Source organism: Cutibacterium modestum, assembly GCF_008326345.1.
Lineage (GTDB): Bacteria > Actinomycetota > Actinomycetes > Propionibacteriales > Propionibacteriaceae > Cutibacterium > Cutibacterium modestum.
In genome coordinates, this window is the sequence record NZ_BJEN01000001.1 from 229,860 (window position 1) to 287,530 (window position 57,671).

General features: G+C 58.9%; 45 protein-coding genes and 4 pseudogenes (2 of these 49 cut by a window edge). 8 read left to right on the forward strand and 41 right to left on the reverse strand.

The genetic code is table 11. The features are described 5' to 3' along the window. Nucleotides 1-737: the 3' portion of a CapA family protein gene (locus tag F1563_RS01190; protein WP_002526810.1), read on the forward strand. Its footprint begins 313 nt before the window's first position; the window shows 737 of its 1,050 coding nt (coding positions 314-1,050); its start codon lies off the left edge, out of view; it ends in the stop codon at nt 735-737. Nucleotides 738-741: 4 nt separating this feature from the next. On the opposite strand, the gene F1563_RS01195 is transcribed toward F1563_RS01190, so the two are convergent. From F1563_RS01195 to F1563_RS01255, 12 genes are all read right to left on the reverse strand, one after another. Then, a complete protein-coding gene (locus F1563_RS01195) occupies nt 742-1,827 on the reverse strand; it encodes a 3-dehydroquinate synthase family protein (protein WP_002526811.1) in 1,086 nt (361 codons plus the stop codon). Next, nucleotides 1,824-2,333 (reverse strand): shikimate kinase, encoded by a 510-nt coding sequence (locus F1563_RS01200; RefSeq protein WP_002526812.1) that lies wholly within the window; start codon nt 2,331-2,333, stop codon nt 1,824-1,826. The genes F1563_RS01195 and F1563_RS01200 overlap by 4 nt, the downstream gene beginning before the upstream one ends. Beyond that, nucleotides 2,330-3,526, reverse strand: a complete 1,197-nt coding sequence (gene aroC, locus F1563_RS01205) for a chorismate synthase (RefSeq protein WP_002526813.1) — start codon at nt 3,524-3,526, stop codon at nt 2,330-2,332. The genes F1563_RS01200 and aroC overlap by 4 nt, the downstream gene beginning before the upstream one ends. A 12-nt stretch (nt 3,527-3,538) precedes the next feature. Beyond that, nucleotides 3,539-4,345: a shikimate dehydrogenase family protein gene (locus F1563_RS01210; RefSeq protein ID WP_036958236.1), complete on the reverse strand. Its 807-nt coding sequence runs from the start codon at nt 4,343-4,345 to the stop codon at nt 3,539-3,541. Nucleotides 4,346-4,376: 31 nt separating this feature from the next. Then, nucleotides 4,377-5,486, reverse strand: a complete 1,110-nt coding sequence (mltG, locus tag F1563_RS01215; RefSeq protein ID WP_002526815.1) for an endolytic transglycosylase MltG — start codon at nt 5,484-5,486, stop codon at nt 4,377-4,379. Then, nucleotides 5,483-5,965: a Holliday junction resolvase RuvX gene (ruvX, locus tag F1563_RS01220; protein ID WP_002526816.1), complete on the reverse strand. Its 483-nt coding sequence runs from the start codon at nt 5,963-5,965 to the stop codon at nt 5,483-5,485. Before ruvX ends, mltG begins: the two co-directional genes overlap by 4 nt. After that, nucleotides 5,962-8,640: an alanine--tRNA ligase gene (gene alaS, locus F1563_RS01225; protein ID WP_002526817.1), complete on the reverse strand. Its 2,679-nt coding sequence runs from the start codon at nt 8,638-8,640 to the stop codon at nt 5,962-5,964. The genes ruvX and alaS overlap by 4 nt, the downstream gene beginning before the upstream one ends. A gap of 150 nt (nt 8,641-8,790) precedes the next feature. Then, on the reverse strand, nt 8,791-9,252 hold the full coding sequence (locus F1563_RS01230; RefSeq protein ID WP_002526818.1) for a DUF948 domain-containing protein: 462 nt from the start codon (nt 9,250-9,252) through the stop codon (nt 8,791-8,793). Beyond that, nucleotides 9,249-10,634, reverse strand: coding sequence for a replication-associated recombination protein A (locus F1563_RS01235; RefSeq protein WP_002526819.1), 1,386 nt, complete (start codon nt 10,632-10,634; stop codon nt 9,249-9,251). Before F1563_RS01235 ends, F1563_RS01230 begins: the two co-directional genes overlap by 4 nt. A gap of 107 nt (nt 10,635-10,741) precedes the next feature. Then, on the reverse strand, nt 10,742-12,562 hold the full coding sequence (aspS, locus tag F1563_RS01240; RefSeq protein WP_002526820.1) for an aspartate--tRNA ligase: 1,821 nt from the start codon (nt 12,560-12,562) through the stop codon (nt 10,742-10,744). Nucleotides 12,563-12,709: 147 nt separating this feature from the next. After that, nucleotides 12,710-13,780 carry a hypothetical protein gene (locus F1563_RS01250; protein WP_002526821.1) on the reverse strand — a complete coding sequence of 357 codons (1,071 nt, stop codon included), beginning with the start codon at nt 13,778-13,780 and terminating at the stop codon, nt 12,710-12,712. 122 nt (nt 13,781-13,902) lie between these two features. Next, nucleotides 13,903-14,547, reverse strand: coding sequence for a TetR/AcrR family transcriptional regulator (locus F1563_RS01255; RefSeq protein WP_002546871.1), 645 nt, complete (start codon nt 14,545-14,547; stop codon nt 13,903-13,905). 84 nt (nt 14,548-14,631) lie between these two features. Between F1563_RS01255 and F1563_RS01260 the strand changes: the two genes are divergently transcribed. From F1563_RS01260 to F1563_RS01270, 3 genes are read left to right on the forward strand one after another with little or no spacing between them, the layout of a single operon-like run. Further along, nucleotides 14,632-19,068 carry an acyl-CoA dehydratase activase-related protein gene (locus F1563_RS01260; protein ID WP_002526823.1) on the forward strand — a complete coding sequence of 1,479 codons (4,437 nt, stop codon included), beginning with the start codon at nt 14,632-14,634 and terminating at the stop codon, nt 19,066-19,068. Nucleotides 19,069-19,101: 33 nt separating this feature from the next. After that, nucleotides 19,102-19,665: a GNAT family N-acetyltransferase gene (locus F1563_RS01265; protein ID WP_002526824.1), complete on the forward strand. Its 564-nt coding sequence runs from the start codon at nt 19,102-19,104 to the stop codon at nt 19,663-19,665. Next, the gene (locus tag F1563_RS01270) at nt 19,644-20,354 is read left to right on the forward strand and encodes a DUF998 domain-containing protein (protein WP_002526825.1); all 711 of its coding nucleotides are present in this window, start codon (nt 19,644-19,646) and stop codon (nt 20,352-20,354) included. The genes F1563_RS01265 and F1563_RS01270 overlap by 22 nt, the downstream gene beginning before the upstream one ends. Before the next feature lie 18 nt (nt 20,355-20,372). On the opposite strand, the gene hisS is transcribed toward F1563_RS01270, so the two are convergent. Then, nucleotides 20,373-21,737: a histidine--tRNA ligase gene (gene hisS / locus F1563_RS01275; RefSeq protein WP_002526826.1), complete on the reverse strand. Its 1,365-nt coding sequence runs from the start codon at nt 21,735-21,737 to the stop codon at nt 20,373-20,375. Between the two features lie 100 nt (nt 21,738-21,837). Beyond that, nucleotides 21,838-22,509 carry an MBL fold metallo-hydrolase gene (locus F1563_RS01280; RefSeq protein ID WP_002526827.1) on the reverse strand — a complete coding sequence of 224 codons (672 nt, stop codon included), beginning with the start codon at nt 22,507-22,509 and terminating at the stop codon, nt 21,838-21,840. Here F1563_RS01280 and F1563_RS01285 point away from each other — a divergent pair. Further along, nucleotides 22,487-23,785, forward strand: a complete 1,299-nt coding sequence (locus F1563_RS01285) for a DUF349 domain-containing protein (protein ID WP_007433855.1) — start codon at nt 22,487-22,489, stop codon at nt 23,783-23,785. The two genes, F1563_RS01280 and F1563_RS01285, sit on opposite strands and share 23 nt — an antisense overlap. A gap of 65 nt (nt 23,786-23,850) precedes the next feature. On the opposite strand, the gene F1563_RS01290 is transcribed toward F1563_RS01285, so the two are convergent. From F1563_RS01290 to dnaE, 17 genes and pseudogenes are all read right to left on the reverse strand, one after another. Further along, nucleotides 23,851-26,172, reverse strand: a complete 2,322-nt coding sequence (locus F1563_RS01290; protein WP_002526829.1) for a RelA/SpoT family protein — start codon at nt 26,170-26,172, stop codon at nt 23,851-23,853. 130 nt (nt 26,173-26,302) lie between these two features. Then, a pseudogene (locus F1563_RS01295) lies at nt 26,303-27,386 on the reverse strand (potassium channel family protein). A 2-nt stretch (nt 27,387-27,388) separates the two neighbouring features. Continuing rightward, a complete protein-coding gene (locus tag F1563_RS01300; RefSeq protein WP_002526831.1) occupies nt 27,389-27,922 on the reverse strand; it encodes an adenine phosphoribosyltransferase in 534 nt (177 codons plus the stop codon). After that, nucleotides 27,919-29,094, reverse strand: coding sequence for a protein translocase subunit SecF (gene secF, locus F1563_RS01305; RefSeq protein WP_002526832.1), 1,176 nt, complete (start codon nt 29,092-29,094; stop codon nt 27,919-27,921). Before secF ends, F1563_RS01300 begins: the two co-directional genes overlap by 4 nt. 1 nt (nt 29,095) lies before the next feature. Continuing rightward, on the reverse strand, nt 29,096-30,745 hold the full coding sequence (gene secD, locus F1563_RS01310; protein ID WP_002526833.1) for a protein translocase subunit SecD: 1,650 nt from the start codon (nt 30,743-30,745) through the stop codon (nt 29,096-29,098). A gap of 72 nt (nt 30,746-30,817) precedes the next feature. Next, nucleotides 30,818-31,288 (reverse strand): preprotein translocase subunit YajC, encoded by a 471-nt coding sequence (gene yajC / locus F1563_RS01315; RefSeq protein ID WP_002533740.1) that lies wholly within the window; start codon nt 31,286-31,288, stop codon nt 30,818-30,820. A 24-nt stretch (nt 31,289-31,312) separates the two neighbouring features. Further along, nucleotides 31,313-32,341, reverse strand: a complete 1,029-nt coding sequence (gene ruvB, locus F1563_RS01320) for a Holliday junction branch migration DNA helicase RuvB (protein ID WP_002526835.1) — start codon at nt 32,339-32,341, stop codon at nt 31,313-31,315. 47 nt (nt 32,342-32,388) lie between these two features. Next, nucleotides 32,389-32,994, reverse strand: coding sequence for a Holliday junction branch migration protein RuvA (gene ruvA, locus F1563_RS01325; protein WP_002526836.1), 606 nt, complete (start codon nt 32,992-32,994; stop codon nt 32,389-32,391). After that, nucleotides 32,991-33,536 carry a crossover junction endodeoxyribonuclease RuvC gene (ruvC, locus tag F1563_RS01330; protein WP_002526837.1) on the reverse strand — a complete coding sequence of 182 codons (546 nt, stop codon included), beginning with the start codon at nt 33,534-33,536 and terminating at the stop codon, nt 32,991-32,993. The genes ruvA and ruvC overlap by 4 nt, the downstream gene beginning before the upstream one ends. A 41-nt stretch (nt 33,537-33,577) precedes the next feature. Then, the gene (locus tag F1563_RS01335; RefSeq protein ID WP_002526838.1) at nt 33,578-34,372 is read right to left on the reverse strand and encodes a YebC/PmpR family DNA-binding transcriptional regulator; all 795 of its coding nucleotides are present in this window, start codon (nt 34,370-34,372) and stop codon (nt 33,578-33,580) included. A 150-nt stretch (nt 34,373-34,522) separates the two neighbouring features. Then, entirely contained in the window at nt 34,523-35,290 is a 768-nt protein-coding gene (priA, locus tag F1563_RS01340; RefSeq protein WP_002526839.1) for a bifunctional 1-(5-phosphoribosyl)-5-((5-phosphoribosylamino)methylideneamino)imidazole-4-carboxamide isomerase/phosphoribosylanthranilate isomerase PriA, read from the reverse strand. 12 nt (nt 35,291-35,302) lie between these two features. Next, nucleotides 35,303-35,920: an imidazole glycerol phosphate synthase subunit HisH gene (gene hisH, locus F1563_RS01345; protein WP_036958221.1), complete on the reverse strand. Its 618-nt coding sequence runs from the start codon at nt 35,918-35,920 to the stop codon at nt 35,303-35,305. Further along, nucleotides 35,913-36,533, reverse strand: a complete 621-nt coding sequence (gene hisB, locus F1563_RS01350; RefSeq protein WP_002526842.1) for an imidazoleglycerol-phosphate dehydratase HisB — start codon at nt 36,531-36,533, stop codon at nt 35,913-35,915. The genes hisH and hisB overlap by 8 nt, the downstream gene beginning before the upstream one ends. Then, a complete protein-coding gene (locus tag F1563_RS01355) occupies nt 36,530-37,660 on the reverse strand; it encodes a histidinol-phosphate transaminase (protein WP_002526843.1) in 1,131 nt (376 codons plus the stop codon). The genes hisB and F1563_RS01355 overlap by 4 nt, the downstream gene beginning before the upstream one ends. Nucleotides 37,661-37,692: 32 nt before the next feature. Next, nucleotides 37,693-39,012 carry a histidinol dehydrogenase gene (gene hisD / locus F1563_RS01360; protein WP_002526844.1) on the reverse strand — a complete coding sequence of 440 codons (1,320 nt, stop codon included), beginning with the start codon at nt 39,010-39,012 and terminating at the stop codon, nt 37,693-37,695. A 4-nt stretch (nt 39,013-39,016) separates the two neighbouring features. Next, nucleotides 39,017-39,571, reverse strand: a complete 555-nt coding sequence (locus F1563_RS01365) for a hypothetical protein (RefSeq protein ID WP_007433849.1) — start codon at nt 39,569-39,571, stop codon at nt 39,017-39,019. Continuing rightward, nucleotides 39,568-43,140 carry a DNA polymerase III subunit alpha gene (gene dnaE, locus F1563_RS01370; RefSeq protein WP_007433848.1) on the reverse strand — a complete coding sequence of 1,191 codons (3,573 nt, stop codon included), beginning with the start codon at nt 43,138-43,140 and terminating at the stop codon, nt 39,568-39,570. Before dnaE ends, F1563_RS01365 begins: the two co-directional genes overlap by 4 nt. A 735-nt stretch (nt 43,141-43,875) precedes the next feature. Here dnaE and F1563_RS14575 point away from each other — a divergent pair. Then, nucleotides 43,876-44,007, forward strand: a complete 132-nt coding sequence (locus F1563_RS14575) for a hypothetical protein (RefSeq protein ID WP_002526848.1) — start codon at nt 43,876-43,878, stop codon at nt 44,005-44,007. Nucleotides 44,008-44,336: 329 nt separating this feature from the next. Here the strand turns inward: F1563_RS14575 and F1563_RS01380 are convergent, their stop codons facing one another. The 7 genes and pseudogenes from F1563_RS01380 to murQ all read right to left on the reverse strand — a co-directional run bounded on the left by F1563_RS01380 (nt 44,337) and on the right by murQ (nt 50,726). Beyond that, on the reverse strand, nt 44,337-44,690 hold the full coding sequence (locus tag F1563_RS01380) for a PTS lactose/cellobiose transporter subunit IIA (protein ID WP_116220270.1): 354 nt from the start codon (nt 44,688-44,690) through the stop codon (nt 44,337-44,339). A gap of 24 nt (nt 44,691-44,714) precedes the next feature. Beyond that, nucleotides 44,715-44,954: pseudogene (locus tag F1563_RS01385) on the reverse strand (PTS sugar transporter subunit IIC); the annotation flags it as partial. Then, nucleotides 44,944-45,672, reverse strand: a pseudogene (locus tag F1563_RS01390) (family 1 glycosylhydrolase); the annotation flags it as partial. The pseudogenes F1563_RS01385 and F1563_RS01390, both read right to left, overlap by 11 nt. After that, entirely contained in the window at nt 45,669-46,685 is a 1,017-nt protein-coding gene (locus tag F1563_RS01395; protein WP_002526852.1) for a hypothetical protein, read from the reverse strand. The gene F1563_RS01395 and the pseudogene F1563_RS01390, both read right to left, overlap by 4 nt. Next, complete coding sequence (locus F1563_RS01400; protein WP_002526853.1) at nt 46,682-47,626, reverse strand: N-acetylglucosamine kinase; 945 nt, start codon at nt 47,624-47,626, stop codon at nt 46,682-46,684. The genes F1563_RS01395 and F1563_RS01400 overlap by 4 nt, the downstream gene beginning before the upstream one ends. A gap of 648 nt (nt 47,627-48,274) precedes the next feature. Next, on the reverse strand, nt 48,275-49,792 hold the full coding sequence (locus F1563_RS01410; protein ID WP_002526855.1) for a PTS transporter subunit EIIC: 1,518 nt from the start codon (nt 49,790-49,792) through the stop codon (nt 48,275-48,277). 19 nt (nt 49,793-49,811) lie between these two features. Next, a complete protein-coding gene (gene murQ, locus F1563_RS01415) occupies nt 49,812-50,726 on the reverse strand; it encodes an N-acetylmuramic acid 6-phosphate etherase (RefSeq protein WP_002526856.1) in 915 nt (304 codons plus the stop codon). A 117-nt stretch (nt 50,727-50,843) separates the two neighbouring features. On the opposite strand from murQ, the pseudogene F1563_RS01420 reads away from it, so the two are divergent. Both F1563_RS01420 and F1563_RS01425 read left to right on the forward strand, forming a co-directional pair. Further along, a pseudogene (locus F1563_RS01420) lies at nt 50,844-51,724 on the forward strand (MurR/RpiR family transcriptional regulator). 9 nt (nt 51,725-51,733) lie between these two features. Next, complete coding sequence (locus tag F1563_RS01425; protein ID WP_002526859.1) at nt 51,734-52,381, forward strand: HdeD family acid-resistance protein; 648 nt, start codon at nt 51,734-51,736, stop codon at nt 52,379-52,381. A 410-nt stretch (nt 52,382-52,791) separates the two neighbouring features. Here the strand turns inward: F1563_RS01425 and F1563_RS01430 are convergent, their stop codons facing one another. The 3 genes in view from F1563_RS01430 to gltB are tightly spaced (at most 28 nt apart) and all read right to left on the reverse strand, a layout consistent with a single transcriptional unit that may run on beyond the window. Continuing rightward, the gene (locus F1563_RS01430) at nt 52,792-53,121 is read right to left on the reverse strand and encodes a hypothetical protein (protein ID WP_002526860.1); all 330 of its coding nucleotides are present in this window, start codon (nt 53,119-53,121) and stop codon (nt 52,792-52,794) included. Nucleotides 53,122-53,149: 28 nt separating this feature from the next. Further along, the gene (locus F1563_RS01435) at nt 53,150-54,622 is read right to left on the reverse strand and encodes a glutamate synthase subunit beta (protein ID WP_149302528.1); all 1,473 of its coding nucleotides are present in this window, start codon (nt 54,620-54,622) and stop codon (nt 53,150-53,152) included. Next, nucleotides 54,615-57,671: the 3' portion of a glutamate synthase large subunit gene (gene gltB / locus F1563_RS01440; RefSeq protein ID WP_002546863.1), read on the reverse strand. It continues 1,467 nt past the right edge of the window; the window shows 3,057 of its 4,524 coding nt (coding positions 1,468-4,524); its start codon lies beyond the right edge, outside the window — the gene reads right to left on this strand; its stop codon occupies nt 54,615-54,617. The genes F1563_RS01435 and gltB overlap by 8 nt, the downstream gene beginning before the upstream one ends.

Consider the following 57,671-nt stretch of genomic DNA (forward strand, 5'->3'; position numbering starts at 1 on the left):
CCTCGAATCACTCCTTTGACCGTGGATTCCCTGGTCTGAAGGCCACCCTTGATGCCCTGGACGCCGCGCACGTTAAGTATTCCGGCACAGCCCGAACTCAGGCTGAGGCTGAACGGCCCGTTATCGTGACAGGTAGCAACGGCCTCAAGCTGGGGCTGGTTTCCGGGACTTATGGCCTTAACGGGTCAACCCCACCTAAGAGCACATCATGGGCGTGGAGCGACATCGAGGCAGACCACCTCATTAAGAGGGCGGAGGCGGCCAAGAAGGCTGGCGCCGACATCGTCATCGTCGCGGCCCACTCTGGCCTCGAATATCACCACGAACCTACGCAGGAGCAGGTCCGGCTAGCACGGCGCCTAACCGCGTCCCCTGCCATCGACATGGTCTACTGCCACCACAGCCATGTCGTTGAGCCGTGGACGCGGATGAACGGCAAACTTGTCATGTATGGGCTGGGCAATTTCGTCGCCCAGCAGTCTTCTCGCATGCCTGGCACCAATGAAGGAGTCGTTGGTCGGGTCACGTTCAGGGTGCGGTCTGGGAAAGTCTCAACGACGAAGGCCGAGTACATCCCGATTTTCATCGGTTCTAAGAGCGACGGTCCGATCCGGGTTCATGCCGTCGACACTGAGCTCAAGTCGGGCATGGGAAACCAAGTAAAACTCAAGGCTACTCAACGGGATGTCTCCAGAGCCGTCAAATTGCTTGGGATCGGCGGCGTTACCGAGGCCTAATGATTTACCTCGCAGAGCACTTGTCGAAGCACTCGGCCAATGCAGCCTCGTCCGGGTTAACGATCATGGCAACCTGACCGGGCTTGCGGATACCGACAAATCGCAGTACCCGACGCCCGGTTTGCGGATCTACCCTAGCTTTTTTGTCCAGATTCATTGTCCTGCGCAGATCTGCCCACTTGACGCCGTCACAGGTAACGGGCAATCCGATCCCAGAGAGGATGGTTCGGGTGCGCCCGAGGACCTCATCAGATAGTCCGAGGTACCGGTGCGACAGCTCCGCCGCAAAAACCATGCCCACCGCGTCGGCCTCACCATGACGCCACGTGAAATGCTTGAAGGCCTCGATAGCGTGGGCCAAGGTGTGACCGTAGTTGAGTCTCTCGCGCCCGACCTCGCCACCCGATGACGTTCGCTCGTGCAGATCCACGCTCACCACGCCAGCCTTGACGGCTATTGCACGCGTTAGCACCTCAACGAAAGTCTCGGATGTGACGTCGAGGACCGCCTGGGCATCGTTGGAGATGAGATTAAGGATCACCGGGTCGTCGATGAACCCGCACTTGACGATCTCTGCCAGACCAGAACGCACCTCTCGCGCGGGCAGGGTCGTCAGCAAGTCCGTATCGCACAGTACGCCAATGGGTTCGTAGAAGGCGCCAACAAGGTTCTTCCCGGCAGGAATGTTGATGCCAGTCTTGCCACCGATCGCGGCGTCCGCCATAGCCAACACCGTCGTCGGAACGTGGATGACGTCAATCCCCCGCATCCACGTAGCGGCCAGGAACCCCGCAACATCAGTAGTGGCTCCTCCCCCAAACCCAACAATGACGTCCCCGCGAGTCATGCTGGCCTCAGCCAACCTACGCCAACTATCGACGAGAACCTCGGGTGTTTTGGCGGCCTCGGCGTCGGGAATCTCGATGACCACGGGTTCGTCAAGGCCAAGACGTGAGACCAGACGTACCAAGGTATGCGGGCACACCACGGCTGCCCGGCGTCCTGCCACCAAGCCAGCCAACTCGTGGGCTGCTCCCGAACCAATCTTCACCTGGTAGGGCTGTGCCGTGGCTACCTCAGCGAGTTTCACGACTCCCCCTCTAAGTCGGCTAGTTCGGACACAATGACATCCACGACTTGTTCCGGTGACAGCGTGTCAGTCATCACCCGGATCGTTGCGGGACGCTGATACACCGCTCGCCTGTCCTTCATCAGCCGCACCAACTGCGAATGCACCTGGCTTCCCAACAGAGGGCGACCGGTGTCCTTGAGCCCGACGCGATCGGCGGCGGTTCGAGCCGAGACGTCCAGCCAGACCACGCATGCTTGGTCAAGCACTTTCCCGACCTCGACGTCGACCGGGGCTCCCCCGCCCAGGGAAACCACCCCGCCGCGCTCAATGGCGGTGAGGGTCTCCCGTCTTTCGACGTTGCGAAAATACGGTTCCCCCTCAACGAGGAAAATCTCCGGAATGTCGCGTCCCTCAACCTGCTCAATTAAGGCATCGACGTCGATGAACTCTTCGCCAAGGCGCTCAGCCAGCAATGGCCCGACGGTCGACTTTCCTGACCCAGGGGCACCGATGAGGGCTATCACGGGGCCACCGCCAGACCACGTTCGGCGAGACGATCCAGGTACGCCTGCGCATTGCGATGGGTCTCGGCCACCGAGTCTCCGCCAAATTTCTCCAGAGCACACTCAGCCAACACCAGTGCGACCATAGCCTCAGCCACCACACCGGCGGCAGGAACCGCACACACGTCGGAACGCTGGTGGTGGGCCTTGGCGGCCTGGCCGGTGACCACGTCAACGGTCGGTAGTGCCCGCGGAACGGTGGCAATCGGTTTCATGGCTGCACGCACCCGTAATACCTGACCGGTCGACATACCGCCCTCAGTGCCACCGGCGTGGTCGCTCATTCGGTGGATACCGGCCTGAGTCGGCTCCATCCAGTCATGAGCTTGCGATCCTCGGCGATGGGCCAGGTCGAAACCGTCACCGAGCTCGACTCCCTTAATAGCCTGAATGCCCATCAGAGCTCCGGCAAGACGGGCGTCGAGTCGCCGATCCCCCTGACTATGCGATCCCAACCCAGCCGGTACACCGTAAGCGAGCACCTCGACGACACCTCCCAGGGTGTCGCCTTCTTTGCGGCAGACCTCGATTTCCGCGACCATGCGCTTACTCGTGGCCGGATCGGCGCACCGTACTGAATCCGAGTCAATACGTGGTAGGTCGTCAGGCCCCGGATGCAGACCGTTCGGGGCAGCGACAGGCCCCAGGGACACCACGTGGGACAGCACGTCGACGTCAAGAGCCTGCTTAAGGAAGGCCTTCGCAATCGCACCTAATGCCACTCGGGCAGCCGTCTCACGGGCGGAAGCGCGCTCTAGGACTGGCCGGGCTTCATCGAAGTCGTATTTCTGCATACCAGCTAGATCAGCATGGCCTGGACGAGGTCGCGTGAGCGCGGCTGCACGAGCTTGACCTGCTAATTCCTCGGAGGTCACCGGTCCGGGAGCCATGGCGGTGCGCCACTTCCTCCATTCCGAATTGTCGATCCGAATCGCAATGGGATCACCTAAAGTCTCGCCATGGCGGAATCCTGCAATCAGCTCCAACTCGTCGGCCTCGAAAGACATGCGGGCTCCTCGCCCGGCTCCGAGACGACGGCGTCGCAATTCCTCGGAAATCTCCACAGCCCCGACGCGGACATGCGCGGGAATACCCTCCATCGTCGCGACGAGAGCAGGGCCGTGAGACTCCCCGGCAGTGAGATAACGCAGCATGGACCCAGTCTTTCAAAGGCCGACGCGCTCGACCAGCGCGTTCTGCGCGGTGGACCTTAAGACGTCCATTGGCACCCGGTGACCAGTCATGAGCTGCACCTGGTCGACCGCTTGTCCAGCGAGTAGATCCAGTCCGTCAATAACGGTGACACCAGTGACCTTGCCAGCGACAGCCACAGGTGTCGGCCAAAGGTCATAGACGACGTCAAAGACTGCGTCAGCCCGAGCAGTAAGGTCTTTAGCACGTGTCATGAGGGATCTGGCTGGAACCGTCGAGACCATGAGATCGCACCGCGGGGGTTCCGAATCGAAAGGTAACCAGGCGACGTGAGCGCCGAGATCATCAGCGAGCTTAAGGATCTCTGTAGATCGTTCACGCGAGCGCGACATCACGACGACTTCGCCCGCTCCCATTCCAATGACAGCCGCAACAACAGACCGGGCCGTTGCACCCGCCCCTAGCATGGCAACCTTCTCGACCTCAGTCACTCCCCTGGCACGAAGCGCAACTTCTGCCCCCGTGACGTCGGTATTTCGGACAATGGTTCTGCCATCGCGACGGACCCAGGTATTTGCCGCTCCCAACAAGTCGACCGTCGCGTCAGTCTCCCCCAGCTCGACCAGATCGACCTTGTGGGGCATCGTCACTGACAATCCTCGCCAGGAATCGTCAAGGCTAGCGATGAAGGCCCGCAAGCCGCCAGGCTCGACGTCGATGACCTGGTAGGACCAGTCTAGGTCGAGGAGCTGGTACGCGGCGCAGTGGATTGCCGGGGACAAAGAGTGAGCAACCGGATGGCCGACCACCGCACAGCGCATCATCAGTTCTCCTCTATCAGTGCGTGCTGACTTAGCACCTACCCGTGTGAGCCTGGCACCAAGCTTGGAATTTCTTGACGTTTTTCTCGTGCTCGGCAAGTGTTTTAGAGTACGCCGTAGTGCCCTTGTCGGGATCCGTGACAACCCAATAGAAGTAGTCACTCCTAATGGGCGTTACAGCTGCCTCCATGGATGCCGCACCGGGATTGTCGATAGGGGTAGGCGGCAAGTCATTGTGCAGGTACGTATTGTACGGAGAATCCTTGGCACGCTGCTCGTCGGTCGTCGTCAGCTTGCCCTCAGCGTGGTTGGCGTAAAGCACCGTGGCATCTGACTCCAACTTCATACCCTGTTGGAGACGGTTATAGATAATCCCGGCGACCATCTGCATGTCTTTAGGCTTCTTGGCCTCTCTTTCCAAGATAGAGGCAACGATGAGAGCATCGTAAGGACTGCGCTTAATAGTCTGAGCCTGGCCAATGAAGTTCATCGTATTAACCTGCTTGGCGAACTGATTCGTTTGCATCTGCAGGATCTCCAATGGGGTTGGATTCGACCCCACCTCATAGGTGTCGGGAAAGAGAAAGCCCTCTGGACGCCCGTTGGCCCAGACTGGCAGACCCAGCTTCGCAGTTTGCTTATACGCATTCTTGAAGCTGTTGGCTGGCATCGTGGTTCCCTTGGCCATGATCCCAAACTGCTGCTCTGCGGTTAAGCCCTCGGGGAGGGTGACACGGGTGCGCTGGATATTATCTGGGTTGCCGAGGATAGAGATGGCCTTAGTAGCGCTCATATGAGTTTTGAGCTTGTACTGGCCGGCCTGAATGGTGACGTCAGATTCTGACTCGCGAAGGGCCTTATTGTACGCCTTCGTTGACTTAATGACGTCGTTATCGAGCAGAATCGAACCAACCTCACTCACCGATGCGCCAGCAGGTACCCGAATCAAGACGTCTTTCTCGCCATCTCCGAGGTAGTCGTCAGCAGACTTGTAGGAGATGTAGCCGTCGTAGACTTTCATGCCGACGAAGACACACCCGCCGACGAGCACGGCCAAGGAAAGGATGACGGCGACAGCGCTGCGAAGTTTGTACCAGAACTCCGCCTTAGGGTCATCGTGCTCGTCGAATGGTCCGCTCACGAATCCGCACCTCCTGTCGTCGTCTCCGGTCGAGCCGACCGGACTTGCTCCAACACGTCCTCCAGTATGGCCACAGCAGCAGCTTGATCAATCACGCCACGCTGTTGACGCGCGTTGCGTCCGGCATCGTGAAGTGCCCGGGCCGCGGTACGTGTGGTCATTCTCTCATCTACCCAGCGCACCGGAATTGGGCTAATGGCCTCGGCCAACTGGCGTCCGGCATCCCGAATGTCTCGCGCGGCTAATTGCTCGGTACCGTTGAGGGCCACCGGAAGTCCCATGATGACCTCAACCGGTTCGTACTCGGCAACAATCTCGGCCAAGCGCTGCATGGGGCGGTTAGCGGTCTGCACCGTCTCGACGGGGAACGCCAGAATCGCGTCGCGGTCACTCGCGGCCACGCCAATTCGTGCCTTTCCCCAATCAATGGCAAGCCTTACACCGCGCAGCGACGTGTCCGGACGCTCGGCGGGGGTCACAGCGCGGTCAGCTCAGTGTCAACGGCACGCAGAGCGGCATCAATTCCGGCAGAGTCGCTGCCAGCTCCCTGGGCCATGTCGTCCCTACCGCCACCGCGGCCACCAATCCGGGCAATGCCAGCCTTGATGAGGGCGCCTGCTTTGGCGCCAGCAGCGCGTGCGGACTCGGTAGCGGCGACGATCATGGCCGGCTTGTCATCGGTGCCGCCGATAAGGGTAACGACGGCGGGGCGATCCTTGACGCGGCCCCGGACTTCGGAAGCAAGGGTGCGCAGATCGTTACCCACGACACCCGGAACTTTGGCAGCAATAAAGTCGAAGGATCCGGCCGAGGTGGCCCCGGCAACGATGTCATCGACTTGACTCATGAGCTCACGGGTTCTAGCAGCGGCGAGCTTGCGCTCGGCGTCTTTCAGATCGGTGACGAGCTTCGAGACACGGTCGGCGAGCTGGTCCGGTTGCACCTTGAGAATTCCGGTCAACTCGTTAACTAGCGTCCGCTCAGCCGCCATATGCCGGAAAGCATCAGTGGAGACGAGGGCCTCAACGCGACGGGTGCCCGAACCGACCGACTGCTCACCCAACAGACTCAGCATGCCGATGCGGCCAGTAGAGGCAACGTGAGTGCCACCACACAACTCGCGCGACCATGGGCCCGCTAGTTCGACGACGCGCACGATCGGCGGGTATTTCTCGCCGAACATGGCCATCGCTCCCATGGCTTTGGCATCCTCCAACGGCATTTGGGTGTCAGTGACCTCGAAGTCGTCATGAATGGCAACGTTGCAACGCTCTTCGATCTCGTCCTTCAGGGAGTCTGAAAGACCCTTAGTAGCGGAGAAGTCGAAGCGCAGGTACCCAGGCTTGTTATAGGAGCCAGCCTGGGTAGCCGACGGCCCCACGATTTCACGTAGAGCAGCGTGGATGACATGGGTAGCGGTATGGGCCTGGCAGGCCCCAAACCGAGTGGTCGGGTTAACCACGGCCGTCACCTGATCACCAACGGCCAGATCGCCGTCAAGATGCACCTTGTGGACGATCAAGCCTGGTACAGGACGCTGCACGTCAAGAACTTCAAGATCGAACCCGTTGGCGCGGATAATGCCGGAGTCAGAATCCTGTCCACCCATCTCGGCATAGAACGGGGTCTCGGCCAGCACAACTTCGACAACCGATCCAGGTCCAGCAGCCGTCACAGAGGTGCCATTGGCGATGATGCCAGTAACGGTGGTGTTGACCGTTAGGTCGGTATAACCGAGGAATGGGGTCTCACCGAGGGCGCGAATCTGGGCGTAGGCCTCCGGGTCCGTGAGCAGACCCTTCTTTGTCTTGGAGTCAGCCTTGGCGCGGGCGCGTTGCTCAGCCATGAGGGCAGTGAACTTGTCGCGGTCCACCTCTAGTCCCTGTTCGGCCGCCATTTCGAGAGTGAGGTCGATCGGGAACCCATAGGTGTCGTGGAGCTGGAAGGCCTTCTCCCCCGAGAGGGTCTTTGATCCGGAGACCTTAGTATCGATCACCGCTGCGTCGAGCATGGCGGTACCCGCACTCAGGGTGCGTCGGAAGGTCTCCTCCTCCGCTGTGGCGGCGCTGATGACGCGGTCCCACTCGGTAAGCACGTCGGGGAAGGAATCGGCCATGAGGTCACGGGAGACCGGAAGTAACTCGGGCAGTACTGGATCCGCCACGCCGAGCAAACGCATGGCCCGGACGACACGACGCAGCAGACGACGCAACACGTATCCGCGCGCCTCGTTACCGGGGGTGACTCCGTCGGTCATGAGCATGAGACCGGAACGGACGTGGTCGGCAACCACACGCAGCCGGATGTCGTCGTCGTGGTTAGCGCCATAACGCTTGCCCGACATCTCGGAAGCCTTCGCAATAACGGGGAAGACCTGGTCGGTCTCGTACATGTTGTCAACACCCTGGAGCAGGTAGGCAATACGCTCGAGACCGGCGCCGGTGTCAATGTTCAAACTGCGCAACGGACCGGCGATGTCGAAGTCGTCCTTAGCGCGCACTGCCGAGAGATCTTCGGTCTCGAACACGAGGTTCCAGATCTCAAGGTAACGGTCCTCATCTGCCTCCGGGCCGCCATCGGGGCCATAGGCTGGACCGCGGTCGATGTAAATTTCCGAGCACGGACCACCGGGGCCCGGAACCCCCATATGCCAGTAGTTGTCTTTGAGGGAGCGACCCTGAATATGCCCGTCGGGGACACCCGCGGCACGCCACGCTTCGCGCGCTTCAATGTCGCCCTCCGGGTAGTCAGGGTGGAATCCAGGTCCGAGAACCGTCACCCAGATGCTGGACGGGTCGAAGCCCAGACCGCCCTGATCTGCTGGTTTAGTGACGAGCTCCCATGCGTACTGAATAGCTTCACTCTTGAAGTAGTCACCGAAGGAGAAGTTACCCAGCATCTGGAAGAAAGTGCCGTGACGGGTGGTCTTGCCAACCTCATCGATGTCTAGGGTACGCACGCACTTCTGGATGCTGGTAGCACGCTTCCATGGGGAAGGCTCGGTGCCCATCAGATAAGGCTTGAACGGCACCATGCCGGCGTTCACGAACAGCAGAGTGGGGTCGTTGTAGAGCAGCGAGGCGCTCGGCACTACGGTGTGGCCCTTACCTGCAAAGAAGTCGACGAAGCGCTGTCCGATCTCCGCTGTTCTCATACCTAGCCCTTCTTGACGTGGTCGCTCTTTGTGGCCCGTAGGAGCCGTCCCATGTCGGGACACCGCCCCCCAACCCTACCCGCACGCGTGGCAGGCCACACCTCACCGCGCCACAGGATTTTTGGGGGGCGCTTACTTGCTTCTCCCAGATCAGTCCTGGTTGGTGCCGTCTCTGGCCGCAGTGGCGCTGTGGCTTACCTCGGCAGGACTAGCCGTATTCCCAACCTGGGACTGGCGCGCTCGCCGCCTCGGACGCCGAATCGTCCGACGCACTCCCTCACCAAAGGCAGCAACTTTAACCATCGGCGTCCCGACGGTCTGGGTAAAGGTCTGAGCTAACTCGGCAGCCTGGCCAGTAACGACGGTGCCGTGCTCAGAAATTGTGTGGATGTCCTCGATTACCTGATCGAGCTTGGAAATCTCGCCGTTGGTGATGGCAACGGTGCTTTTGAGTTCCTCGAGGATCGGCACAGTGGACTTATCGACGTCACGGACAGTCTTGCGCACTTCGTCAAGGACACCGCCGAACTTAAGCAGCGGCACCGCGCACAGTGCGACAAGCACCACCGCCGCGAATGCCGCGATGAGTCCGGCTATCTGACCCAAGGTCATGACTTTTTCTCCTCAGAATCTCGCCCAAGCAGCACCCGTATCTGGCCCAGACGTTGTGCGATGGCAGCCTCGTTGCCATGATCGGTCGGCTCGTAATACCGGGTTGACGCAATGTCGTCTGGCAGATACTGCTGTTCGGCAACCCCATGTGGGAAATTGTGGGCGTAACGATATCCGACCCCATGGCCTAGATCGTGGGTCGATGAGTAATGGGCGTCACGCAAATGGGCGGGTACATCGCCTCCCTTTCCAGCGCGCACATCAGCTAGGGCCCCATCAATCGCGGTAATGACGGCGTTGGATTTCGGCGCGGTCGATGCGGCAATGGTGGCTTGGGCCAAGTTGAGGCGAGCCTCGGGCATCCCGATCAGTTGGACGGCCTGGGCAGCCGCGACACAGGTCTGCAGCACGCTAGGGGCGGCCATACCAATGTCCTCACTGGCAAGAATTACCAGACGCCGCGCAATAAAACGGGGGTCCTCCCCCGCCTCAATCATCCGGGCCAGATAGTGCAGGGCAGCGTCAACGTCGGAGCCTCGCACCGATTTAATAAAAGCGCTGATGACGTCGTAGTGCTGATCGCCGTTCCGGTCGTAGCGCACTGCGGCGCGATCTACGGCAGTAGAGACAATTGGGCTTGTGATCGTGTCAGTACTGGCAGCGCTGGCCCCAGCGGCGGCTTCCTCAAGATAGGTGAGGGCACGTCGTGCGTCTCCCCCGGCTAGTTGCAGCAAGTCGGCGCGGGCATCGTCCTCGAGGACGTAGAGTCCGTCGGACTCCGTTCGCAGGCCACGCGGATCGCTCAGGGCCCGATCGATCAATGATGAAATATCAGTATCAGTGAGCGGTTTGAGGGTCAGCAGCAAAGAACGCGACAATAGCGGGGAGATGACCGAAAAAGACGGGTTTTCGGTGGTTGCGGCGATCAGGGTCACGGTGCGGTTCTCCACCGCCGGGAGGAGGACGTCCTGCTGAGCCTTGGAGAAGCGGTGCACCTCGTCGACAAAGAGCACCGTCGGCTTTCCTAAGGCCAGCTGACGCCGAGCAGTGTCGAGTTCCCGACGGACGTCTTTGACCCCGGCCGTCACAGCTGAGATCTCCACGAAGCGTCGGTTTGTGGCGTGAGAGACGACAGAGGCGATCGTTGTCTTGCCAACTCCCGGAGGGCCCCATAAGAACACACTCATTGCTCCGGTCCCCTCGGCTAAGCGACGCAAAGGCGATCCGGAAGTCAGCAGATGTTGCTGACCGACGATCTCGTCAATGGTGCGCGGGCGGAGCCGAACTGCCAGCGGTGCGTCGGGGTTGGGAGTGTCCAGGGACCCGCCACTGGTCGCGTCAGATTGAGCCGACGTGACGTTGCCGAAGAGATCCTCACTCACTGTGGCACCATATCGCCGCGTCGCGACAGCGTGGTCCACGCGTATTCACCGAGTAACGTTCGGGCGGCGACTGATACCACCGCCGCCTGAACGCTACCATACGGTCGTCACTTCTTGGACTTGTCTGCCTCTTCATTCGAGGTTTGACCGCTGGAAGGCTTCTTCGGCCTAGCATCCACACCAGCTTCGCGCCGCTGCGCCGGGGAAATTGGCGCAGGGGCGGCCGTCAGCGGGTCGTAGCCATTACCAGTCTTCGGGAAGGCAATGACGTCGCGGATGGTCTCGAAGCCTCCCAGCAGCATGACTAGACGATCCAGGCCGAAAGCGATGCCGCCGTGGGGCGGGGCGCCAAACTTGAAAGCATCCAGGAGGAAGCCGAACTTTTTCTGCGCCTCCTCGGGGCCAATCCCCATGACGTTGAAGACCCGCTCCTGGATGTCGCGACGATGGATACGGATAGATCCGCCGCCTACCTCGTTGCCGTTGACGACGAAGTCATAAGCGTGCGCCAAAGCTGAACCCGGATCGGTGTCGAAGGTATCCAGGCAGTCCGGGGTTGGGCTGGTGAAGGCGTGGTGGACGGCAGTCCAAGCGCCGGCCCCAACGGCGACGTCGCCGGAAGCTTCGGCTTCTTTGGTGGGCTTAAACAACGGAGCGTCAACAACCCAACAGAAGGCCCAGTCAGCCGGATTGAAAAGTTCGCAACGACGGCCGATCTCCAGACGGGCGGCACCGAGTAGCTCCTGGGAGGAGGTTTTCGGTCCCGCAGCAAAGAAGATGGCATCGCCAGGCTTAGCGCCGACCACTTCAGCGATCCCCGCCTTCTCCTCATCAGAGATGTTCTTGGCAACCGGACCGCCAGGCACACCTTCGTCAGAGACCGTGATATAGGCTAAACCCTTGGCGCCGTGGGTGCGCGCCCACTCCTGCCAGGCATCGAACTGACGACGTGGCAAGGAGGCTCCACCGGGCATCACGACCGCACCGACATACGGAGCTTGAAAAACCCGGAACGGAGTGTTGGCAAAAAAGTCGGTGACCTCGATGATCTCGTTGCTGAAGCGTAGATCGGGCTTGTCAGAGCCGTATCGATCCATGGCCTCATGCCAGGTGATGCGAGGTATTGGCGTCGGCATGTCGACGCCAATGATCTTCCAGCAGGCTGCCATGGTCTCTTCGGCCAGCGCAATGACATCGTCCTGGTCAACGAAGCTCATCTCAATGTCAAGCTGGGTGAACTCAGGCTGACGATCGGCACGGAAGTCCTCGTCACGGTAGCAACGAGCGATCTGGTAATAGCGCTCCATGCCCGAGACCATGAGCAACTGTTTAAACAGCTGAGGGCTCTGCGGCAGGGCATACCAACAACCCGGGGCCAGACGAGCCGGAACCAGAAAGTCACGGGCACCCTCAGGGGTGGACCGAGTCAAGGTCGGGGTCTCGATGTCGTAAAAATTGTGACGGTCTAGCACTTCACGAATAGCGTGGGTCACTTGTGAACGCAGCACCAGAGCCTCATGCTGACGCGGACGGCGCAGGTCGAGATAGCGATACTTCAGACGGGCGTCTTCGCCAACGCTGACGTGCTCGTCGATCTGGAATGGCAGCGGTGCCGAGGGGTTGAGCACCTCAAGCTCGGAGATGGCGACCTCAATCTCACCAGTGGGTAGGTTCGGGTTGGCATTACCTTCTGGACGGGCCTCGACGAGACCGGTCAACTTGATGCAGTACTCGTTACGCAAGTCATGGGCACCCGAGGATTCCAGAATCTCGTCGCGGATGACTACTTGAGCTAGACCTGAGGCGTCGCGAAGATCGATGAAGGCGACGCCGCCGTGGTCACGCCGGTGCCCAACCCATCCGGCAAGAGTCACCACCTTGCCGATGTCGCTGGCTCGTAAGGTTCCTGCGTCATGGGTTCGCAGCACGTTTCATCCTTCCGTTGTTGCAGGCCACGCATAGACGGTACGGGCCGCAAGACAGCATACCGGCGGGCTATGGCCATCGTCATCCACGCCCGAAACGGATGCCCGCGAGGGGATGCTTCGAACACCCCGTTCGTTTATTGGTTCGGATCAGACTTGAATCTCGGGGAACCACTCCTCGATCTGCTTACGCATGGCCTCATTGCCGCCGGAACGCTTGTTGTGCTCGAGAATCCAGTCGCGGATTGACCCGCCGGCGAGCTCATTAATGGTGTTACGCGCAGTCTGCGGGTCGTTGAGGACTCCCTTAAGCATCGAGACCGCTTCCTCGCTAGTGCGGTAAAAGTATGGATAATCCTCAGGAACCGTCTTATGCGCCCAGGGGGCATCCGGGAAGACGCCGATAGCATCGGCGACGAGAGCCTCAAGATACTCGAAGCCATAGGCCTCGTTCTTCGCTGTGGCTAGGAAAGCCGTCATGCGTGCGAGGGACTCCCAGTACTCCTCGCGTTGACCGAAAAGGGGGCCGACCGAAGCCCATTTTGGCGACGACATCTTCATCGCCATAACGCTAGCGAGATCGCGCTGGCTCAGACGGGCCTCCATCCTCACGTCCATATCCGCGGCGACACGAGTCATAACATCGAGGAATAGCTTCGGGCGTTTGGCTTCAGTAAGATGAATTGCCGGGTAGAGAACCGTCGGGACGTCGGGATCGACGTGCTCGCGGACGAGGTCATCGCGAATACCAGGCTGAATCCAGGCGACCCGGGCCTGGTGAGCCAACGGGGAGATCGTCCACCGGCGAACCAGCTCGGTCACCTCGCCAGCAGTGCGCTCACCGGAGCACAGGGTGGGGAAGAGAGCATAAGCGAGCCCCATAGCCGCGAAGTTCACTTTGTGGTGGTAGTGGGATGGAGGTAGCCACTGGAGGTTGAGGATCTTGGGCTCGGCACCCTCGCGGTGCATGGTCTGGAAAACGCCAACTGAATCGATGATATCGAGGTTGATGACGAGGGTTTCGAGCGGCTCGAGGCTGGTCAGCTTTTTGGCCTCAAATCCATCACACTGACGATCTTCGTAATTAACGACGACTGCCCCCGGGTACATAGTCAGAAGCTGCTCGACGAGGGCGGTTCCGCCCCCTCGCCCAACAAGTCGACCTTGGTCGTCGACGATGGGGCCGTCATCGAGAAAACCCATCTTGATTGCGATGGTCATAGGTAATCTCCCGTTATCCGTGGGCGTGAGGCGCGGCCATGCGCCAAGCTTGTGACTGCGACTCTATCGCTAGCCGTAGCACTGCGGTAAGCGAACTGAATCTCTCCTGTGGCGAAAAAGTGCTAACCGTCGGCGGTCGGTCCCGTCAGGGTGCTCTGCAGGGCAGGCCCTTCCCGGGCGATGAGCTCCGTCGCCGGAAGATCCGCCAGAGATTGCAGCCCCACGACGTAGCGAGCCGTGAAAATCCCCAGCAATTGCGAAAGTCCAAGAGAGGCCCGTACCCCTGCTTCTGCGACGCCGAATCGAGGAACGAGTAGTTCGACGACTGGGGCCAAAATTTCCTCGGTGTAAAACCGACGCAGCATGTCGAAGGCGTCGGGCTGGGTAAGAAGTGCCTGCACCACACCTTGCATCTGTGGATCTGGTCCGCCTAAGCCAAGGTGGCCATCCCAGGCATCGATGAACGCCTTCACCAAGGCATCCCCTAGATGATTGGGGTCGGTTCGCGAACACACCTCTGCGATGATTCGGTGCGGACCATTAGGCAAGGACATCGCCTCGTTGTAGAGGGATTGTTTAGAGCCGAAGTAGTAACTCACCAGCGAGGTGTCCACCCCAGCCTCGCGAGCTATGGCCCTCAGGCTCACTGACTGGAAGTCACCGGCCAGAAAAAGGGACCGGGCCGCAGTCAAGATTGCGGCCCTCGCAGCCCCAGCCTCACCACGCGGACCACGGCGAGACGATTGTGCGCACTGTGACTGAGACATGCCATGACCGTACTCCCCAAGACTTCGGCTGAGAAAGAGGCCCCTCCCGCTGCAACGTGATTTCCACGGTGATGAAATGGGTACATGGACGCACACAACGGCAATGCGATTCCACTGGACGTGCAGGACCTTCGGATGGGTCTTGACGTCGGATCAACGACGATCAAGGCCGTTATCCTTGACCCCGACGAGAACATCCTCTTCGAAGACTACAGACGCCACCACGCCGATATCACCGGCGCTATGGCATCTTTGCTCGGAGACGCCTCCGATGCCCTTCCTGGCGCAAAAGTGCGCGCGACCGTTACCGGATCGGCAGGATTGGGCACTGCCGAGGCGCTGGACCTTACCTTCATACAGGAGGTCATGGCTGAGACAGCCGCCGTTCAGCACTGGAATCCCGACGCCGACGTGCTTCTCGAACTCGGTGGTGAAGACGCCAAGATCACCTACCTCAAGCCGGTCCCCGAGCAGCGCATGAATGGTTCGTGTGCGGGGGGTACCGGTGTCTTCATCGACCAGATGGCTACCTTGCTGCACACCGACGCTCCCGGTCTCAATAACCTTGCATCCCGTGCCGAGACCATCCATCCCATTGCCTCGCGCTGTGGTGTTTTTGCCAAGTCCGACCTCCAACCCCTCATCAATGAGGGGGCCCGTCACGAGGACCTAGCCGCTTCGGTCTTACAGGCTGTCGCCACCCAGTGCATTGCCGGCCTGGCGTGTGGCCGTCCCATTCGAGGTAAGGTCATCTTCCTTGGTGGCCCGCTTCACTTCATGCCAAGCTTGCGAGACGCTTTCTCGCGAGTCCTCGAAGGTAAGAAGGTTGACGGGTACATCACTCCGGAACGTGCCCAGCTGTACGTGGCTATGGGTGCGGCCTTAACGTCAACGTCTGAGCCGATAGTTCTTGCGGAAACCGCGAAACGTTCACGACACGCTCGTACCCAAAATGGAATTTCCCAGTCCATGCCGCCGCTGTTCCGCACCAAGGAGGAATTAGCCGAATTTAATCAGCGGCATTCTCACGCCAAACTGCCACGCCTACCTTTACATGACGCTCGCGGGAACCTTTTCTTGGGTATTGACGCCGGATCAACGACAATCAAGTCAGTCCTCCTCGACGAGTCCCTCAACATCGTCGCTTCCCATTACGCCTCTAATGAGGGTGACCCGGTGAGCGCAGCGGTACAGATCCTCGCCGACCTTTACGACACCATGCCGGCGGAAACCACTATCGCCCGTACCTGTACCACTGGGTACGGTGAGGGGCTTGTCAAGGCCGCACTGGGCGCCGAGGATGGCGAAGTCGAAACCATGGCACATTACCGAGCCGCCGACCATCTACTTCCCGGAGTGACCGCCATCATCGACGTTGGTGGCCAGGACATGAAGTATTTGCGCGTCGTCGATCAGGTCATCGACTCGATCTCTGTTAATGAGGCATGTTCGTCAGGGTGTGGGTCCTTCCTGCAGACCTTTGCTGCCGGCATGGATACCGATATCGAATCATTCGCGTCTATGAGCCTGCTCGCTCAGCATCCGGTAGATTTGGGTAGTCGCTGCACCGTCTTTATGAACTCGTCAGTTAAGCAAGCACAAAAGGAGGGCGCCTCCCCCGCTGATATTGCTGCCGGATTGTCCTACTCGGTAGTTCGCAATGCCTTGTACAAGGTCATCAAGCTCACCGATCCTGCACAGCTGGGGGATAAGGTCGTCGTCCAGGGTGGAACCTTCCTTAACGACGCCGTTCTGCGGGCCTTCGAAAAGCTCACCGGTCGCGAGGTCGTCCGTCCCGCCGAGGCCGGCCTTATGGGAGCGTACGGGGCAGCCCTGACGGCTCACGCCCGGTTCCATGCCGGGGAGCCCACCACCTCCGACGGCTTACGGGAGCGTGCCGAGCTCGATGGTTTCGCCGTCGAGACCCACCGTGACGACTGCACCCTGTGTCAAAACCACTGCCAGCGCACCATCGCCACCTTTTCCGATGGTCGCGTCTTTGTTTCGGGCAACCGTTGCGATCGTGGCGCCGAGGTCAATAATCGCAAGATGGCCAGGCTTCCCAAGCCCGAGCTGCCCAACGTATTCGAAGCCAAGTACAAGAGGCTTTTTGGATACCGGCGCTTGCCGGTAAAGAAGGCGTTCCGTGGCGACTTGGGCCTGCCCCGCGCCCTGAACATGTACGAAAATTACCCGTTCTGGTTCACGACTCTGTCGGCACTCGGGTACCGCGTCATGATCTCGGGACGTTCTTCCCACGCCCTGTTCGAAAAGGGCATGGAATCAATTGCCAGCGAGAATATTTGCTATCCCGCCAAACTCAACAATGGTCACGTCGAGGACCTTGTCCAGCGCGGGGTGAAGCGGATTTTTGACCCCTGTATCCGATTTGAGCAGGTCAGCGTGGCCGACGCTGACGCGCACTTCAACTGTCCGGTAGTTGCCTCATACCCCGAGGTCATTAGGGCCAACGTCGAAAGCCTACGAGACGAAAACGTCGAGCTCATCTCGCCCTTCCTCTCACTAGCTGACCCTGCCAAGCTCGCCGAGCGGCTGGCCGAGATCTTCGCTAACGATGGTGTCACTGTCGACGAAGCCCGCCAAGCCATTGCCAAAGGTCTGGAAGAAGATAAGGCCTTCCATGACGATATCCGGAAGATGGGGGAAGATGCCTTAGCCTATATGGCCGAGCATAAGGTCCCCGGAATTGTCCTGGCGGGACGTCCCTACCATGTCGATCCGGAGATTCATCACGGGATTCCCGAGATGGTGAATTCCTTGGGGATGGCAGTGCTTACTGAGGACTCGGTTGCCCATCTGGGAGCCAGTCTGCTGGAACGTCCGCTGCGCGTGCGTGACCAGTGGATGTTCCACTCCCGCCTCTACCAAGCAGCTGCTTTCGTCGGAGCCCGTCCCGACCTTGAGTTGGTTCAACTGAATTCATTCGGCTGTGGCCTCGATGCCATTACGACTGACCAGGTGCGCGAGATCCTGGTTGCTCGCGACCGTATTTACACCACCCTCAAGATTGACGAGGTATCCAACCTGGGAGCGGCTCGCATTCGGATGCGCTCATTGCAGGCCGCGTCGAAGGAAAGAGCCAGCCACAACCGCAAACTGGCCACGCATCCGCTGTCGGATGACCGAGTGCCTTTTACCAAGGAGATGAAAGCTACCCACACCATTTTGGTGCCTCAGCTGGCCCCTTATCAGACCTCCGTCGCTGAGGCTGCTCTGCGGGCCTCGGGTTATCAGGTCGAGGTGTTGAAGCAGGCTTCCCGGGAGAACATTGATTACGGCCTGTCGGTGGTCAACAATGATGCGTGTTTCCCGGCCATCGTCGTCATTGGGCAGCTCGTGTCGGCATTGAAGTCCGGCGGGTACGACCTTGACCACACCACTCTCCTCCTCACTCAGACCGGTGGTATGTGCCGGGCTACCAACTACATAGGTCTACTACGCAAGGCTCTCAAGGAGGCTGGGTTCGGCAATATCCCGGTCATCGCAGCCTCCCTGCAGGGTGTCGAGGACAATCCGGGTTTTTCCTTGACTGCTCCCCTTATCCACCGCATGGTGCAGGCCATTACCATCGGAGACCTGCTGCAGAAGGTGCATCTTCGTACCCGTCCTTACGAGGTGGTTCCGGGATCCGCCGACGAACTCATGCACCGTTGGACGACCATTGCTCGCGAGCATTTTTTGGACAGTGGGCATTCCACAACCTGGGGACGCCGTACGACTTACAAGGCCATGATCAATGGCATCGTTGACGATTTCGAACGCCTCGACTTGGTCGATGGACCGCGTCGGCCGCGAGTCGGTGTGCTCGGCGAGATCTTGGTGCAGTTCCATCCCGACGCCAACAACCACATCGTCGAGACCATCGAGTCTGAGGGCTGTGAGGCTGTGCTGCCGGGCCTGATGTGGTTCGTCTACAACTGCTTGTCTGCTGGCGACTATAACTACAAGACCTTCGGCACCGACAGGTGGGGCCGTCACGTCAAAAAGGCTTTCCGGGGGCTGCTCATGCAGTATCAGAAGCCGGTTACCGCAGCATTGCGCAAGTCCACTCGGTTCGAGGTCCCTACCCCGATTACCGAACTCATGGCGGATGCCCAGCGCATTGTTCAGCTCGGTAACCAGGCTGGTGAGGGTTGGTATCTCGTCGGTGAGATGGTTGACATGGTCCGTGAGGGGGTACCGAATATCGCTGTTGTGCAGCCCTTTGCGTGCCTACCCAACCACGTCACCGGCCGTGGCATCTTCCGCGAGATCCGCCGTCAGTTCCCGGAGGTCAACGTGGTGTCTGTCGATTATGACCCGGGGGCCTCCCAGGTGAACCAGCTCAACCGCATCAAGTTGATGGCTGCTACCGCGCGGGACCGCAATGTTGCCGAGGAACTTGGCGCTAACCAGGCGGTGCGCCCGGAACCGGACCAGGAGATTCCGACCTCACCGCAAACAGCGTCGCGCCCAAATCTCAATGGTACGCCGGTTATGGAGCTGTCTGTGCGCTTGTGAGGGGCTTTTGAGGGCGGTGATAGTGTCACCGTCATGAAACTGGTTGGCACCCGCCGGCTGCAGACGGATCGCCTAGTGCTTCGGCGGTTGACGGTTGACGATGCCCAACAGGTGTACGATGACTGGGCCAGTGACCCGGAGGTCACCCGGTTCCTCACGTGGCCCACTCATTCCAGCGTGGATGTGAGCCGGGCCGTCGTCGGTCCCTGGGTCGATTCCTACGAGGATCCGGGAACCTTCAACTGGGGCATCGAACTGATCGAGGACGGGACTCTCATCGGCCAGACCTCAGTCGTCAAGGAGGACCTCACCGTCGGACTGGTCAATGTTGGCTACGTCGTCGGACGACGGTGGTGGGGCAAGGGATACTGCACCGAGGCGCTGGTCGCAGTGATGAACTACCTCTTCGCCGTCGCGGAGGCCAACAAGGTGGAAGCCAGCCACGATCCGGCCAATGTCGCCTCCGGACGGGTCATGGAGAAAGCCGGGATGGTGGCCGAGGGACTGCGACGAGCTTCCTGTCTCAGCGGCTCGATGATCCGAGTCCAGCTTTACCACGGCATGCTGCGCAGCGAATGGGAAGGCCGCCAGTGCTGAGTCCTGACCGTGAAGCGACGTACCGTCGCTGGCGCGCCGCCCTCCTCATCGTGGCGTCATTGGCGTCCCTGACCTGGGCCTTCGCGGGCATTCTCAACCCTGCGATGAGCCAGTTGCACGCCTTCGTCTCGGAGTATTCCGCTCGTGACCAACCGTGGCGTTACCTCTTCCAGACCACCGACGTCATCATGGGTACCTCCCTGTGCCTGGCAGGCCTGGCCACTCTCGCGTGGGCCGGTCGTCGGCCTCTCGGTCGTCAAGGGTGGTCAGGTGTTGGGTTCGTCGCCGGCGGGCTCTTCAGCGTCCTTGACGCCTTGGTGACGATGGACTGCTCTCCCACGCGGTCCAAGGCCTGCCTGGCGGCCGAGGAGGCTGGGCACGTGAGTTGGAGCCATTTCATCCACGTCGGAACCTCGACCATCGTCGTCGTCGGTTTCGCACTTCCGATCTTGCTGCTCAACTCGACCATGACGAGATTCCGCGGCTTCGGTCTGGTGGTGACGTGGGCTTGGGTGGTCTTCACCCTCCTCAACGGCATTGGCGCCATAGATTGGTTCGACGGCACTCCCATGGACTACACAGGAATTTGGCAGCGGTTCAGCTTGGGGTTAGGAACGTTGTGGTGGCTTACTCTCGCTGCTGACGACGTCGTCACTGCACGTGCTCTAATACGCACGTCCTCTTGCTAAGCCCCTGTGGCTTACAGATCACCAGGTGCCGATCACACCGGGATAAAGATCCTCGGTAGGCGGGTTCCACGAGGCCGCATCAGCCTCGACCTGATCGCCTGACCGGATGTCCTTGACGGTGTCGGCGTCACGGCGGTCGGTGTGTTCGACGCCTGGGAACCACACGTATGGGATACCCCGACGATCAGCGTGCTTGATCTGCTTCCCGAACTTGTCTGCCTTAGGAGCCACCTCGCATGGGATGCCGCGGGAACGCAGCGCTTGGGCGACGGCTTCAGAAGTAACGCGATCCTCCTCCGTGTTGACGGCAACCAGAACTGCAGAGGGAACCGAGCGTGAGGAGGACAGCTCGCCACGCGAAAGGATCGGCGCCAGCAACCGGGTCAGGCCCAGAGAGATGCCTACCCCCGGGTAGACGTGTTTACCGTCGGAGGCAAGGGACTCGTAACGGCCGCCCGAGCATACTGAACCCATCGATTCGTGGCCGGTGAGCTCAGTCTCGTAGACGGTACCGGTGTAGTAATCCAGCCCTCGGGCGATCTTAAGGTTGGCGACCATGCGCCCAGGAACCGCCTTGTTGACAGCAGCGACGACCCGGTTGAGGGAGTCCAAGCCCTCCTCGAGCATCTCATTGGTTACCCCCAACTCACGTACCTTGGCGATGAAGGAGTCGTCGCTCGATTGGATGGAGGCCAAAGCGACGCATTTAGCGGCGACATCGTCGGAAAGGCTTAACTCGTCGACAAGCAGCTCGCGGACAGCGTCCGGGCCAATCTTGTCGTACTTGTCGACCCGCTGCAGCACCGCCATCGGATCTTCAATGCCGAGCCCGCGATAGAACCCCTCGGAGAGCTTGCGGTTGTTGACGTGCATGGTGACGGTTGGGAATCCCAACTCCGTGTGCAGTCGCTCAAGAGCCGATAGCATCACGAGTGGGGTTTCGACGTCATGATGCTCAGCAAGAGTCTGATCGCCAACGATATCGATATCAGCCTGGGTGAACTCGCGGTAGCGGCCCTCTTGCGGACGCTCGCCACGCCACACTTTCTGAATTTGGTAGCGACGGAACGGGAAGTAGAGATGCCCGGCATTCTCCAGCACATAGCGTGCAAAGGGAACGGTCAGATCAAAATGTAGGCCAAGGCAATCCTTTTCGGAACGCGAGTCGTGCGGATCAGCGTGCAGCCGGTCAACGACGTAGACCTCTTTGTCGATCTCCCCCTTACGGGTGAGCTGTCTCATGGGCTCGACGGCGCGAGTATGAATCGGTGCGAAGCCATGAAGCTCGAAGGTCTCCTCAAGAATCCGAGTCACATGGTTCTCCACCATCTGCCCTGAGGGCAGGAACTCGGGAAAACCGGACAGGGGCTTGAGGCGGGCCATGAGAGATCCTTCGAAAAGTTGGTTACGACAACGGGTTACCCCCGTCAGCCTTTATTGTGCCAGCCCGAAGGCGATCGGACTCATTCAGATGCGGTGAGGTCTAGTGGTGGCTCAAGAATGGATTAGTCAGGCGTTCATTGGCCATTGTCGTTGGTCCACCGTGTCCGGGCAGTACATGGCTGGCATCATCCAAGGGCCAGACAACGTTGGCAAGGCTGCGTGACATCTGAGCGGGGTTCCCACCTGGCAGATCGGTGCGTCCGATAGATCCGGCGAAAAGGACGTCTCCTGACATGATGATGGGACCGAACTCGGCGTCGATCATGCGAATCATGGAGCACCCGGGGGTGTGGCCCGGTACGTGCAGAAACTCCAGGTCGAGGTCGGCGTATTCGTGATGGGAGAAGGGTTCGACGTCAACGACCTCCTCTGGCTCGCGTAGGGTCGTCGACCCGTACCACTGTTCGACGAGCGGACGAGCAAAATCGGCGAGTCCAGCCATTGGGTCGCTAAGGAGGTGGCGATCGTCACGAGGACACAGCACCGGGGTGCCGTATTTGGCCCCGACTTGTCGGGCAGAACCAATATGGTCGATGTGGCCATGAGTCAGAGCGATCGCTACGGGAACCAAGTGATGGGTTCTCAAGGCATCTCCAAGGAACTCTTCAGCACCCATGCCAGGGTCGACGATGATGCACTCAGACCCCTGTTCGCGCGCTAACAGGTAGCAATTGGCCTGAAAAGGACCTGTGATAAATGACGCGATGAACACGTTTGCCAGTTTATCGGGCAAGATGGGGCGTATGAGTCACGCACAAACTCCGCAGTCCTTCGGTCGCGTCGATGATGACGGCACCGTTTACGTCCGAACTAGCGACGGGGAGAGGTCTGTCGGCCAGGTGCCGGACTCCACTAGCGAGGAAGCCCTTGAATTCTTCGTGCGCCGCTATCACGCCCTCGAGACCGAGGTGTCGCTGCTGGAATCACGAGTGAGCTCGAGCACCGCCTCGCCGGAGGAGACACGGTCTGCCGCCAGTAGGCTGGTCACGTCCATCCGGGAGGCCAATGCCGTTGGCGATCTGGAAGCTCTCGCAGCCCGGGTGGAGGCCCTAAACCCCGCTATCGACGCTAAGGCGGAGACCCGCCGTGAGGAACGAGCTGAAGCTAAAGCCCGCGCCAAGCAGGCCAAGGAGGAGATGGTCGCTCAGGCAGAAGCTATCGCTGCTGGCGATGACTGGCGTGGTGGCATCGGGAAGTTTCGCGATCTGCTTGACCAGTGGCGTCGCCTCCCCCGTATCGACAAGACGACTGACGACGAGTTGTGGCACCGCTTCTCCGGGGCTCGCACTGTGTTTACCCGTCGCCGCAAGCAGCATATGGCTGAGCAGAACCACCTACGGGAGCGCTCTCGCGTGATTAAGGAGCAAATCCTCGAGGAGGCTCGTCCGCTTGCCGATTCGACGGCCTGGGGTGAGACCTCTCGCCAGTTCCGTGACCTCATGAATCGTTGGAAGGCCGCCGGGCCTGCTCCCCGCGATGTTGATGACAAACTCTGGAAGGAGTTCCGCACTATTCAGGACACGTTTTTCGGTGCCCGCACCGCTGCCCAGAGCCAACAGGACGAGGAATATCGCGGTAACCAGCAGGTCAAGGAGCTGCTCCTTGACGAGGCCGAGAAGGACATTCTACCCGTCAAGGACATTGAGGAGGCCAAGGTCAAGCTCCGCGTCTTCCTTGAAAAGTTCAATGAGGTTGGTCGAGTCCCCCACGACGCCATGAAACGTATTGACGCCCGCGTCCGTGACTTGGAGTATCAGGTCCACTCCGCTGAGGAAGCCGAATGGAAGCGCACCGATCCGCAGGCTCGCGAGCGTGCCCGCGCCACCGTTGACATGTTCAGCGCCCAGATCAACAAGCTCAGGACCCAGGCTGACAAGGCTGAGGCCGCTGGTCGGACCAAGGATGCCGAGAAAGCACGCGAGTCAATTAAGACCTACCAGACCTGGCTCGATGAGGCTCAGAAAGCTCTCGACGAATTCAGCGCTTAATGATCACGGCTGACGGCCCTGGAACGGTTCCCGGATCCGGGGCCATTGGCACATCTGAGCAATCTTCAGGACTTCACACGGAAGACGTCGTAAACCCCCGAAATCCGACGGATCGAGTCGGTGAGGTGCTTGAGGTGAGTTGGATCGGGGGCTTCGAAGGTGAGCCGCAACCGGGCGAGATGAGACTTCGAGGTGCTCATATGGGCTGAAATGACGCTCACCCCCTGCTCAGCAAGAACTCGAGAGGTATCGAGCAACAGGCCGGCACGATCAAGGCCCTCAACCTGGATGGTGACCTGATAACCCTCTTGCTGATCGTCAGACCACGACACTGAAACAATGCGCTCCGGGTGCTCGAGAAGGTTCTTCGCATTGGAACAATCCGTTCGATGCACTGAAACGCCGTCATAGCGCGTCACGAACCCCATGATGGGATCGCCGGGAAGCGGAGTACAACACCGGGCCAGCTTGACGAGCATGTCCGGATCGCCGTCGACCATAACCCCAGTTTCACTGCTGCGATGACGCGGCGCCTTGACACCAACTGCCAGTTCTTCTTCGACGTCGGCGGTGGTCTCTTCCGGGCCACCACCCAGTGCAATGAGCTTCTCGACGACGGATTGGGCACCGACGTTGTTCTCGCCTACCGCCGCATAGAGGGCGTTGATGCCGGGAACCCGAAGGTCATCGGCCACCGCGGTGAGGTATTCGACAGTCAACAAAGACTGCAAAGGCACCCCAGCTTGGCGTAGCTGCTTTGCGATGGCGTCTTTGCCAGCTTCGATGGACTCCCCGCGGCGCTCTTTAGTGAAGTAAGACTTAATCTTGGAACGGGCACGGGGGGAGGCAATGAACCCCAGCCAGTCCCGGCTAGGGCCGGCGTCAGGCGCATTCGACGTGAGGATATCGACGACATCGCCGTTCGCGAGCTTGGTATCGAGGGTAACAAGTTTGCCGTTTACCCTGGCACCGATACAGCGGTGGCCCACCTCGGTGTGGACGGCATAGGCGAAGTCAACCGGGGTGGCGTCCTGCGGGAGGCTCATGACGTCGCCTTGGGGGGTGAAAACATACACTTCGCGGGAGTTGATCTCAAAACGCAGCGAGTCCAGGAATTCGCTGGGATCAGACTCCTCCTTGGACCATTGGTTAAGGGACTGCACCCACGAAAGATCAGTGCCGTCCGGTTGAATCCCGCGACTGACAGCATCGGGGTTTTCCTTATACTTCCAGTGGGCTGCCACGCCATATTCGGCGCGCCGGTGCATTTCGTGGGTGCGAATCTGCAACTCGACCGGCTGGCCGCCTGGCCCCAAGACCGTGGTGTGTAAGGACTGGTACATGTTGTATTTCGGCATTGCGATGTAGTCCTTGAACCGACCAGGGAGAGGGTTCCATCGCACATGCATGACACCGAGGGCCGCGTAACAATCGCGTGGAGTATCGACGAGGATGCGTAGACCGGTGAGGTCATAGATATCAGAAAAGTCCCGACCTCGCACCACCATTTTTTGGTATATCGAATAGTAATGCTTCGGCCGGCCATAAACGGTGGCCTTGATGCCTGCCTCGTCAAGGTCCTTCCGGACGATCGAGATGACGTCTTTGAGCTGGGCTTCTCGTTGCGGGGCCCGCTCCGCAACCATATGGACGATCTCGTCATAGAGTTTCGGGTTAAGGGTGGAGAAGCACAGGTCTTCCAGCTCCCACTTAATGGCATTCATACCGAGGCGGTGAGCCAGCGGCGCGAAGATCTCGAGGGTCTCTTTGGCGATACGGTTTTGCTTGTCAGGACGCAGAAAACCCAGCGTGCGCATGTTATGCAGCCGATCTGCCAGCTTGATGACGAGAACCCGAATATCGCGGCTCATCGCGATGACCATCTTGCGAATGGTCTCGGCCTTCGCAGAATCCCCGTACTGGACCTTGTCGAGCTTGGTGACCCCATCGACGAGTAGGGCCACTTCTTCACCGAAATCGGCAGTGAGCTGTTCATTGGTGTAGGAAGTGTCCTCGACGGTGTCATGCAGGAGGCCGGCACATAGAGTCTGCTCGTCCATGCCGAGTTCGGCGAGGATCATGGTTACTGCCAGCGGATGTGTGATGTAGGGGTCACCGGATTTGCGAGACTGTCCGCGGTGGTAATGCTCAGCAGTGCGATATGCCCGCTCAATGAGGGTGGTATCGGCCTTCGGATGGTTAGCCAGCACGACCGAGATCAAAGGGTCGGTAACGCTTTGGGGCGGGGCTGATGGCTTCGGCGTACCCCACCGCACAATGCGCTCGCGCATCCTCATGCGGGGCTGAGGACGCTGCTGGCCGGGCTTCGGCTTGCCTAAGGTTCCCTTGCCCGAACTGTACGGACCATAGACGCTTTCATCGGTCATCGGGGCACCTCCTGGCACATTGGGCCCTTCATTCTAGTGGCTTTCCGCACCCCCGGTGTCGGCTAAGTGCGTAGCCCAGAGCGTTTGCGAAACCAACGTTGGCAGCTAAATCAGCTCGCTAGCGCTGTCCTCAGCGCACCAGGTCGCTCTCGGTTTGCGGTTCAATATGGCGCGGAACGGCTTTTCGCACAGCCACGATCACGTCACCGGGCTGCAATTGACCGATTGAAGGATCGTAGAAATTTCGCAGCACGTCGTTTCGAATGACGGCTAGCACTCGTTCGTTTTGAATATCGGCCGGCCGTGCGCCTATTTCGCTCTTGGAGACTATCCTCCATGCCCTTCGAACTGGACAACAAATCGTCCACCACGGTGCCGACGTGCGGGTTGACCGACGACAGTCCGAGCAGTCGTCCCACGGCATCTGCAGACGTGACGACAGCATCGGCACCCGATTCGCGCAGTAACGGAAGGTTCTCGTCTTCTCGACCAGAAACGACGATGTGACAGCGTGGGCTGAGCTGGCGCACCGTCAGGGTTGTCAAAATCGCCGAGTCATCTCGGTTGAGGGTAATGACCACCTCGCGCGCCTTACTAATCTCGGCTCTCCTCAAGAGATCGCGTCGAGTTGCGTCTCCCTCGAAGGCCGCCAGCCCAGACCGGTTGGCCTCAGCCACGGCAGAGGGTCGGGAGTCAATCACGACGATCTTCTCGACTGGGACATCGTGGTTACGCAGCGTATTGACCGCGCTACGGCCTTTCGTGCCGTACCCGATGACGACGGTGTGGTTTCTCATGCGCTTCCTCCAAGCACTATCGAGCAAGCCGCGTCGTCCCTCGTTGGCCAACATTTCGAGGGTAGTACCGACCAATAGCACCAGGAAGGTGATGCGCAGCGGCGTGATGATGAAAGCGTTGATAAGTCGCGCATGTGGCGCGACCGGGGTGATATCCCCGTAGCCGGTGGTGGTGACAGTAACCGTCGAGTAGTAAAAGGCGTCAATAAGGGAGACGCCGTCTCCAGCGGTAGAATCAATGTAAGAATCTCGATCGATCCAAACAATCAACGTACTGGTCAGCAATAACACCGCTGACCAGACCAATCTTTTAACCAGTTCCTGGAGGGGCTTAGTTGCCTTGAATGGAAGCTTAACCAGAGCGGTTTGCTCAAAGATGCTGCGGCGCTCCGAGGATCTAAGTGAGTCCGAGACCATAATCAGACTGTGAGGACGGCGTTGACAGGGCCGATTCCGGCACGATCAAGCTTCTCGCGGCCGCCTAAGGCCGACAACTCCATAAGCACCGATACACCGACCAGTTCTGCGCCTAATTGCTCGACGAGGGAGGCCGTAGCGTCGACTGTGCCGGCCGTCGCCAGAATGTCATCGACGATAAGCACCTTGGAACCGGGCCGCACAGCATCTTGATGGACTGTCAGGGTTGCCGAGCCGTACTCCAGCAGGAAGGATTGTGAGTAAACGTCACCGGGAAGCTTCCCAGGCTTGCGGACTGGAACGAATCCCGCTCCTAAAGAAAGGGCTACCGGTCCTGCGAACATGAATCCGCGCGCCTCCATTCCGAGGACGACGTCCACACCACGAGAAGCAGTGTCGACGAGCTCGGAAATCGCAGCCGCATAACCATTGGAATTGGCCAGTAGCGGAGTGATATCCTTAAAAGTGACCCCGGGCTCTGGGAAATCCGGGACATCCCGGATCAGGCTGGCAATAAGGTCCCTGCGATAGGTCATTTCTTCCTCTCGGCACGGGCGGAACGACGTGGCTGGTGACGATCGCTCCTGGTCAGAGTCGTAACGTTGCGCAGACCTTCCGCAGCCACAGTCTCAGCGGTAACCTGCGGGCCTTTCTGAGTGGCCCGCTCACGGCGGCGCAGGACGCGGGCGGTGTGCTCTTTCATAGCCGGTTCAAGCTCGCGCAACTGTGTGAACACTGGGGTTGCAATGAAGATCGAGGAGTACGCACCGACGATCATGCCGACAAACAGGGCGAGACCAAGGTCCTCCAGCGGCCCGGAACCAAGCACAAAAGCGCCGGCGAAAAGCAGCGAGGCGACGGGCAGCACGCCGACGATGGTGGTGTTAATGGACCGCACTAGCACCTGGTTGATAGCTCGGTTAGCGCCCTCAGCAAAGGTGTAATCGCGCTTCTCGATGTCCTGGACGTTCTCGCGCACCTTGTCGAAAACCACAACGGTGTCGTATAGCGAATAGCCCAGAATCGTCAGGAGACCAATGACAGTTGACGGTGACACCGTGAATCCGACCAGTGCATAGATGCCGATGGTGACGATGAGGTCGTGTACGAGAGCTATCAAGGCGGCGATGGACATCTTCCAGTGCCGGAAATAGGCCCAGATCTGCAACATCACCAAGACCAGGAAGACGACCAACGCCTTAATGGCCTTACTGGTGATCTGCTCACCCCACTGGCTACCAACCTTGGAGTAGGCGACAGAACTCGTCTTCGTCCCGGTGGCCTTAGCAATGGCCTCTTGGACCTTCGTCGTCTCATCGCTGGTGAGAGCCCGGGTCTGCACCTGGACGGCATCCGAGCCGAGGCTGACGACCTCGGTCGCGTCCATATCGGGGGCGCCCGAGGACAACACCAACTTCCGGACGTCATCAATAGTCGAAGCAGCGACGTGGGCCGGAGCCCGGAACTGCACGCCGCCCTTGAACTCGATACCGAGGTTGAGGCCGCGTACTAGCAGGCCGATAAGTGAGATGACGATGATGATTGCCGTGACAGTATACCAGACCTTGCGGCGCTCGATAAATCCATAGGAGATTTCTCCGGTATACAACGCATGGGTGAAACCATGCCTGCGTTTCTTACCGCTCACGCCATCATTGGGACGCTTCGCGGCACTAGACGAGGTCTGGGTGTTCTTGCCGTCAGTCATCTCAGACCTCCTTCGACTCGATGGTCCGCTTTGCTCTCGGAACCAATCGCCGGCTTCTCCGACCGAGCAGCTGGCTTTCAGTGACGCCCATATGCTCTGCCTCGAGGCCAGAGCCGCGTTGACCCCGGCCCCAGAACCTCGTGCGTCCCAACAGAGTCACGACGGGGTGAGTGAAAAAGAAACAAATGACAAGGTCGATAACCGTGGTCAAACCAAGGGTGAACGCGAACCCTTTCACTTGATCCACTGACAACACAAACAAGACAATGGCAGACAGCAGTGACACGCCGTCGGCCATAAGGATCGTGCCTCGGGCCTTTGACCAACCAGTCTGCAGAGCCGTGCGCAACGTACGTCCCTCACGGATTTCGTCTCGGATACGTTCGAAGTAGACGATAAAAGAGTCTGCTGTTACGCCGATGGCCACGATCGCGCCGGCGATTCCGGCCAGCGAAAGAGTGAATCCGACGGCCTCGCCGAGCAACACCATGGCAGCGTAGGTGGTGATACCGGCGACAATCAGGGAGCTGATAGCCACCAGGCCTAGGCCCCGGTAATACAGTAAACAGTAGGCGCCGACCAAGATAAGGCCAATGACGCCCGCGATCATGCCGGCACGAAGCTGCTCACCTCCCAGGGTGGGCGAGATGTTGTCAACGCTGGATATATCGAATGACAGCGGAAGAGCACCGTACTTCAGCACGTTCGCAAGATCAGCCGCGCTGTCCTGGGTGAAGTGACCAGAGATCTCAGCCTGACCACCGCTGATCGGGCAGGACGCACCCTTACTGCCATCAAGCTGAGGAGAAGAAATGACCTTACCGTCGAGGACGACCGCAAACTGATTCTGCGGGCTCATTTTGGAACACAGGTACGTCGTAGCGTCACTAAAAGAGGTGGTGCCAATGGAATTGAATTTAAGGTTAACCACATAGGACAACTGACCCTGCGGGATGCCTGAATCAGCACTGGCCACCTGGGTACCGGTGATGGCGACCGGGGACAGCAAATATTTCGTGGTTCCTTCACGGTCACAGGTCACGAGCGGCTTATCGCCTGGCGAATCGACCGATTTCGCACACTTGTAGTTGTCGAAGGCTCCTTGATCTTCAGGGGTGGGTTTCCACTCCTGGGCGGCCTTTACCATCTTGGCGGCCGACTGGGGATCCTTCTCGTTGTACTTTGGGGCACTGGGTTTGGCGTCATTTTTGGGGCTGGCAGACGCTTCCGGGGCCGCCGAGGCCTTGGCGTTAGGATCAGCGGTAGGAAGAGTAGATGGCTTTGCCGGTTCGGGAGTCGGGCTCTTCTGTTTTACCGGCTCCTCCGCATAGACCATACGGAATCCGAGCTGCGCAGTCTGACCGACCATTTCCACAAGCTTGGAACTCTCGACGTTCGGGGCAGAGACGACAATATTGCGGTCACCCATCGTTCTTACCGAAGACTCGCCCACGCCGAGCGCGTTCACCCGCTGTTGGATAATAAGGCGGGCTTGCTCAAGGCTCGTCGCCGAGGGAGCCTTGCCGTCTTCCGTCTTGGCCGTCAGAGTGACGGAGGTGCCGCCCCTAAGGTCCAAGCCGAGCTTGGGCGACCAGGTACGCATCACTCCCATGAGTACGTACATGACAATGATGACCACTAGAAAGATCACCAGGGTCCTACCGGGATGATGTGTTCGCTTTTTCGTTGCCACGTCGAATGGGTTCCTTGATCTTGGTGGGTATCAGGCTTGTGGCTGCTCGTCGGAGGTATGAGCAGCCACAGCGGAGGCCTCGGGAGAAGTCAGTGCATCACTCGCCGAATCAGTGGCGACGTCCTCGTCATGAGCCGTCGAGTTCTCGGGCGCGACGTCATCGGCAAACGCAAATTCTTCCTCGTCACCAGCGGGCCGAACAATCGCCTGCTTAAGGACGCTTACCTCAACCCCCGGGGCAAGCTCAACGACGGCCTGCTTGTCCCCGAGATGGGTGATGGTGACGAACAAACCACTGTTAAGTACGACGCGGGCGCCAACCTCAAGTCGCGACTCGAGTTGAGCGCGCTCCTTCTGCTGCTTTTTGACCTGCTTCTTGCCCTGCCACACCGTGAATCCAATGAGAAGGATGAAAACGATCAGCAGGGGCATAAATCCGCCCAGCGGGCTAGCGAGAAGGGGCATAGAAAGTTCCTTGTCTTCGGGTGTGACCGGGGTCATGCTACCCCGGCTCGGTTAATGTGGTCAGAACAGCCCCTCACTAGAGCTGTCAGGAGGCGGTTCAAGGCCGAGATGTCTCCAGGCCCTATCGGTGGCGACGCGTCCCCTCGGGGTGCGCATGAGAAAACCGAGTCGTACCAGGAAAGGTTCAGCAACCTCCTCAACGGTCTGTGGCTCTTCTCCCACGCTAATAGCAAGGGTCGACAGACCTACCGGTCCGCCCCCGAACTTTAAACACACCGCACTGAGAACGGCTCTATCGAGGCGGTCCAGGCCCAACGGGTCAACCTCGTAGAGGTCGAGGGCAGTCTGGGCACCGTGCGGCGTTACAGGGGACTCACGATTGACGTCCGCCCAGTCGCGGACCCGTCGAAGCAATCGGTTAGCAATACGGGGCGTACCGCGAGACCGCGATGCAATCGTGTGCGCTGTGCCGTCTGCAAGCTCAACTCCAATGACCCCGGCCGATCGCGTCACAATCCGTTCGAGGTCGGCTACCTCGTAGTAGTCGAGCTGAGCGGTAAAACCGAAGCGGTCGCGCAAGGGCCCAGGAAGCAGGCCGGCTCGCGTCGTCGCTCCTACCAGGGTGAACGGCGGAATATCAATTGGAATCGCGGTAGCTCCTGGCCCTTTACCGACAACGACGTCGACCCGGAAATCCTCCATAGCCAGGTAGAGCATTTCTTCGGCGGGCTTAGACATCCGATGGATCTCATCAAGAAAGAACACTTCACCAGGTACTAACGAGGACAAGATCGCAGCCAAGTCCCCGGCGTGCTGAATGGCAGGGCCAGAAGAAATACGGATGGGTGCCGACATTTCGGAGGCGATAATCATGGCCAAGGTAGTTTTACCGAGACCGGGTGGCCCCGACAGCAGCACATGGTCAGGGGCCGTGCCACGCGACTTTGACGCTGCAAGGACCAGTCCCAACTGGTCGGCAACTCGCTGTTGTCCCCCGAACTCTGCTAGCGCGCCAGGACGTAGGGCCGCTTCCTCAGCCTTTTCAGGGGGTTCGGCCGACGGATCGACGGGCGAGTGCTCCACCGACATCCTCCTTCCTGACGACGTCTATCAGTCTGCCAGAGCCATCCGACATGTCACCGCGCCAAACTACGCAATGCCGCTCGCATGAGGCTGCCGATCGTCATAGTTGGATCGGCTTCCCTGAGAGCAGCCACCTCATCGACGGCTTTCTCTGCGTCCTTAGTTGGCCAGCCCAATCCAACCAGCCCCTCTGCTACCTGCTCTCGCCACGACGCCGCCACGTGGGCGGCCCCACTCGACGAGGATCCACGTGGGGCAAAAGCTGCCATTTTGTCCTTGAGCTCAAGGATCATTTTCGCAGCGCCTTTGCGACCTATACCGGGAACTCGACACAGGGTTGCGTCATCTTCGTTGGCAATCGCCGTGGCCAGCTGAGCAGCGTCGAGGACACTCATGATCGCCGCAGCCAGCTTAGGCCCGACTCCCGACGCGGTCTGCACCAGCTCAAAAGCATCGCGGTCGTCAGCCTCGACAAACCCGTAAAGAGTCAGGGAATCCTCCCTGACAATCAGGGAGGTTTGCAGGGACATATCTTGGTCGATGCGAGCACTTGCGGCAGTGGCAGGAGGACATAGCACCTTGATGCCGACGCCACAGTTGTCAAGGACAACCCAAGTCAGCCCAGCGGCGTTTACCTTACCGGAAAGGTGGGAAATCACCGAGCAAGATCCTTCCATATACGAGGCGCGGGTCGACCGCGTCGTTGCGCAGTCACAGCGGCTTCTAAGCGATTCGTGGCTTCGCCACGCCATAGGTGGCATATCGCTAGGGCAACGGCATCAGCAGCGTCAGCAGGCTTGGGAGGGGCTGAAAGCCGCAGCACTCGTGCCACCATGAGGCCCACCTGAGCCTTGTCTGCTCGCCCCGACCCCGAGATTGCCGCTTTGACTTCACTCGGAGTGTGAAGAGCGACTGGAAGACCATGCCGGGCGGCGATCATCATCGCCATTCCTGCCGCCTGAGCGGTACCAGTTACCGTATTGCGGTTGTGCTGAGCAAACACTTTTTCGATGGCGATGGCATCGGGGCGGGTGTGGTCACGCCACTCCTCCAGCCCGTCATGGATGCGCAGCAGTCGGTGCGCATGGTCGAGGTCAGCAGGAGTGCGGATGACACCCACGGCAATGAGCTTCACTGGCACTCCCAGCCCACCTTCAACGACACCAACACCGCACCGGGTGAGACCAGGGTCGACCCCCATGACCCTTGTGACACGCGAGTTGGAGGTCGACTCGGGAATGCTCACTCCTCCTCGTCAAGAGCTGCCCCAACCTCTGCGGGGATGTCAGCATTGGAGAACACGTTCTGGACGTCGTCGAGATCTTCGAGGGCGTCCAGAATCTTGTAAAGCTTGCGAGCATCGTCAAGCTCAACCGGCTGAGTGAAGTCTGGCTTGAACGACACCTCGGCGGAGTCGTAATCAATACCGGCATCCTGGACGGCCTTACGGACATCGACGACAGCGTTCGGATCCGAAATGATTTCGAAAACCTCACCCTCATCAACGATGTCTTCGGGCTCGGCGTCAATGGTCGCCTCCATGAGCTGATCCTCATCGACCTCACGCGTCTCTGTCTTGCGGCCTTCCTCAACCTCGTAGGTCTTGGACACCGAGACGACACCTTTGCGCTGGAAAAGGCGCTGCACGGAACCACCATCAGCCATAGTGCCGCCGTTGCGGGTGACGGCCACGCGGACGTCAGAAACGGCGCGATTGCGATTGTCGGTCAGGCACTCGATGAGGATGGCGACACCGGCGGGACCATAAGCCTCGTACATGATTGTCTCGTAGCTGACGGCGTCGGCGCCTTCGCCGGACCCACGCTTGACGGCACGGGCAATGTTGTCGTTGGGAACTGAGCTCTTTTTCGCCTTCTGGATGGCGTCGTAGAGGGTCGGGTTGCCCGATGGGTCTCCACCACCGAGGCGAGCAGCCACTTCAATATTCTTAATCAGGCGAGCGAAAAGCTTGCCGCGCTTGGCGTCAATGGCCGCTTTCTTGTGCTTGGTGGTGGCCCACTTGGAGTGACCGCTCATGGACGGTGTCTCCCTTCCTCGAATATCGCAATTATCGGCCCAGCGGGGCCAAGCATCCGGCGCAGGACGAGCCTACGCACACAATAGGTTAGTCTACACTCCCGGCCCGAAAACGAATCAGGCGAAGGAAGACCCCAGATAAGCCCACGCTCAGTCGGAATCAGGCATTGGGGACGAGTCAGCCGGGATAGGGGCCCGGCAAACCTCCAAGGCTGCAGGCAAAGTGAAGTTGCCGACGTACAGAGCCGTCCCCACGATTGCACCCTCAACACCGATCGGGACTAGACCGCGCAAGCGTCGCAAATCCTCCAATGTAGCGATGCCACCTGAGGCGATGACTTTGCCCTCGGCACGAGCGCAAATCCGCCCGAGAAGCTCGTAATTAGGACCAGTTAGCATACCGTCACTAGCGACGTCGGTGACGACGTATCGCATACATCCGGCATCCTCCAATCGCGCCAGAACGTCAAGAACCTTTCCACCCTCGCACGTCCATCCACGAGCAGCTAGCTGATCGCCACGCACGTCCAAGCCAATGGCTACTTGTTCGCCGTAGCACCCGACGACTTCGTCACACCATTGTGGGTCCTCCAGGGCAGCTGTGCCGATATTGACCCGGGTCGCACCGGCGGATAACGCGGACTCGAGACTCCTTTGGTCACGAATACCGCCCGAAACCTCAACGTTGATATCCATCTGCTTGACGATGCTACTGATGATTTCAGTATTAGACCCACGTCCGAAGGCAGCGTCAAGGTCAACCAGGTGAATCCACTGGGCTCCCAAACCTCGCCACTTCTGAGCGACGTCGAGAGGGTCGCCAAATACCCGTTCGGAACTGGCCACCCCTTGTTGCAGCTGGACGGCACGACCGCCCTGGACATCAACAGCTGGAAGCAGTGTGAGTTCTCCGGTCACAGGCTCAGGTTATCAACTCAGCTGATGCAGCCAGCGTTGAAGCAAAGCGAGACCTGCTTCCCCTGACTTCTCGGGATGAAACTGGGTAGACGTCACCGTGCCACACTCCGCAGCCGCGACGAAGGTCGCTCCCTGATGGGTAGCGGTGGTGAAGTGGTCGTCAGGGCCAGAAACGACCACGCCATAAGAATGGACGAAGTAGAACCTCTCGTCCCCGTCATGAAATAGGGCTGAGCCGGTGGCTGGTGTCACCGTGTTCCATCCCATATGGGGCAGTCGCTCTGCCGGCAACTCCTCAACGACGCCAGGGAGAACACCAAGACACTCGACGTCAACGTCGCGTTCACATCCGCGCTCGAAGAGCATTTGGTGGCCTACGCAGATACCCAGCAGCGGTCGTCCTTCGTCAACCCATTCATGGACGAGACAGTGCCCACCCATGACGCGCAGCCCCGCCATACACGCCGCTAACGCCCCCACTCCGGGGAGGACGAGGGCGTCTGTATCGAGTAGGGCATCCGGGTCGTTGGAGACAGTAACCTCAGCACCCGCCTGACGTAGTGCACGTTCAGCGGAATGAAGGTTTCCTGAGCCATGGTCGATAACGCCGACCCGCACTGGATCAGACATTGAGAGTGCCCTTAGTGCTGGGCACACGACCGGCATTGCGGGGGTCCGGCGCTATCGCAATTCTCAGTGCGCGGGCCAGTGCCTTGAACTGGGCCTCGCAGATGTGATGGGGGTCGCGCCCTGCTAACAGACGTAGGTGGACGCATAAACCGGCGTTCAGGGCCAAGGACTGCACGACGTGGTATGTCATCGACCCCTGGTAAGGCACACCAGAACCACCAATACGGGCGTAGGCTTGCCCTTCGGGCTCTCCCGAGCACTCCACCCATGGCCGCCCAGCAGCGTCGACAACGCACTGGGCGAGGGCCTCATCAAGGGGGACCATGGCGTCACCGAAACGGGTGATACCACGCTTGTCCCCCAGCGCTTGAGCAAGAGCCTGCCCCAAAGCAATAGCCGTATCTTCAACACTGTGGTGACCATCGATCTCAACGTCGCCAGTGGTGGTGATTGTTATGTCGATACCTGAATGCTTCGACAATGCCGTCAGCATATGGTTGTAGAAGCCAACACCGGTGGATATCGCGGACTCCCCCGTTCCATCGAGATCAATGGCGACGTCGATAGTGGATTCCGAGGTCTCGCGGTAGATATGAGCGCGACGGTGGGTCATTGATTCTCCTCAGGGACGAGACGCGGCGCAGTGGGAAGGACGTCGAGCAAAGCCGTACGAAAAGCGTCGGTCTGACGTGGGGTTCCGGCGCAAACACGCAAGTATCCGCTTGGTCCGACCTCTCTGATGAGCACGCCACGATCAAGCAGCGCCTGGAATACCGCGTGACGATCCGCGAACCTGCCGAAGAGGACGAAGTTCGACTGCGAGGAGATGACGTCCAACCCGTGCAGTTGCAGCCAGTCCTCCAGGTTTGCGCGGGTATCGCGTAGCTCGTCGACTCGGGCGAGCATCTCGGGGGCGTGAGCGAGGGCGACTCTCGCCACTGCCTGTGACACGTCAGAGAGATGGTAGGGCAAACGGACCGTCCGCAGTGCGTCGACCACGGCTGGTGCAGCTACCGCATAACCCAGTCGGCCGCCCGCCAGGGCGAAGGCTTTAGACAGAGTGCGCACCACAATGAGCCGACCATACTTAGGAAGCAGTGCGATCGAAGAGTCTTCCGGAGCATCTGTGAACTCTTGATATGCCTCGTCAACGACCACAATGGCGTCGGTGCCAGCGCATACTTCGTCAATGACGACAACCGGGATGGTGGTGCCGGTGGGGTTATTCGGAGTAGTCAACAAAACGACATCCGGCTTGACTTCCTCGATTGCCGAAAGAATCTCTTCGGTTGTCAGTCCCCAGGAGGCATTGCGAGGGCGAGTGACGTAGTTAGTGTGAGTATTGCGGGCGTACTCGGGATACATGGAGTAGGTCGGTGTAAAGGTCAGCAACGTGCGTCCCGGGCCGCCAAATGCCTGCAAAATGTGGGTCATGACCTCGTTGGAGCCATTAGCAGGCCAAATTTGAGAACTACTGACGCCAAATCCGATATATCGAGCCAAGTCCTCGCGAAGGCTGGTGGCTTCCCGGTCAGGGTAGCGGTTAAGGCTCTTGGCAGCCTTGGCAACAGCCCTGGCCATGCCCTTGCGTACCGCTTCCGACGGCGGATACGGATTTTCGTTGACGTTCAGGCAGACCGGGACGTCAAGCTGTGGAGCCCCGTACGGCTCCGCCCCGACAAGCTCAGGACGCAGCGGAAGATCCGCTAACTGTATGAAGTTTGGCTCCGGCTTGGCCACCGGACGGGGTTGGCTAGTCTGTCGATGCTGAGTCAATGTGACCTCCTCACAGTGATGGCATTGGCATGCCCGGGCAAATTTTCTGCCAAGGCGAAGTCCTCTACGGAATCGGCCAGTTCGAGTAGGGCATCCTCGGTGTAGTCGATGACGTGGACGGCCCGCATGAAGGAACGCACCGACAGACCAGACGAGTGACAGGCTGCCCCTGCCGTGGGAAGGACGTGAGTGGATCCGGCTGAGTAGTCCCCCAGAGAGACCGGGGCCCACGGGCCGACGAAAATGGCGCCGGCATTTCGAACCCGAGCAGCGACTGCAGTAGCATCAGCCGTCTGAATCTCGAGGTGCTCGGCGGCGTAGGCGTTGACCACGTCGAGGCCCTGATCAATATCGCGCACCATGACGATGGCCGACTGCTTGGATGTCAGCGAGGTGCGGATACGCTCGGAATGCAAAGTGGCCTCAACCATCGGGGCAAGTTCTCGCTGCACCGCGTCAGCCAACGTGGTCGAATCTGTGACAAGGACTGCGGAAGCCAGTGTATCGTGCTCAGCCTGACTCATAAGATCGGCAGCAATGTGGCGCGGGTCGGCAGTCTCATCAGCCAGGATGGCGATTTCGGTAGGCCCAGCCTCTGAATCGATACCAACGGTGCCACGCAGGTAGCGTTTCGCCGCCACCACGTAAATGTTGCCTGGACCAGTAACCATGTCGACGCGCGGGCAGGAATCTGCCTCGTCGGGTCCCGCAACACCGTAAGCGAACATGGCAATCGCCTGGGCACCGCCGACGGCGTAGACCTCATCGACGCCCAGCAGATGACACAGGGCCAGGATGTTCGGGTGTGGCAATCCGCCAAACTCCGTCTGGGGTGGGGATGCTACGGCGATAGAAGAGACACCAGCCTCCTGCGCAGGAACGACATTCATAATGACCGACGACGCCAATGGAGCGAACCCGCCCGGGACGTAGAGGCCTACCCGTTCGACCGGAACGATGCGCTGACTCACCCGCGCGCCGCTGGCCACCTCGACTGGCTGGGAGGAGGTCTCCATCTCAGCGTCCTGACATACTTGACGGCGACGTCGAATGGACTCGGTAAAAGCCCGACTCAAGGTGTCGTCAAGGTTCGCAGCTGCTTTAGCGAGAACCTCGGTCGGAACGCGCAGATGCTCGGGAACCACATGGTCAAATCTCTTGCTGTACTCGCGTAGCGCCTCAACGCCACGGTCTCTCACCGCGGAGCAGACAGGGATGACAGCCGCCATCGCGGCATCAACATCGAAGTCAGCACGCGGCACAGCGAGACGCAGATCGCCAGTGGTCTCATGGGTCACATCGACGGTTCTCAGCACACCATTAGTCTAGTGAAGCCTCAGTCGACGCCTGTGCGCGTCCAGTCCGCGGAGCGCCACGTCTAGCTGTTAGCAGGGATGCGATGAGCAAGGGCACCATCGCGGCAAGCAGCCATACCAGGACTGCCACCCAGGTATGGAGAGCGAAATCGACCGGGACAACCTCCCCGGACTTAGCGGAGGCGATCCGCTCGGCAAAGGAGTCAGGGCCGATGAGGACGCCCACCCACCAGCACGCCAGTGCCGACAGGCACGCCGAGATCCCGGCCGCTAAGACGCCCCAGGCTCCCCACCGCCGCATGAGGACCCAACTCAGGCAGCCGATGATGAGTCCCACGACTAGACCAATGAAGCAATACACAGCGTCAGTCGAGAACACCTGGGTGAGGCCCTTCTCCGTCGTCGACGCCGCACCATCAGAGCCGACGGTGTACGTCGGCAGAGTCACCATTGAGTGCCATATTGGAGCAGCCAGCCCCCCAAGGACGATCCCGATCGCTATCACGAGTAGGTTCAGCCGGAGGATCACAAGGCTACGGGCGCGAATTGTCTCATTCATTGCTGCCTCCTGGGGACGCATGAAGGGCCGAGCAAGGCCTTGAGGTCTGCTATAAGCGGCTGGCCTTGGGTGACCTTGAGTTCGTCGGCAAGCCGGAATGTTGTCGTCGCTTTGCCGTCGATGAGCCGCAACATCACCTCAGAACTACCCGGATGGTTGCGCAGCACCCCACGCAGCTCTTCGATCGTGCCACGGGTGCATCGTCCGCGACGCATATCGATCGTCATCGGTGCGTTGCTAGCGTCAGCGAGGTCAAGCAACCAGACGTCGTTGGCTGACATTTCTACTGCCTCGTCGCGTTCTCGGACGAAGCCGCGTATCTTCAAGATGCTGTCCACCGCGAGCAGGGGTTCTACTCGCTGATAGACCTTCGGGAAGCAGGCGATGGTGATCGATGCATCGAGATCCTCCAGGGTTACCGAGGCCCAGATGTCACCGTTCTTGGTCGTGCGCCGCACGATTTGAGTAACCATACCGGCGACCGTGTACCGACCCTCATGGTGGGCCTCGGGATTCACCAGTTCCGCCACCGAGATATCTGATTCGGCCTCCAGAGCGGCCTCAAGTCCACGCAGGGGGTGGTCCGAGACGTAGAGGCCCAGCATTTCGCGCTCGAAGGCGAGCTTGGTGCTGCGATCCCAATCGTCGTCCGGAACGACCCTCTCGACCCCCATCTGGGAGGGCTGGGAGTCGTCACCCATGCCGAACAGATCGTCCTGGCCGTTGACCTGGTTACGCTTGATGTCGATGACGGCGTCGACGGCTTGCTCGTAGATAGCCATAAGTCCGCGTCGAGAGTGGCCCATGGAGTCGAAGGCACCCGCTTTAATGAGGGATTCGATGAGTCTCTTATTACATACTGTTAAACTGACCCGGTCGAGGAAGGTGAAGAAGTCTGGAGCCGGACCATTCTCTTCCCGGGCGCGGATGATTTCGGCTACGGCATTGGCACCGACATTTCGGACGGCCCCGAGGCCAAATCGAATGTCCTCACCGACAGCGGTGAACTCAAGAGAGGATGCGTTGACGTCAGGGGGAAGAACGTTGATGTGCTGAGCACGCATATCGGCCAGGTACATCGCCATCTTGTCTTTGTCGTCACCAACGCTCGTCAGCAGCGCAGCGCCGTACTCAGCCGGGTAGTTGGCCTTGAGGTAAGCAGTCCAGTACGAGACGAGTCCGTAACCAGCGGCGTGGGACTTGTTAAAGGCGTATCCAGCGAAGGGGACCATGACGTCCCACAGAGTCTGGATGGCGTCGTCAGAGTAACCGTGCTCACGCATGCCCGCCTGGAAGGGGATGAAGTTCTCCTCCAGGATATGCTTCTTTTTCTTACCCATTGCTCGGCGCAACAGGTCAGCGCCACCCAGGGTGTACCCAGCAAGCTTTCGGGCGATCGACATGATCTGCTCCTGGTAAACGATGAGGTGGTAGGTAGGGGCGAGGATCTCGTCGAGGTCTTCCTTGAGTTCGGGATGGATCGGGATGATCGGTTCCCGGTTGTTCTTGCGCTGTGCATAGGAGATATGCGCATTAGCGCCCATTGGCCCCGGACGATACAGGGCCAACACAGCGACGATGTCGTCGAAACACGTCGGACCCATGAGCCGTAGCAATGACCGCATGGCCGTGCCATCAAGCTGGAAGACGCCTAGGGTGTCGCCGCGGGCCAACATCTCGTAGGTTGCCGTGTCGTCAAGGGCGAGGTCTTTAAGATCGACGTCGATTCCCCGGTTATCTTTGATGATCTTAATACAGTGATCCATGATGCCGAGGTTGCGCAGGCCCAGGAAGTCCATCTTCATGAGCCCCATCTCCTCGAGCTGGGGATATGCAAAACCGGCAATGATCATGCCGTCCTTGTCGCGCTTATGCATCGGCACGAGATCAAGCAGTGGGGCGCTCGACAGGATGAAGGCGCAGGCATGTACGCCGGTGCCACGAATCAGACCCTCGAGGCCCCTCGCAGTGTCGACAACCTTGGCGACGTCAGGATTGTCAGCTACCAGCTGTCGGAACTCTTGACCTTCGCCATACCTCTCGTGGGAGGGGTCGAAGATCTTGTCCAATGGGACGCCTTTGCCCATGACGTCGGGAGGCATGGCCTTGGTGATCTTGTCCCCGAGGGAAAAAGGATAGCCGAGAATACGGTTGGCGTCCTTGACGGCGGCCTTCGCCTTGATCTTGCCGAAGGTATTGACCTGGCTGGTGTACTCGGCCCCATACTTGTACGTGACGTAGTCGATGACCTTGTCGCGCTGACGGTCGTCAAAGTCAAGGTCGATATCGGGCGGGTTGACCCGCTCCGGGTTGAGGAACCTCTCGAACAGTAGACCGTGCTCCAGCGGATTGATCGCGATAATCCCGGTTAGGTAGGCCACCAGGGAGCCAGCGGCTGAGCCACGCCCGGGCCCCACCGGCACCCCCATCGAACGCGCAGCACTGCAGATATCGGAGACGATGAGAAAGTACGAGGAAAATCCCAACGGCTCAATAACCGAAAGCTCAGTTTCGAGGCGCTCTAGGACCTCCTTTGGCGGATTGGGACCGAATTTTTCGTCGAGTCCCTCCTGGAGCTTCTTGCGCAGCCAGGACTCCTGGGTCTCGCCCTCTGGAACGTCGAATTGCGGCATCCGGTCGACGTGTTTGAACACCTCATCATAGGAGCCGATCATCTCGGTTAGCAGCAAGGTGTTGTCGCAGGCTTCTGGGTAGTCAGGGAACAGCGCCCTCATCTGCTCCGAGGACTTGATGTAGTAGCCGGAGCCGTTGAATCGGAAACGGTTGGGATCATCTTTGTTTCGGCCTACACCGACACACAGCAAAGAATCGTGGGCATCCGCCTGATCCTCAGTGACGTAGTGAGAGTCGTTCGTGACAAGAAGCGGAATGTCCAGCTTCTTGGCCAGTCTCAACAGGTCGGACCTCACCTGCTTTTCGATCGGGACGCCGTGGTCCATCAACTCACAGAAATAGTTTTCGCGGCCAAAGATATCCCGATAATCGGACGCAGCCTGGCAAGCCTCCTCAAACTGTCCAAGGCGCAGCCGGGTCTGCACCTCACCTGACGGGCAGCCAGTCGAGGCAATAATGCCATCGGGGTACTGAGACATGAGCTCGCGGTCCATACGTGGCTTCATGTAGTAGCCCTCATAGGACGCCAAGGAAGAAAGCCGGAAAAGGTTGTGCAAGCCTTCGGGGTCTTTCGCCCACATCGTCATATGGGTGTACCGGCCGCCACCAGAGACGTCCTTGCCACCTTCGGCGTCTGGATCCCCAGCATCACGGGAGGTTCCCCAGAACTCCTGTACTCGTGACGTGCGGGTGCTCGGAGCGACGTACGCCTCGATGCCAATGATCGGCTTAACGAGAGGATTTTGATCCCCGTCGTACTTCTTAGAAATCTGGAAGAACTCGTAGGCGCCGAACATATTTCCGTGGTCGGTCATCGCGACCGCAGGCATCCCTTGGCGCGCCACCTCGGCGAAGAGCTTCTCGTTGCTGGCAGCGCCGTCCAGCATCGAGTACTCGGTGTGGGTGTGAAGGTGGACGAAGTCGGAACGGGCCACGGGCACTCCTTTCACATTCCGACCCCAAGCCGTTGGGATCGTGCCGACCTGGACAGAGTAGTCGGCGCCAAGGACATCCCGAATCACCCTGGTGTGAACGGTGGTCAGTCGTGCTACTTAGAGGCCTGATGGCGAGATGATGCGTGGACTGTCCTGCCGGCAACATATGAGGCAGATAAGATAGAAAATACCGCTCATCCCGGTCAGACTGTGTGCAGATCATCGTGATCTGCGTCACAGTTGGGAATCAATTCGAGCTTTCATACCCGATCCTCAGGACGCTAACCGCGATCGTCTTACACCCTCATCCCAGGCTTTACCGTTCCCGTAGTCGACCCAAATCTCGTACTCGAACTGTTCTGCCACCGTTGCTGTTTGCCACCGCTCGCACCACGAGTTGGTCTGTGCTTCGCAAGCACTGGCGCTCCTGCTCGCGATGGCGGTCGGGCTGACCACCCTTTACCGCGCTCATAGCCGCACTCACGTTGTAGTGGGTGGCCCCAATATCCATATAACTTTAACGCCTGTGCAGCCGTTGCACCGTCTGATCCTGTCGCTACTGAGGCCGTCTCGGGACTGGCTCGCGTCCCCAGACAAATCAAGATGCTATTGCAGTCGGGAGGGCTGCTTAACGGCGCAGCAGCAATCGTAATACTCCGCAATTTCACTAGCCGTCTTGGAAGGCCAGACGCACGTCCGCCAGCCCGACCACATCAGCGTGCGCATTACCAGCAGATGATCACAGCCGCACTGGGTGCCTCCCGCAAAGCGATGCTAAAAGCTCGTAACGGCATCGACCCGGAATGGGCTGGTCGTGTGTTGAGGATTCTTGACCAGCGGATGGCGGTGGTCATGCGTCGCGATTAATCCCCGCGGCAGCCTAAGCCTTTTTACTCCCCCTGCAACCGGCACCGGAACACAGCCGCCAATTCCCGAGCACAGGGAGTCAAGCGCCTGTCTGCATTAGCTCTCCCTAGACTTCTGCTGAGTGCCGAGCCAAGGAGTGGTGGGGTTTACAGAAATCTTCAAAGTGGCAGGGCAAAAGCATCCAAAAGTTTGCTACCATTAGCCCGACATCTCCTCCCCACGCCCGCACAATCTACCTTATAGCGGGACGCCTTGGGGTAATCCGTGACGCACAACATAACCGATTATATAAAACACCTTCCATTCGCGAAATTGCGATAATCAGGCAATTAATTCCCGTCCTTCTCGCTTATATCCTGAATCAATCCAATCATTTGCCCGATGAGAGACTGTTCTGACATCGTCGTCATCAGTTGGTCTTGGGCATGAACGAGCAGAAGCGACATTGGCAGTGAGCCGTTAAGATCACGTGTAATGAGCTCGGTCTGCACATCGTGGGCCGACTTTAACTGCTTATCCGCAGCAATCATGCATTGTTTACTTTCCGATATCTTGCCAGCCCGAGCCTTGTCAACAGCCTCATATAGCAATGTACGAGCCTCGCCAGCGCTAGTGATGATGGTAAAAATCGAGGTTTCGATATCTGACACCGCTACCCCCCCATTCATGTTCTCGCCTACCATAAATTGAAGCCATTCGGAAATATTCTCACAGTTCTCCTTTTTGAGCTGATCCCTGTCATACATCCTCATGAACGGGTAGTATATTGCGGTCGAGATTAATATATTTACGAGGCACAAGATGACGGCACGCCAGTCGCCACCAGTCGTTAAAAACGCGCCTATTGGAGCTGGCAATGTCCATGGGGGTTGAACTGCCATGTACTTTACAAAACCCCAGCTAAATGCTAACCAAGTCACCACGAATAGAATCAATATAGTCAAAACAGCTCACCATACATACGAATTTTCCTCGCACATCGGCTTCACGGCCAAATTTAGTTATTAGTGCGCTCGCTATCATTTGATAATGAAGCCCATTGAACACAGAACCGTAATCGTATGCGTAATCATCAGATGCAGTTATCCCGAGCCCATTATATGGACTGAAATACCCAGCATTAATTTCGTTTATCGGAAGCCAATAGTTCACATCGTCTCCCCATCTCTCGACTACAAATTTCGCCATCTTAAGGTACAAGGCAATTACGTCACGGTGCTGCCAGCCCCCATATTTGTCAACGATCGCGACAGGTAACGCATAGTGATTGATTGTGATAAAAATCCTAATGCCGGCGTTGGTCAGAGTACTAATGATCCGGTCATAGTACGCCACGCCATCTGGATTGGGTTGGCCTTCGAAACCGGTGGGGAACAAACGAGCCCAGCTGATGGACAGCCGATATATGTCTAAGCCAAGATCTATGATCTCGCGCAGGTCAGTCTCCCAATGTTCGTAGCCCCGCGAGCCGACACGAAAGGGGAATAAGGCATCGCCAGCACGTGCTCCCTTTGCATGCTCGACATCAGCCTCGGTGAGAAGCCGCGTCTGCACCGTGTCGTTAGACGACCGCGGTACCCACCGACGATCCAACCCCTTCCCGTCGCAGAATCCGCCTTCATACTGACTGGCAGCAGTGGCGCCTCCCCACAGGATACGTTTCATCCTATGCTCCTCTCGCCGTCAATACCGTGCGATAATCTCCTGGTCTTTCTCGGCCAAGAGCTTTTGGCGTCGACCAGTCGCTTCATCTCCTCCGGTGTCATGTTTCTATCCGCGGCGATCTCGGCCAGCGGCGCGCACACGTCGTCAGGACGCATTACCTCGGTATTCCACAGTTTCCAAGGTCGGTCTATTCGCGTTACGACGGCGCGATAGATTTTGTTTTCGGAGACGCACTTAATCCCATATCCACCATTGATATCGGTGTGTGATCCATTGGAAGACCAGTAACGCAGAGTGCCAACCCTATAGCCAGCCCGGTCACACTGACTCGACCGACCTAAAACGACCACCATATGGCCACGTTCATCTTTTCCGATATCGTTATTCCAAAAGATCTTCATGAAATCGAACCTACGAAGACTTGCGAATATTTCGTTACGATCCCAAGGATTCACGTACTCGCCAACGGTGCCGATGTAAAGGTTGGTACCAATTCCCAATTCGTGAGCCAATTCGGCCACCCCCGGCCCGTTGGCATTTGCACGTCCCCACGCTCCGACTCCGTCCGTCTGGATCGCGTAAGGCCTGTTCTCAACCGCGTATGGCTTCAGGTATGTCCACTCTTGATTCGACGGGATGATGCCGTAGCTCTTCTCGTATAGCTCGAGGCTCTTCAGTAACAGAAGATACGTCGCCGAGGAGCAGAAAGATGGCGTCGCGAGGTAGGGATCCACACAAATACTCGTACCGGAAACTCGAACCGCGCGGTCCAGTCCTGTCCACGCGGTCTGTTGAAAGCCCGGCGGGATATCTTTTCCGGTATGGTAACCGCCACCGGTAGGAAAACACCTCAACGCAGTCTGAACACACTCCTGCCACATGATCGTTGATCTTTCGAGACCGGCCTTGGCTTCTGCTGTGAAAGCCGAACTCACGGTTGCAGCTAAAGCCGCAACACACGTCGCCGACATCATCGTCCTACGAGTGATCGGTTTGTCAGTCTTCATCGTCATCGTCTCCTGGCGCCCGAACGCAACTCCAATGCGTTCATCAGGTCATGTTTATGTAGCTCGACACCTCTTGAACGCCCTGCTGCCCAACATGCACCGACAACTGGGTAACTCGCGTATGTGCACCCGCCCAGCGATTCCTCCACGATTCTCCGCAACGTGTTAGGTTGTCGGCAGTTTCGGCTCGTGTCCGGTGCGAGCAAGCCTCCTGCCAGGATCACGTGATCAGTGCCGAGACTTGTCACGGTTGTTACCAGCTCCGCTGCTGCGGCAGCTAGAATTAACGACGCGGTCTTATCGTCGTGAGCAGACAGTACGACGCGGGCGAAGCTTGCCACGGCTGCGGGTTGGAGCTCCTTCGTCTCGCCAATGAGATCCTGAACGGTACAGTCAGCAGGCAATCCAAGAGCCTCAACAACCCCACGGGTAATAGCGGTACTTGGGCCCCGTCCATCAAGGTCTGCTGCCGCGGCTCGCAAGGCTTTTCTCCCGATCCAGTAGCCGGAGCCATGATCCCCCAGCAACCATCCGGCACCGTCCCGGCGATCGACCCAGCGCCATTCCGAGAAGCGACCAGCTATCGCTCCGGTACCTGCCACGAGAATAGAACCATCACCCGACGTTGTGGCAGACCAATAGGCAATCTCGATGTCGGTCACTACCCGAGGGATAACATCCAGGCCGGCGGCGCGGAATGCCTTCTCGACGTTATGGCGGATATAACGGTTTCCCTCCGGACCTGCGCCCGCGGCCCCGACGATAACCGCTTCCACATGCTGAACCGCGGACTCGGTTAACAAAGCGCTCAGGCAGTCGTTGAGGGCCTGCCACAATGAGGGACGGCTGATGCGCGCAACATGTTGATAACCCAGTATTCTCCCGCCCGCATCGGTAACGAGGGACCTCACACTCGTTCCACCAATGTCGACACCCAAGAAACACATAATCCGGCTCTTCCCCTAGTTACTGAACGACGTCTTCGTTACTCCCGTCGCATTGATCTCAACATCACAAAATCAACCTGCATTCCACCGCTGAGATGCGTTACCAGATCGGCATAAGAATCGGCCACTTTGCCAACTCTCACCCACTCTCAGTCGAGGGGTTCGTCGCTGATCATGAGATGAACTTTGTCGCGATTCCGGACCAGGGTGTCTGTTTGGAGGGATCCAGCCCGACGCAACCCGACATCGGGAGCGTGGTATCCCCCTCCCCCGGGTACCGTCGATGCGCCACGAGATCCCCGTATCTTCTCGATGCAACCTGTGCTCTCCTAGGAATTCGGGGCAGGCGAGGTCAGCTAGCGGCAAGGTGAAAACACCGTCGGAGTTGAGCCGCTCAATCCAGGTGAAGGTCTCATCGGTCATCGTTCCTTCTGCCAAGCAGCACCTGGTGGCGATCCCAGTGTCAGGGTGAGGGTAGAAACTGTGCCATCCGGCAGGCTTTAGATCACCCAGGGCGTCGAGGAAGGATATGACGCCCTCAGCCTCGGGCAGGTGTAGGAAGGTGAATACGGCTCCGCCACACGTGACAGTCTGACGAGCGGCCAGCTCGCAGCTTTCGTCAACCGGATATATGGACCACATCATCAGTCAGTCCACGATGCGTTCGGCCATGGAATCTTTGAAACCAAACAGGTAGGTCAGCAGGCATCCCATGATGACCGAGATGAGCCAACCGCCGAGATACCAGCCCCACTTGCCAGCAGAAATAACCGGTGCCATCAACAAGCCGGACAGACCTAGGGACTGAGAGCCAAATGTTCCGGACTGCTGCATCCACCACGCTACAAACGCGCCTCCAAAACCGCCGCCAAGACATGCGGTGAGGAAGGGATACAGCAACGGTAGAGAGACCCCGTAAATGAGAGGTTCGCCCACACCAAGGATGCTAATCGGTAGCGCATTTTTAATCACAGACCGCAATTTCGGATTCTTGGTTTTCATGAGAACAGCAATGGCCATTCCTACCTGACCAGCGCCAGCCATCGCGAGGATGGGTAGCAGCTCGGTAAAGCCATGATTGGCGACGAGTTGAGCATGAATTGGGATGAGTCCCTGGTGGATTCCCAACATCACCATGGGTAAGAAGAACGTCGCGAGAATAAACCCGCCGATGATCCCCCCTTTAGCAAGTGCAAAATTGACCAGCAGCCAGGTGAGGCCCTTCATGAGTAGCGATGACAACGGCATTATTATAAAAATTGATGCTGCGGCACCGAGAAGTAAAGTTACAGCCGGCACAAGGAACAGTTCGATCGCCGCCGGGATAATCTTGCGCAGCCGTTTTTCGATGACAGTAAACAGCCACGCGGTGATCATGACGCCAATGACACCTCCCAGCCCCGGTGTAAGCTTTCCAAATACTGGGATTGTCAGCTGGATAGCTGCCGTCTTGTTCGCTGCGGCCGTACCAGCCAGAGCGGGCATATACGGAACCCCGCCCGCGATGAAACCTAAGATCGGGCTGCCACCACATTCTTGGGCTGTGTTGTATCCCACGATAAGGTTGAGGGAAGTAATAACAATGCTTCCCAGGCCAGCCAAAACCAGGAACCATCTGTTGTTAGCAACGGTGGGATCGATCGTCCTCCAAATCCCACAGATGGCGGTGATCAATCCACAGGCGATGAGCCCTGGAATGATCGGGACGAAAATGTTCCCAACGTGACGAAACATCGCTTGCACCCGCGATGTTTGCTTGTTTTTCACCTTTTTCTTGGTTTGAGCGGCCAGATCTGGATCGCCTTTGGGAATAGGAGTCAATTCTGTCCTGGCTACCGTGGGGTCCGCATCTCGCCTTGCAGCGGCAGGTGATGTGTTGTGAGCCGTCTCCTCTGTGTCGGTGACAGGGGCAGAACTCGCGGACCCCGTGATCTTACCAAAGGCTGCCCGCAATCTTTCCGCATGACCGGGCCCAGCGACGACCTGCAGCTGCTCGCCCTCGACGACTCCGAGGACCCCGTCCAGCTCCTTGATAGCCTCCGCGTCAGCGACTTGCGGTTGGACGAGGTTGAGACGCAGCCGCGTCATGCAGTTGGTGAAAGTCTTTATGTTGTCGGGCCGTCCCACAAGATCGAGTACTCGTCGTGCAAGTAAGTTGTAATCCATGACTTCCTCCCTAGAAGACTCAGAGATGAAGGTGGTTCTCGTCGACGGCGGCTCGGACTGCCCCACCCGCGTCAGCTAATCGGGCCCTAGCCTGCGCCGCAGTCATTCCCAACAGCACCATGGCAATGGCCGTCTTGGCATGACCGTCAGACTCGTGCAACGCCGTGACTGCCTCATCACGAGAACACCCCGTGGCAGCCATGACAATCGACATGGCCCGCTGCCGTAGTTTCTCGTTGCTCGGGGAGACGTCAACCATAAGGTTGCCGTACGTCTTACCTAATCCGACCATGGTCGCCGTGGAGATCATGTTGAGAACCAGCTTTTGGGCCGTCCCTGCTTTAAGGCGGGTCGATCCCGTGAGGACCTCAGGGCCAGCGTCAATTTCAACCGGAAGATCTACTTCACTGCTGATGGCGGCACCGCGATTGCAACACACCGAAGCCGTCACCGCTCCAGCTCGTTTCGCCGCGCGTACCGCGCCCACAACCCAAGGAGTTTGCCCTGACGCTGCCAGACCGACGACGACGTCGTGAAACCCAGGCTGAAGGACGTTCATATCCGCAGCACCACGATCTGCATCGTCCTCAGCTCCCTCCACGGCCTGAAACATCGCCTGCTGTCCCCCAGCGATGAGGCCGACGACCATCGTGGGGTTGGTGCTGAAGGTTGGTGGGCATTCCACTGCGTCGAGAACACCCAGACGCCCACTCGTTCCGGCACCGGCATAAATCAATCGACCTCCTGCCGACAGGCCCTCCACTGCAGCTTCGACGACGGCTGCAATGGCTGGGAGCTGGGAAGCGACAGCATTAGGGACGCGATGATCCTCATCGTTCATGACGCGGAGCACTTCCAGGGTTGGCAACTGATCGAGTCTCTCGCTAATCGGGTTCCTCCCCTCCGTCGTGGCAAGATTCGTCAGGCTGTCCATGGAATCTCCTCCCTGAGTCGAGATTTCGTGGTTGCATGTCTGCGATGCCATGCCACGGAACTGCACCGTCCCGATGACATGAAACGATCGTACATTAAATCTGTCTTTGTTGGAAGGATGTTTCACATGAACGACAGCCTGTTGCCTCGGATCGATATGGCTAGAACGACCATGCGCCCTGCAGAGGCCCAGGTTGCCGCCATCGTGCTAGCCAAACCAGACTGGACACTTGCCGCGTCAACGAGCCAACTCGCCGAGGCTGCCGGTGTATCTCCTGCATCCGTCGTGCGCTTTTGCCGAGCTCTCGGGATGAGTGGCTACCGAGAACTTCGCACCGAGCTTGCGCGCGACTTATCTCTACGCAATCTCGAGTTGGAAAGATCTTCTGTGGCCGAGGGCACCATTACTCTCGACGATTCTCTAGCCCAAATGATCACAAAATCGCGTTCCACGAGGCTCGCACGATTGAGAATACCGCGCGAGCCGTCGACACCGAAGAGCTTGAAGCTGTCGCCAGCGCCATCTCCATCGCCCCGCGGACTGCGCTCTTCGGGGTCGGGTCTAGCGGTCTCGTCGCAAGTGACTTATCCGAGAAGCTGGAACGCATTGGCCTCGTCTGTCAGCACCACCAAGACACCCATATGCAGCTCGTTCATGCCGCATTGTGCACACACGCCTGTGTAGCCTTAGGTATCTCTTTTAGCGGCAATACCCAGGAAGTTGTCGAGGCTCTCACCGTGGCCCGAGAACACGGCGCTACTACCGTTGCTATGACAGGTCTACTCGATTCGCCCGTCGGACGGCTTGCTGACCACGTCCTCGTCACCTCAGCACGTGAAACACAGGTCCGCGCTGGTGCGATGTCCAGTCGAATGTCACAGCTAGCCGTTGTCGACTTTCTCTTTGCGCGGGTCGCGCAACTATGCATGGACGACCTCGAGACCCTCTTGACCAGCACACGCACCGCAGTAAGCACGCACCGAAAACCCCTCACGTAGACTTAACGCATGTCGTCGCAGACTCTCAACAAGACCGGGAAGTCAATTTGGTGGATTCCTTTCACCAAGGGGACCCTCGCAATCATTGCCGCAGTGGTGGCCCTGCTTTGGTCCCACCAGACGATGACTGCCCTTGTGGTAATCGTCGGCATCTACGCCATCGTCGACTCCGTCATGACTCTCATCAACGCCCAAGCCGTCCATGGCATGGCCGGCGCTAGATTCATGAGGGTTTGGGGCATCATCGGCATCATCGTTGGCCTGATCCTTATCATTCATCCCGGATTCTCCCTGCATGTCATCGCCATTCTCATAGGGGTGTGGCTGGTCCTGCTCGGCGTGGCAGCTACCGGATTCGCCCTCCCTATGAAGCTCGTCACAAAGAAGGCCTGGGCCTGGATGCTTAGCGGTGGCATCGGTCTGTTCCTCCTAGGCATCGTCGTCCTGGTCCATCCTGGATTTGGCGTAGTGGCCATGAGCTGGCTGCTAGCCCTAGGGGTATTTCTCTATGGCGTTGCCCACCTTGCAATTGCGGTGGGGGTCCGCAAGATCACAAGTTCTATCTCGTCGGCAGTGCGTCGCAACCCCCGCAATACCGTCATTGAAGGAGACATCGTTGACAGCCCGGAGACGTCAACCCATCGCGAACTGAACTGATAATCTGATTCAGTCGTCACGTCAATGTGACTTCGGACGGTAACCGGGGCCACAGCTAGCTTTGGTGCCATACTCCCGTATTCGGCGGGTGATCTAGCTGACGGCTGCAGCTATGGGGAACAGGGCAAGGCCGATGTGTCCTGGTCAGCGAGTTTGCAGCGGGCACCGGACTTGGCGCACTTAGGTCGCGTCCTCACCATCAGGGGTGAGAAACCGACACTGCACATTGGCCGAGGAATATTCTCGCCCCCGGTACATGCTCTCGTTGGACATTAGCTGCAGCAGCACACCCTAGATCTATCAGTGATAGAGAAAAGCCCGGCATGCCCCGATAGGGGGCGCCGCCACCAGCGCTGTCATGCGGCACTCAGAACAGTTCTGTGCCGGACGTTGTCGGTCATGGCGACAGATTAGACATCGGGCAACTCGCGTCGATCCTCGTCCTTGGCATCATCTTCGATGTCAAGCTCATGATCGAGACGGTCGTCCAGGAGATGAGCCCTCTGCTGCGAAGCCAAGTAGGCCCACCAAACGCCCGCACCGACGATGCCTAAAAAAGACGCAGCCCCGCCAAAGGCCCCTAAAACGAATCGCGGATCGCTCTGGCTAGGTGCTGCCAAACCGACGACATCGAGCACCACAAAAAGTGCGACGCACACCCACGTCAGCACCTTGGCGTGGTGAATCGCCGAGTCGAGATCCTCCCCGTCATCGTTCATCCCAGCAATCTCTTCCTGCACGGCACCTCCTGTCGAATCTATGGGCTCGTCACACCATCATCTGGCGATCCGACGGTCTTACCGGTTTCGGTAGCATTGACGGCGATCCCTTGAGGTACGCATCGACGCCGTTAGCTGCGGCACGTCCCTCCGCGATGGCCCATACTACAAGGGACTGACCACGGCCCGCATCACCGCAGGCGAAAACCCCCGGCACGTTGGTCTCATAGGAATCGTTTCTGACGATATTGCCCCGGCCGTCGAGTTCCAGACCCAGCTCAGCGATGACACCGTTATGCTCCGGATGAGCGAATCCCATCGCAAAGATCACCAGATCGGCCGGCAGATCGTGTACACTGCCCTCATCTGCGATAAACACCCGGTTCTTGTTGCGATGGCCTGAGACCACCCGAACTGCCTTGACGCGGCCCTCGTCATTACTAACGATCTCGATGGTGTTGATTGAGTACACCCGCTCTCCGCCTTCCTCATTGGAGCTGGAGACCCGTAGAAGGTGCGGATAGATTGGCCAAGGATAGCTTGCCGGTCGGTCCTTGGGTGGCTTTGGGTTGTACTGTAGCTGGGTGATCGAGGTCGCGCTCTGACGCACGGCGGTACCTACACAATCGTTGGCAGTGTCTCCGCCACCAATGATGACGACGTGCTTACCGTCGGCGCGAATCTGATCGGGAACCTCTGTCCCCGCCACGACACGGTTTTGCTGGGTGAGGTACTCCATGGCGTAGCAGGCCCCGTCGAGATCGATACCTGGAGCATCCAGCACGCGCGGAACGGCGGAGCCGGTAGCCAAAATGACGGCGTCAAACCGCTCACGCAACTGTTCACCAGTGATGTCGATGCCAATTTCAGTGTTCGTCTTAAAGACGGTACCCTCCAGCACCATCTGCTTAATTCGACGGTCAAGAACCGACTTTTCCATCTTGAAGTCCGGGATGCCATAACGCAGCAATCCACCCACGGCGTCATCGCGTTCGTAGACAACCACCGTGTGCCCAGCACGGGTGAGCTGTTGGGCGGCTGCCAGTCCCGCGGGGCCGGATCCGACCACCGCGGCCGTCTTGAGCGAATGCCACTCAGGCACCATCGGAATGACCCGGCGGTCCTCCCAGGCCTTGTCGATGATGGCGACCTCAATGTTCTTGATCGTCACTGGGTCGCGGTTTATCCCTTCAACGCACGCTGTCTCGCAAGGAGCGGGGCACAGTCGACCGGTGAACTCCGGGAAATTGTTGGTGGCTTGCAGCGAGTCAAGAGCCCCGCGCCATTCGTCTCGCCAGATGAGGTCGTTCCAATCAGGGATAAGATTACCTAACGGACAGCCGGTATGACAGAACGGCACACCACAGGCCATGCACCGGCTCGCCTGGTCAGTGATGATGGGCAGAAGGGCGTGTCCAGGTCCGCCTGGGTATACCTCTTTCCAATCTTGGACGCGCTCTTCGACCGGACGGCGTTGCGCCTCTTGTCGAGGCACTTTCATAAAGCCGTGCAAATCAGCCATGGGACACCTCCATGAGCAGTTCGGTCGTCTCGTTCTCAGTCAGGCCGCGCTCCTCAGCGTCGACCATGGCCTTCATCATCACGGCGTAGTCGCGCGGCACCACCTTCACAAAAGAGTTGCGAATCCCATCAGCTCTTTCCGCCAGGATCTCCTTGGCGAGGGTGGATCCAGTCTCGGCCTGGTGCAATTTCAGTAACTCGATAACCCGATCAACATCGGCCTGTTCCATCGGCAGGGCATCGACCATATCCGGGTTGAGATGGCTGACATCAAGGTTGCGCACCCATGCCACACCGCCGGACATGCCAGCTGCGAAGTTCCGTCCGGTGACGCCAAGCACCAGCGCTTCTCCCCCGGTCATGTATTCACAACCGTGGTCGCCGACTCCTTCCACGACGGCGGTGGCTCCCGAGTTGCGCACACAGAACCTTTCTCCCACCTGACCGCACAGCAAGATTTCGCCGGAGGTGGCGCCGTAACCAACGACGTTTCCAGCAATGATCTGGTGACGTGGTTGGAATGGCGCTTTCGACGGCGGAGTGAGGATCACCCGGCCACCGGACAGCCCTTTACCGACGTAGTCGTTGGCGTCGCCGACGAGCCTCATCGTCATGCCCCGTGGCACGAAGGCGCCGAAGCTTTGTCCAGCGGTACCGGTGAAGGTGAGGTCGATGGTGTTATCAGGAAGACCTTTGCCCTGGGTGGCCACCGTCACACGGCTACCCAACATGGCTCCGACGGTGCGATCGACGTTACGGATGCTAACCTCGCGGCGAATGGGAGCAGCATTAGTCAAAGCGTCCGCACACATGTCGATGAGCCTCATATCGAGACTCGTCTCGAGGTCATGATTCTGATCGCGAACGTGACGCAGCGCAGAGCCTTCGGGACGTTCAACCTGATGCAGGATCGGCGACAAGTCAAGGCCCTTAGCTTTCCAGTGCGTAATAGCCTTACGGGCATCCAGCGCATCCACATGGCCGACGGCCTCGTTAATGGAACGGAAGCCAAGCTCAGCGAGAATCTCACGGGTCTGCTCGGCCATCATCATCATGAAATTGACGACGTGGTCGGGGTTGCCGGCGAATTTCTTACGCAACTCCGGATTCTGAGTAGCCACACCTACCGGGCAGGTATCGGTATGACATTTACGCATCATGACGCATCCCTCGACGATCAGCGCAGTGGTCGCGAACCCGAATTCCTCGGCGCCGAGCAAGGCCGCTATAACGACGTCACGTCCAGTCTTAAGCTGCCCGTCGCACTGCACCACGATGCGGTCACGAAGACCATTAAGGAGCAAGGTCTGCTGAGCCTCCGCCAGGCCAAGCTCCCAAGGGCCACCGGCATGTTTGATCGAGGTTAGCGGAGCTGCACCGGTGCCACCGTCGTGGCCAGAAATCAGCACGACGTCGGCCTTGGCTTTCGAGACGCCGGCAGCAACAGTTCCAACACCAGTCTCGGCCACGAGCTTGACGTGGATCCGAGCCCGAGGGTTGGCGCACTTGAGGTCATGAATGAGCTGCTTGAGGTCCTCAATGGAGTAGATGTCGTGGTGCGGGGGCGGAGAAATGAGTCCCACGCCTGGAGTCGAGTGACGGGTCTTAGCCACCCATGGGTAGACCTTCGGGCCAGGGAGCTGACCGCCCTCGCCCGGCTTAGCTCCTTGGGCCATTTTGATCTGGATGTCGTCAGCATTGACCAGGTACTCGCTAGTCACGCCGAATCGTCCCGATGCCACCTGCTTGATAGCCGAACGACGCTCTGGATCATAGAGACGTTCAGGATCCTCGCCCCCCTCCCCAGTATTCGACTTGCCTCCAATCCGGTTCATCGCGATCGCCAGGGTCTGATGGGCCTCCATGGAAATAGAGCCGTAGCTCATAGCACCGGTGGAGAACCTCTTGACGACCTCGCTGGCTGGCTCGACCTCTTCGAGTGGGACGGGCGGACGATCATGACGGAACTCCAACAAAGACCGCAGAGTCATGAGCCTGCTTGAATTGTCGTTGATGTGGTCGGTGTAGCGGCAGAATTGTTCGTAGTCATTGGTACGTGCAGCCAGCTGCAGCCGGAATATCGACTCTGGATCGACGAGGTGCTGCTCCCCCTCCCGACGCCACTGGTAGTGGCCGCCAGATTGGAGGGTCCGGTGGGCTAGACGCACACCTGTCTCCGGATAGGCGCTGAGGTGACGAACTAAGATTTCTTGAGCGATCTCGGTCAGGCCAACCCCCTCGATGCGACTCGTCGTCCCAGTGAAGTACTCGTCAATGAATTCCTCCGATAGCCCGGTAGCCTCGAAGATCTGGGCTCCGGTGTACGACGGGATGGTGGAGACGCCCATCTTGCTCATCGTCTTAAGGACGCCTTTACCAAGGGCCTTGTACACGTTGTGGATAGCGGTTTCGGGGTCAGTAGACACCCACACCTCGTGTCGAGCCATATCCTCGGCCGATTCGAAGAGCAGATAGGGGTTGACGGCCGAGGCGCCGTAACCCATGAGGAGGGCGACGTGATGCACTTCGCGGACGTCACCAGCCTCGACGACGAGACCGGCCCTGGTACGGGTCTTCTCCCTCACCAAGTGGTGGTGAATAGCCGAGGTGAGGAGCAGAGATGGGATCGGCGCGAGCTCGCGAGTGGCATGGCGGTCCGAGAGCACAATGATAGTGGCCCCGTCAGCAATGGCCTCAGAAACTTCGGCACGAATCTCCTCGATACGGCGACGCAGGCCCTCGCCGCCCTCTTCGACCGCGAAAAGACCCCTCACCACATGGGTTTTGCGATCTGGGTGCTCCCCTTCAGCGTTGATATGGATGATCTTGGCGAGCTGGTCGGAATCAATAATCGGGTAGTTGACGACCACCTGACGACATGATTCCGGGCCGGGCTCAAGCAGGTTAGCCTCGGGGCCGATGGTGCCTGTCAGGGAGGTGACGAGCTCCTCGCGGATAGCGTCTAAAGGCGGATTGGTTACCTGGGCGAACAGCTGGCTGAAATAGTCCCAGAGCATCCGCGGACGGTTGGATAGCACCGCCAACGGGGT

What these genes read in the sequence shown, in the direction of transcription:
- aroC (WP_002526813.1), bottom strand. Translation starts at nt 3,526, where the DNA reads ATGCTGCGTTATCTCACTGCCGGGGAGTCTCACGGCCCTGCTCTCGTC.
- F1563_RS01210 (WP_036958236.1), bottom strand. Translation starts at nt 4,345, where the DNA reads ATGCGCTGTGCGGTGGTCGGCCATCCGGTTGCTCACTCTTTGTCCCCG.
- alaS (WP_002526817.1), bottom strand. Translation starts at nt 8,640, where the DNA reads ATGAGAACAGCGGAGATCGGACAGCGCTTCGTCGACTTCTTTGCAGGT.
- F1563_RS01230 (WP_002526818.1), bottom strand. Translation starts at nt 9,252, where the DNA reads ATGACCTTGGGTCAGATAGCCGGACTCATCGCGGCATTCGCGGCGGTG.
- F1563_RS01250 (WP_002526821.1), bottom strand. Translation starts at nt 13,780, where the DNA reads ATGACCATCGCAATCAAGATGGGTTTTCTCGATGACGGCCCCATCGTC.
- F1563_RS01255 (WP_002546871.1), bottom strand. Translation starts at nt 14,547, where the DNA reads ATGTCTCAGTCACAGTGCGCACAATCGTCTCGCCGTGGTCCGCGTGGT.
- F1563_RS01260 (WP_002526823.1), top strand. Translation starts at nt 14,632, where the DNA reads ATGGACGCACACAACGGCAATGCGATTCCACTGGACGTGCAGGACCTT.
- F1563_RS01265 (WP_002526824.1), top strand. Translation starts at nt 19,102, where the DNA reads ATGAAACTGGTTGGCACCCGCCGGCTGCAGACGGATCGCCTAGTGCTT.
- F1563_RS01270 (WP_002526825.1), top strand. Translation starts at nt 19,644, where the DNA reads ATGGGAAGGCCGCCAGTGCTGAGTCCTGACCGTGAAGCGACGTACCGT.
- hisS (WP_002526826.1), bottom strand. Translation starts at nt 21,737, where the DNA reads ATGGCCCGCCTCAAGCCCCTGTCCGGTTTTCCCGAGTTCCTGCCCTCA.
- F1563_RS01290 (WP_002526829.1), bottom strand. Translation starts at nt 26,172, where the DNA reads ATGACCGATGAAAGCGTCTATGGTCCGTACAGTTCGGGCAAGGGAACC.
- F1563_RS01300 (WP_002526831.1), bottom strand. Translation starts at nt 27,922, where the DNA reads ATGACCTATCGCAGGGACCTTATTGCCAGCCTGATCCGGGATGTCCCG.
- secF (WP_002526832.1), bottom strand. Translation starts at nt 29,094, where the DNA reads ATGACTGACGGCAAGAACACCCAGACCTCGTCTAGTGCCGCGAAGCGT.
- yajC (WP_002533740.1), bottom strand. Translation starts at nt 31,288, where the DNA reads ATGACCCCGGTCACACCCGAAGACAAGGAACTTTCTATGCCCCTTCTC.
- ruvB (WP_002526835.1), bottom strand. Translation starts at nt 32,341, where the DNA reads ATGTCGGTGGAGCACTCGCCCGTCGATCCGTCGGCCGAACCCCCTGAA.
- ruvC (WP_002526837.1), bottom strand. Translation starts at nt 33,536, where the DNA reads ATGGGGGTCGACCCTGGTCTCACCCGGTGCGGTGTTGGTGTCGTTGAA.
- F1563_RS01335 (WP_002526838.1), bottom strand. Translation starts at nt 34,372, where the DNA reads ATGAGCGGTCACTCCAAGTGGGCCACCACCAAGCACAAGAAAGCGGCC.
- hisH (WP_036958221.1), bottom strand. Translation starts at nt 35,920, where the DNA reads ATGTCTGATCCAGTGCGGGTCGGCGTTATCGACCATGGCTCAGGAAAC.
- hisB (WP_002526842.1), bottom strand. Translation starts at nt 36,533, where the DNA reads ATGACCCACCGTCGCGCTCATATCTACCGCGAGACCTCGGAATCCACT.
- F1563_RS01365 (WP_007433849.1), bottom strand. Translation starts at nt 39,571, where the DNA reads ATGAATGAGACAATTCGCGCCCGTAGCCTTGTGATCCTCCGGCTGAAC.
- F1563_RS14575 (WP_002526848.1), top strand. Translation starts at nt 43,876, where the DNA reads ATGATCACAGCCGCACTGGGTGCCTCCCGCAAAGCGATGCTAAAAGCT.
- F1563_RS01380 (WP_116220270.1), bottom strand. Translation starts at nt 44,690, where the DNA reads ATGGTAGGCGAGAACATGAATGGGGGGGTAGCGGTGTCAGATATCGAA.
- F1563_RS01395 (WP_002526852.1), bottom strand. Translation starts at nt 46,685, where the DNA reads ATGACGATGAAGACTGACAAACCGATCACTCGTAGGACGATGATGTCG.
- F1563_RS01400 (WP_002526853.1), bottom strand. Translation starts at nt 47,626, where the DNA reads ATGTGTTTCTTGGGTGTCGACATTGGTGGAACGAGTGTGAGGTCCCTC.
- F1563_RS01410 (WP_002526855.1), bottom strand. Translation starts at nt 49,792, where the DNA reads ATGGATTACAACTTACTTGCACGACGAGTACTCGATCTTGTGGGACGG.
- murQ (WP_002526856.1), bottom strand. Translation starts at nt 50,726, where the DNA reads ATGGACAGCCTGACGAATCTTGCCACGACGGAGGGGAGGAACCCGATT.
- F1563_RS01425 (WP_002526859.1), top strand. Translation starts at nt 51,734, where the DNA reads ATGTCGTCGCAGACTCTCAACAAGACCGGGAAGTCAATTTGGTGGATT.
- F1563_RS01435 (WP_149302528.1), bottom strand. Translation starts at nt 54,622, where the DNA reads ATGGCTGATTTGCACGGCTTTATGAAAGTGCCTCGACAAGAGGCGCAA.